Annotated in this window: 50 protein-coding genes, 2 tRNA genes, 1 other RNA gene and 1 riboswitch; of the genes, 21 read left to right on the top strand and 32 right to left on the bottom strand. The window is 72.1% G+C overall.

The features are described 5' to 3' along the window. The first annotated feature begins 274 nt into the window (after positions 1-274). The 5 genes from acs (at position 275) to OG335_RS20550 (ending at position 6006) form a co-directional block, all read left to right on the top strand. On the top strand, positions 275-2254 hold the full coding sequence (gene acs, locus OG335_RS20570) for an acetate--CoA ligase (RefSeq protein ID WP_405012587.1): 1980 nt from the start codon (positions 275-277) through the stop codon (positions 2252-2254). Between the two features lie 447 nt (positions 2255-2701). Further along, a complete protein-coding gene (gene nhaA / locus OG335_RS20565) occupies positions 2702-3997 on the top strand; it encodes a Na+/H+ antiporter NhaA (RefSeq protein ID WP_405012586.1) in 1296 nt (431 codons plus the stop codon). 114 nt (positions 3998-4111) lie between these two features. Next, complete coding sequence (locus OG335_RS20560) at positions 4112-4588, top strand: phage holin family protein (protein WP_405012585.1); 477 nt, start codon at positions 4112-4114, stop codon at positions 4586-4588. A gap of 79 nt (positions 4589-4667) precedes the next feature. Next, positions 4668-5687 carry an alpha/beta fold hydrolase gene (locus OG335_RS20555; RefSeq protein WP_405012584.1) on the top strand — a complete coding sequence of 340 codons (1020 nt, stop codon included), beginning with the start codon at positions 4668-4670 and terminating at the stop codon, positions 5685-5687. Positions 5688-5808: 121 nt separating this feature from the next. Then, positions 5809-6006, top strand: coding sequence for a hypothetical protein (locus tag OG335_RS20550; RefSeq protein WP_405012583.1), 198 nt, complete (start codon positions 5809-5811; stop codon positions 6004-6006). A 111-nt stretch (positions 6007-6117) separates the two neighbouring features. Here OG335_RS20550 and OG335_RS20545 read toward each other — a convergent pair whose 3' ends face one another. The 4 genes from OG335_RS20545 to OG335_RS20530 all read right to left on the bottom strand — a co-directional run bounded on the left by OG335_RS20545 (position 6118) and on the right by OG335_RS20530 (position 10256). Next, positions 6118-7302, bottom strand: a complete 1185-nt coding sequence (locus tag OG335_RS20545) for a MarP family serine protease (RefSeq protein ID WP_405012582.1) — start codon at positions 7300-7302, stop codon at positions 6118-6120. 123 nt (positions 7303-7425) lie between these two features. Next, entirely contained in the window at positions 7426-8160 is a 735-nt protein-coding gene (locus tag OG335_RS20540) for an NUDIX hydrolase (RefSeq protein ID WP_405012581.1), read from the bottom strand. After that, positions 8157-9086: an endonuclease III gene (gene nth, locus OG335_RS20535; RefSeq protein WP_405012580.1), complete on the bottom strand. Its 930-nt coding sequence runs from the start codon at positions 9084-9086 to the stop codon at positions 8157-8159. The genes OG335_RS20540 and nth overlap by 4 nt, the downstream gene beginning before the upstream one ends. A 522-nt stretch (positions 9087-9608) precedes the next feature. Beyond that, the gene (locus OG335_RS20530) at positions 9609-10256 is read right to left on the bottom strand and encodes a histidine phosphatase family protein (protein WP_405015465.1); all 648 of its coding nucleotides are present in this window, start codon (positions 10254-10256) and stop codon (positions 9609-9611) included. Between the two features lie 142 nt (positions 10257-10398). Then, positions 10399-10562: riboswitch (cobalamin riboswitch) on the top strand. Positions 10563-10594: 32 nt separating this feature from the next. Between OG335_RS20530 and OG335_RS20525 the strand changes: the two genes are divergently transcribed. Both OG335_RS20525 and OG335_RS20520 read left to right on the top strand, forming a co-directional pair. After that, positions 10595-10819 (top strand): CbtB-domain containing protein, encoded by a 225-nt coding sequence (locus OG335_RS20525; RefSeq protein WP_405012579.1) that lies wholly within the window; start codon positions 10595-10597, stop codon positions 10817-10819. Positions 10820-10833: 14 nt separating this feature from the next. Next, a complete protein-coding gene (locus tag OG335_RS20520) occupies positions 10834-11592 on the top strand; it encodes a CbtA family protein (protein WP_405012578.1) in 759 nt (252 codons plus the stop codon). Between the two features lie 117 nt (positions 11593-11709). Here the strand turns inward: OG335_RS20520 and OG335_RS20515 are convergent, their stop codons facing one another. The 5 genes from OG335_RS20515 to OG335_RS20495 all read right to left on the bottom strand — a co-directional run bounded on the left by OG335_RS20515 (position 11710) and on the right by OG335_RS20495 (position 18258). Further along, a complete protein-coding gene (locus tag OG335_RS20515; protein WP_405012577.1) occupies positions 11710-12669 on the bottom strand; it encodes an acetylxylan esterase in 960 nt (319 codons plus the stop codon). A gap of 142 nt (positions 12670-12811) precedes the next feature. Continuing rightward, complete coding sequence (locus OG335_RS20510) at positions 12812-15166, bottom strand: glycoside hydrolase family 3 N-terminal domain-containing protein (protein ID WP_405015464.1); 2355 nt, start codon at positions 15164-15166, stop codon at positions 12812-12814. 11 nt (positions 15167-15177) lie between these two features. Further along, positions 15178-15996, bottom strand: coding sequence for a carbohydrate ABC transporter permease (locus OG335_RS20505; protein ID WP_405012576.1), 819 nt, complete (start codon positions 15994-15996; stop codon positions 15178-15180). Continuing rightward, positions 15996-16931, bottom strand: coding sequence for a carbohydrate ABC transporter permease (locus OG335_RS20500; protein ID WP_405012575.1), 936 nt, complete (start codon positions 16929-16931; stop codon positions 15996-15998). The genes OG335_RS20505 and OG335_RS20500 overlap by 1 nt, the downstream gene beginning before the upstream one ends. A gap of 19 nt (positions 16932-16950) precedes the next feature. Further along, positions 16951-18258 (bottom strand): ABC transporter substrate-binding protein, encoded by a 1308-nt coding sequence (locus OG335_RS20495; protein WP_405012574.1) that lies wholly within the window; start codon positions 18256-18258, stop codon positions 16951-16953. A 133-nt stretch (positions 18259-18391) separates the two neighbouring features. Between OG335_RS20495 and OG335_RS20490 the strand changes: the two genes are divergently transcribed. Next, entirely contained in the window at positions 18392-19423 is a 1032-nt protein-coding gene (locus OG335_RS20490) for a LacI family DNA-binding transcriptional regulator (protein ID WP_405012573.1), read from the top strand. 350 nt (positions 19424-19773) lie between these two features. Here the strand turns inward: OG335_RS20490 and OG335_RS20485 are convergent, their stop codons facing one another. After that, a complete protein-coding gene (locus OG335_RS20485) occupies positions 19774-23235 on the bottom strand; it encodes a carbohydrate binding domain-containing protein (RefSeq protein WP_405012572.1) in 3462 nt (1153 codons plus the stop codon). A gap of 583 nt (positions 23236-23818) precedes the next feature. Here OG335_RS20485 and OG335_RS20480 point away from each other — a divergent pair. Both OG335_RS20480 and OG335_RS20475 read left to right on the top strand, forming a co-directional pair. Continuing rightward, positions 23819-24085, top strand: coding sequence for a hypothetical protein (locus tag OG335_RS20480; RefSeq protein ID WP_405012571.1), 267 nt, complete (start codon positions 23819-23821; stop codon positions 24083-24085). A 178-nt stretch (positions 24086-24263) separates the two neighbouring features. After that, on the top strand, positions 24264-24938 hold the full coding sequence (locus OG335_RS20475) for a Crp/Fnr family transcriptional regulator (RefSeq protein WP_405012570.1): 675 nt from the start codon (positions 24264-24266) through the stop codon (positions 24936-24938). A gap of 129 nt (positions 24939-25067) precedes the next feature. Here the strand turns inward: OG335_RS20475 and OG335_RS20470 are convergent, their stop codons facing one another. From OG335_RS20470 to OG335_RS20450, 5 genes are all read right to left on the bottom strand, one after another. Next, a complete protein-coding gene (locus tag OG335_RS20470) occupies positions 25068-25889 on the bottom strand; it encodes an MBL fold metallo-hydrolase (protein WP_405012569.1) in 822 nt (273 codons plus the stop codon). Then, a complete protein-coding gene (locus tag OG335_RS20465) occupies positions 25886-26053 on the bottom strand; it encodes a hypothetical protein (RefSeq protein WP_405012568.1) in 168 nt (55 codons plus the stop codon). Before OG335_RS20465 ends, OG335_RS20470 begins: the two co-directional genes overlap by 4 nt. Positions 26054-26100: 47 nt before the next feature. Further along, the gene (locus OG335_RS20460) at positions 26101-26961 is read right to left on the bottom strand and encodes an NUDIX hydrolase (protein WP_405012567.1); all 861 of its coding nucleotides are present in this window, start codon (positions 26959-26961) and stop codon (positions 26101-26103) included. A 67-nt stretch (positions 26962-27028) separates the two neighbouring features. After that, on the bottom strand, positions 27029-27499 hold the full coding sequence (locus tag OG335_RS20455; RefSeq protein ID WP_405012566.1) for a RidA family protein: 471 nt from the start codon (positions 27497-27499) through the stop codon (positions 27029-27031). Then, positions 27499-27657 carry a DUF4177 domain-containing protein gene (locus OG335_RS20450; RefSeq protein WP_095874066.1) on the bottom strand — a complete coding sequence of 53 codons (159 nt, stop codon included), beginning with the start codon at positions 27655-27657 and terminating at the stop codon, positions 27499-27501. The genes OG335_RS20455 and OG335_RS20450 overlap by 1 nt, the downstream gene beginning before the upstream one ends. A gap of 163 nt (positions 27658-27820) precedes the next feature. On the opposite strand from OG335_RS20450, the gene OG335_RS20445 reads away from it, so the two are divergent. Together OG335_RS20445 and OG335_RS20440 are read left to right on the top strand one after the other, a co-directional pair. Beyond that, entirely contained in the window at positions 27821-28888 is a 1068-nt protein-coding gene (locus OG335_RS20445) for an ArsA-related P-loop ATPase (protein ID WP_405012565.1), read from the top strand. Next, a complete protein-coding gene (locus tag OG335_RS20440) occupies positions 28885-30093 on the top strand; it encodes an ArsA family ATPase (protein ID WP_405012564.1) in 1209 nt (402 codons plus the stop codon). Before OG335_RS20445 ends, OG335_RS20440 begins: the two co-directional genes overlap by 4 nt. Positions 30094-30185: 92 nt before the next feature. Here OG335_RS20440 and OG335_RS20435 read toward each other — a convergent pair whose 3' ends face one another. Next, positions 30186-30509: a WhiB family transcriptional regulator gene (locus OG335_RS20435; protein ID WP_405015463.1), complete on the bottom strand. Its 324-nt coding sequence runs from the start codon at positions 30507-30509 to the stop codon at positions 30186-30188. 401 nt (positions 30510-30910) lie between these two features. Here OG335_RS20435 and OG335_RS20430 point away from each other — a divergent pair, with 401 nt between their 5' ends. Then, the gene (locus tag OG335_RS20430) at positions 30911-33106 is read left to right on the top strand and encodes a transglycosylase domain-containing protein (RefSeq protein WP_405012563.1); all 2196 of its coding nucleotides are present in this window, start codon (positions 30911-30913) and stop codon (positions 33104-33106) included. 144 nt (positions 33107-33250) lie between these two features. On the opposite strand, the gene OG335_RS20425 is transcribed toward OG335_RS20430, so the two are convergent. Beyond that, a complete protein-coding gene (locus OG335_RS20425) occupies positions 33251-33706 on the bottom strand; it encodes a GatB/YqeY domain-containing protein (protein WP_405012562.1) in 456 nt (151 codons plus the stop codon). A gap of 306 nt (positions 33707-34012) precedes the next feature. On the opposite strand from OG335_RS20425, the gene OG335_RS20420 reads away from it, so the two are divergent. From OG335_RS20420 to OG335_RS20410, 3 genes are all read left to right on the top strand, one after another. Further along, positions 34013-34954: a metallophosphoesterase gene (locus tag OG335_RS20420; RefSeq protein WP_405012561.1), complete on the top strand. Its 942-nt coding sequence runs from the start codon at positions 34013-34015 to the stop codon at positions 34952-34954. A 101-nt stretch (positions 34955-35055) separates the two neighbouring features. Then, positions 35056-35129, top strand: a tRNA-Pro gene (locus OG335_RS20415). Between the two features lie 209 nt (positions 35130-35338). Next, positions 35339-35917 carry a hypothetical protein gene (locus OG335_RS20410; RefSeq protein ID WP_405012560.1) on the top strand — a complete coding sequence of 193 codons (579 nt, stop codon included), beginning with the start codon at positions 35339-35341 and terminating at the stop codon, positions 35915-35917. 43 nt (positions 35918-35960) lie between these two features. Here the strand turns inward: OG335_RS20410 and OG335_RS20405 are convergent, their stop codons facing one another. The 3 genes from OG335_RS20405 to OG335_RS20395 all read right to left on the bottom strand — a co-directional run bounded on the left by OG335_RS20405 (position 35961) and on the right by OG335_RS20395 (position 38755). Next, positions 35961-37049 carry a TolB family protein gene (locus OG335_RS20405; RefSeq protein ID WP_405012559.1) on the bottom strand — a complete coding sequence of 363 codons (1089 nt, stop codon included), beginning with the start codon at positions 37047-37049 and terminating at the stop codon, positions 35961-35963. A gap of 323 nt (positions 37050-37372) precedes the next feature. Beyond that, positions 37373-38068 carry an SDR family NAD(P)-dependent oxidoreductase gene (locus OG335_RS20400; protein WP_405012558.1) on the bottom strand — a complete coding sequence of 232 codons (696 nt, stop codon included), beginning with the start codon at positions 38066-38068 and terminating at the stop codon, positions 37373-37375. Between the two features lie 141 nt (positions 38069-38209). Further along, complete coding sequence (locus OG335_RS20395; protein ID WP_405012557.1) at positions 38210-38755, bottom strand: hypothetical protein; 546 nt, start codon at positions 38753-38755, stop codon at positions 38210-38212. 210 nt (positions 38756-38965) lie between these two features. Between OG335_RS20395 and OG335_RS20390 the strand changes: the two genes are divergently transcribed. Together OG335_RS20390 and OG335_RS20385 are read left to right on the top strand one after the other, a co-directional pair. Further along, a complete protein-coding gene (locus OG335_RS20390; RefSeq protein ID WP_405012556.1) occupies positions 38966-40801 on the top strand; it encodes a S9 family peptidase in 1836 nt (611 codons plus the stop codon). Next, positions 40798-41211: a hypothetical protein gene (locus tag OG335_RS20385; protein WP_405012555.1), complete on the top strand. Its 414-nt coding sequence runs from the start codon at positions 40798-40800 to the stop codon at positions 41209-41211. The genes OG335_RS20390 and OG335_RS20385 overlap by 4 nt, the downstream gene beginning before the upstream one ends. Positions 41212-41306: 95 nt before the next feature. Here the strand turns inward: OG335_RS20385 and OG335_RS20380 are convergent, their stop codons facing one another. The 9 genes from OG335_RS20380 to ffs form a co-directional block, all read right to left on the bottom strand. Then, the gene (locus OG335_RS20380; RefSeq protein WP_405012554.1) at positions 41307-42098 is read right to left on the bottom strand and encodes an SURF1 family protein; all 792 of its coding nucleotides are present in this window, start codon (positions 42096-42098) and stop codon (positions 41307-41309) included. A 131-nt stretch (positions 42099-42229) separates the two neighbouring features. After that, a complete protein-coding gene (locus OG335_RS20375) occupies positions 42230-43237 on the bottom strand; it encodes a hypothetical protein (protein WP_405012553.1) in 1008 nt (335 codons plus the stop codon). Beyond that, the gene (locus OG335_RS20370; protein ID WP_405012552.1) at positions 43230-43757 is read right to left on the bottom strand and encodes a SigE family RNA polymerase sigma factor; all 528 of its coding nucleotides are present in this window, start codon (positions 43755-43757) and stop codon (positions 43230-43232) included. Before OG335_RS20370 ends, OG335_RS20375 begins: the two co-directional genes overlap by 8 nt. 281 nt (positions 43758-44038) lie before the next feature. Next, on the bottom strand, positions 44039-45319 hold the full coding sequence (locus OG335_RS20365) for an aspartate kinase (protein ID WP_405012551.1): 1281 nt from the start codon (positions 45317-45319) through the stop codon (positions 44039-44041). Between the two features lie 237 nt (positions 45320-45556). Continuing rightward, positions 45557-46198 (bottom strand): DUF5063 domain-containing protein, encoded by a 642-nt coding sequence (locus OG335_RS20360; RefSeq protein ID WP_405012550.1) that lies wholly within the window; start codon positions 46196-46198, stop codon positions 45557-45559. Beyond that, on the bottom strand, positions 46191-46790 hold the full coding sequence (gene recR, locus OG335_RS20355) for a recombination mediator RecR (RefSeq protein WP_405012549.1): 600 nt from the start codon (positions 46788-46790) through the stop codon (positions 46191-46193). Before recR ends, OG335_RS20360 begins: the two co-directional genes overlap by 8 nt. A 175-nt stretch (positions 46791-46965) precedes the next feature. Further along, the gene (locus tag OG335_RS20350; protein ID WP_405015462.1) at positions 46966-47328 is read right to left on the bottom strand and encodes a YbaB/EbfC family nucleoid-associated protein; all 363 of its coding nucleotides are present in this window, start codon (positions 47326-47328) and stop codon (positions 46966-46968) included. Between the two features lie 44 nt (positions 47329-47372). Continuing rightward, positions 47373-49556, bottom strand: coding sequence for a DNA polymerase III subunit gamma and tau (locus tag OG335_RS20345; RefSeq protein ID WP_405012548.1), 2184 nt, complete (start codon positions 49554-49556; stop codon positions 47373-47375). A gap of 96 nt (positions 49557-49652) precedes the next feature. Then, positions 49653-49743: signal recognition particle sRNA small type (gene ffs / locus OG335_RS20340), an RNA gene on the bottom strand. 132 nt (positions 49744-49875) lie between these two features. Here ffs and OG335_RS20335 point away from each other — a divergent pair. Next, positions 49876-49960: transfer RNA gene (locus tag OG335_RS20335), tRNA-Ser, on the top strand. Between the two features lie 199 nt (positions 49961-50159). Continuing rightward, entirely contained in the window at positions 50160-50960 is an 801-nt protein-coding gene (locus tag OG335_RS20330) for an HNH endonuclease (protein ID WP_405012547.1), read from the top strand. Positions 50961-52414: 1454 nt separating this feature from the next. On the opposite strand, the gene OG335_RS20325 is transcribed toward OG335_RS20330, so the two are convergent. The 3 genes from OG335_RS20325 to OG335_RS20315 form a co-directional block, all read right to left on the bottom strand. Then, positions 52415-53647, bottom strand: a complete 1233-nt coding sequence (locus OG335_RS20325) for a tyrosine-type recombinase/integrase (protein ID WP_405012546.1) — start codon at positions 53645-53647, stop codon at positions 52415-52417. 10 nt (positions 53648-53657) lie between these two features. Then, positions 53658-53957, bottom strand: coding sequence for a helix-turn-helix domain-containing protein (locus OG335_RS20320; RefSeq protein ID WP_405012545.1), 300 nt, complete (start codon positions 53955-53957; stop codon positions 53658-53660). A 336-nt stretch (positions 53958-54293) separates the two neighbouring features. Further along, positions 54294-54815 carry a helix-turn-helix domain-containing protein gene (locus tag OG335_RS20315; RefSeq protein ID WP_405012544.1) on the bottom strand — a complete coding sequence of 174 codons (522 nt, stop codon included), beginning with the start codon at positions 54813-54815 and terminating at the stop codon, positions 54294-54296. Between the two features lie 256 nt (positions 54816-55071). On the opposite strand from OG335_RS20315, the gene OG335_RS20310 reads away from it, so the two are divergent. After that, positions 55072-56634: a DnaB-like helicase N-terminal domain-containing protein gene (locus OG335_RS20310; protein WP_405012543.1), complete on the top strand. Its 1563-nt coding sequence runs from the start codon at positions 55072-55074 to the stop codon at positions 56632-56634. Positions 56635-56973 lie beyond the last annotated feature (339 nt).

The raw sequence follows: 56973 nt of genomic DNA, 5'->3' as shown, positions 1-56973 counted from the left end.
AGGCGCCCGGGCTGAGGGACGAGCCGACACAACGACCGGCGGCAGCCCCGTATCCGATCACGCCGCCCGGAGCGCGAGGGGTACGGCACCGCCATCGACGGGCGGCTCAGGACGGTCTGGCGGTCCGGGCCCCTCACACATCAAAGGTCTACACCAATTTTCGGGAGGCTCTTGTCAACACGCCCGTTCGCCTGGTGAGCTGTGTGCTGGGACACACGGGACAATCCCACCGCACGGGATCTCCCGGTACATCAGAGTCGATGAGGAGTGCGCGTTGAGCAACGAGAGCCTGGCCAACCTGCTCAAGGAGGAGCGCCGCTTCGCGCCTCCCGCGGAGCTCGCCTCGGCGGCCAACGTGACCGCGGATGCCTACCGGCAGGCTTCGGAGGACCGGCTGGCCTTCTGGGCGGAGCAGGCACGCCGCCTCACCTGGTCCACCGAACCGACCCGGACCCTGGACTGGTCGAACCCGCCGTTCGCCACCTGGTTCGCCGACGGCACCCTGAACGTCGCCTACAACTGCGTCGACCGCCACGTCGAAGCAGGCAACGGCGACCGCGTCGCCCTCCACTTCGAGGGCGAACCCGGCGACAGCCGCGCCATCACCTACGCCCAGCTCAAGGACGAGGTCTCCCGCGCCGCCAACGCCCTGCTCGAACTCGGCATCCGCAAGGGCGACCGCGTCGCGATCTACCTCCCCATGATCCCCGAAGCCGTCATCGCCATGCTCGCCTGCGCCCGCATCGGCGCCACCCACTCCGTCGTCTTCGGCGGCTTCTCCGCCGACGCCGTCGCCTCCCGCATCCAGGACGCCGACGCCACCCTCGTCATCACCGCCGACGGCGGCCACCGCCGGGGCAAGCCCACCGCCCTCAAACCCGCCATCGACGAAGCACTCACCACCTGCCCCCACGTCGAACACGTCCTGGTCGTACGCCGCACCGGCCAGGACACCGCATGGACCGAGGGCCGCGACCTCTGGTGGCACGAAACCGTCGACCGCCAGCCCACCCACCACACCCCCCAGCCCCACGAAGCCGAACACCCCCTCTTCATCCTCTACACCAGCGGCACCACCGGAAAACCCAAGGGCATCCTCCACACCACCGGCGGCTACCTCACCCAGACCGCCTACACCCACCACGCCGTCTTCGACCTCAAACCCGACACCGACGTCTACTGGTGCACCGCGGACATCGGCTGGGTCACCGGACACTCCTACATCGTCTACGGCCCCCTCGCCAACGGCGCCACCCAGGTCATCTACGAAGGCACCCCCGACACCCCCCACCAGGGCCGCTTCTGGGAAATCATCCAGAAATACGGCGTCACCATCCTCTACACCGCCCCCACCGCGATCCGCACCTTCATGAAGTGGGGCGACGACATCCCCGCCAAGTACGACCTCTCCAGCCTGCGCGTCCTGGGATCGGTCGGAGAACCCATCAACCCCGAAGCATGGATCTGGTACCGGGAACACATCGGCGCCGGCAAGACCCCCATCGTCGACACCTGGTGGCAGACCGAGACCGGCGCAATGATGATCAGCCCCCTGCCCGGCGTCACCACCACCAAACCCGGCTCCGCCCAGCGCGCCCTGCCCGGCATCACCGCCACCGTCGTCGACGACGACGCCAACGAAGTACCCGACGGCGCCGGCGGCTACCTCGTCCTCACCGAACCCTGGCCCTCCATGCTCCGCACCATCTGGGGCGACGACCAGCGCTACATCGACACCTACTGGTCCCGCTTCCCCGGCCGCTACTTCGCCGGCGACGGCGCCAAGAAGGACGACGACGGCGACATCTGGCTCCTCGGCCGCGTCGACGACGTCATGCTCGTCTCCGGCCACAACATCTCCACCACCGAAGTCGAATCCGCCCTCGTCGGCCACCCCAAGGTCGCCGAATCCGCCGTCGTCGGCGCCACCGACCCCACCACCGGCCAGGCCATCGTCGCCTTCGTCATCCTCCGCACCACCACCAACCCCACCAACCCCACCAACACCGACACCACCGACGCCGCCCTCGTCGACGAACTCCGCACCCACGTCGCCCGCACCCTCGGCCCCATCGCCAAACCCAAGCGCATCCTCGTCGTCAACGAACTCCCCAAGACCCGCTCCGGCAAAATCATGCGCCGCCTCCTGCGCGACATCGCCGAAAACCGCGAGATCGGCGACACCACCACCCTCGCCGACTCCTCCGTCATGAACCTCATCCAAGCCCAACTCCCCACCACCCCCCAGGACTGACCACCACCGACCTGCGGGCGGCGGCCCGCAGGTCGGTGGACGGCGGCGCGCCCGGTCCCTGTGACCGGGCGCGCCGCCGTCCACCGAGCCCCTAGCGGGCCCGTCGCGGACCTGCCGCTCCTCCGTTTCGGCCGCCCCGTTCAGGAGCAGCCGGCCTCATGGCACCGATCGCCCGGCGGGCCACAGGGGCGACCCGACATTCACCCATCTGGTCGCAGACCGTCCAGGGGAGCGTGCCGCGGGCCCGTGGCGCAGGGCATTTCGCGACCGGGAATCCGCCGGTGGGCTGCGTAAACTGCGCCAGGCCCGATGCCGTGCGGCCGCGCCCCGTAGAATTCCGGCACCATCACACTCCAAGGCGCGCCGGGAAGACTGGTCGGCACTGCACCGCCGGTGTCCCCGTGCACCAGCAGGCAGTCCGCCGCCCCGCCCTAGGAGGTCCCCGCCGTGGCTACGCCGCCCGCGCCCGACCAGCGCCGCATCTTCCTCGGCCTGCTGCCGCTGCCCGAGCGACGCTTCGTCACCGATGCGCTGCGCACCGAGACCGTGGGTGGCGTCCTGCTGCTGCTCGCCGCGGTCGCCGCACTGATCTGGGCGAACGGCTGGCCGGCGTCGTACGCCACGGTCAGCGGGTTCACGTTCGGCCCGTCGAAGCCGCTGCACCTGGACCTGTCGGTGGAGGCCTGGGCCGAGGACGGCCTGCTGACCGTCTTCTTCTTCGTGGCGGGCATCGAACTGAAGCGGGAGTTCACGGCGGGCGAGTTGCGGTCGCCGAGCGCGGCGGCGCTGCCGGTGGTGGCCGCGGTCTGCGGCGTCGTGCTGCCCGCCGTCGTGTTCACCGTCGTCAACAGCGGCTCCGGGGGGCACCCGGCCGGCTGGGCCATCCCGACAGCCACCGACATCGCCTTCGCGCTGGGCGTGCTCGCCGTGGTGGGCACTCACCTGCCTTCCGCGCTGCGGGCGTTCCTGCTGACGCTGGCGGTGGTCGACGACCTGATCGCCATCCTGATCATCGCGATCTTCTACAGCTCGGGCATCAAGCTGTGGGCGCTGGGGCTGTCCCTCGCCGGTCTGCTGCTGTTCTGGCTGCTCAACCGGGCGGGTGTGCACGGCTGGTACCTGTACGTGCCGCTGGCGCTGGTGACGTGGGCGCTGATGCACGAGAGCGGTGTGCACGCCACGGTGTCGGGTGTGGCGATGGGTCTGATGCTGCGCTGCACGACGCGTCCGGGCGAGGAGCACTCGCCCGGTGAGCACATCGAGCACCTGGTGCGTCCGCTGTCGGCCGGTGTGGCGGTGCCGGTGTTCGCGCTCTTCGCGGCCGGCGTCTCGGTGTCCCTGTCGGCGCTCGGCGACGTGTTCAGCGAGGCGACGCCGCTGGGCGTGGTGCTGGGCCTGGTGGTCGGCAAGACGGTGGGCATCTTCGGCGGCACCTGGCTGGCGGCGCGCTTCACGCGGGCCGAGCTGAATCCGCAGCTCAGGTGGGCCGACCTCTTCGCGGTGTCGACGCTGGCGGGCATCGGCTTCACGGTGTCGCTGCTGATCAGCGAGCTGGCGTTCCCCGACGACCATGCGCTGGCCGACCTGTCGAAGGCCGCCGTGCTGGTGGGCTCGGTGCTGTGCGCGCTGCTGGCGACGGTGCTGCTGAAGCTCCGCAACCGCCACTACCGCGAGCTGTACGACGCGGAGAACGTCGACGCGGACGACGACGGCGTCCCCGACGTGTACCAGCGCCCGGCGTGACGGTCCGTCGCCTGACACGCCGCCTGCGGGTGCCCGGAGTGGTGTCCGACGGACCGAGGGGGGCATGATGCTGAGCTGTCGATCGAGTGATGCCGCCGCGAAGGAGAACCGCTGATGCCCGCAGGAACCGCAGATCCGTACAGCACCGGCCGGGCCCCGTACGAGGGTGAGCGTTCCGTCGGGCAGCTGTTCGCCGCGGCCTCTGCGGACCTGTCGGCGCTCGTGCACGACGAGATCGCCCTGGCGAAGGCCGAGATCCGCGCGGACGTGAAGCGCGGCGTCACCGGCGGGGTGTCGCTGACGGTCGCCGGTGTGGTCGCGCTGGCCGCCGTCCCGATGCTGAGCTTCGCCGCCGCGTACGGCCTGCAGGCGCTCGGCCTGACGCTGGGCTGGTCGTTCCTGATCGTCGGCGGGGCCTACCTGCTGCTGGCGGCCCTGCTCGGACTGCTCGCGATGCGCTCCTTCAAGAAGATCGAGAAGCCGCACCGGACGATCGAGGGGGCCCAGGCCACCGCCGACGTGCTGAAGAACGCGCGTCCGCGGCCCGCCACCAAGGAGGAGATCGACCGGGCGCTCGGCCGGATCTCCTGACCTCGCGCGTACCCGATCGTTGCCGAGCTGCGCGAGTGCCGGAGACGTGTTCGTAGCACGGGTATGACAGGCTCTCGGTATGCCGTTGGACCAGAAGCCCGTACCCGCGAAGCCCGCCGAGTCCCTGCCGGGGACGGCCCGGACCGCCGAGAACGGGCCCGTACCCGCCGCCGGGAGCGGCCGGGCGGCCGAGACGGCCCCCTGGAGCGTGCGCGGGCCCGGCCCCTGGACGCACCGCGACGTCGCGGCGAACGGTGCACGGTTCCACGTCGCCGAGGTCGGCGAGGGCCCGCTCGTCCTGCTGGTGCACGGCTGGCCGGAGTACTGGTGGGCCTGGCGCCACCAGATGACGGCGCTGGCCGAGGCCGGCTTCCGGGCCGTCGCCCTCGACCTGCGCGGCGTCGGCGGCAGCGACCGCACCCCCCGCGGTTACGACCCCGGCAACCTGGCGCTCGACATCACCGGCGTGATCCGCTCGCTCGGCGAGCGGCGTGCGCATCTCGTCGGGCACGGCTCCGGTGGCGCGCTGGCCTGGGTGGCCGCCGTCATGCGTCCCTCGGTCATCCGCAGTCTGACGGTCGTCTCGGCGGCGCACCCGCGCCACCTGCGGCGGGCGCTGCTGACCGACCGGCGCCAGATCGCGGCCTTCGATCACGTGCTGGGGTTCCAGCGGCCGTGGATCCCCGAGCGCCGGCTGGTCGCGGACGACGCGGCGGTGCTCGCCGAGTACCTCGACGCCTGGACGGGACCGCAGAAGCTGGAGCCGGCCGCGGTCGACGCGTACCGGCAGGCCATCCGCATCCCGTCGACCGCGCACTGCTCGATCGAGCCGTACCGCTGGCTGCTGCGCTCGCTGGCCCGGCCGGACGGCATCCAGTTCGCACGGCGGATGAAGCGGCCGATCACCGCGCCGACCCTGCACGTGCAGGGCGCCGCGGACCCGGTGATGCTGGCACACACCGCGCTCGGGGCGGGCGAGTACGTGGAGGCGCCGTACCGGTGGCGGCTGCTGCCGGAGGTCGGGCACTTCCCGCACGAGGAGGCGCCGGAGCAGTTCTCGGAGGAGCTGATCGCGTGGGTGCGGCAGCACAAGGAGTGACACGGGCCCCGCGAGCCTGGAAAGTCTGACCATCACTCATATGACAGTCGCATAAGCCAGGTGGGCAGCCCGGAAGCGATTACCCTTCACGGCCCACGGGCATCCATCCTTTATGACCTGGATGCCCGATCGCGATGCAGCCCCGCGCCGACGCCGCCGTGGAAGCCGCAACTCGCAGCACCTCACGCACGAGTCGGACTGGTCCTACGGGGCCTCGCCGGGGCGGACGGAAGGCCAGGAGGCGCACCGGCTCGGCATCCCACGCATCCTCGGCCGCCGCGCCCGCTGGGTGGGGGCCCGGCTCCGCCGCGAGGGCTGAGGGCCGGCAGAGCGCCGCGCACGGCGCGGGCCGACGCAGCGGCGAGGCCCGCCCCGGGCCCCGCTCCCTGCCCCGGCCCAGCTCCTGCTCCTGCTCCTGGCGCCGCCGGGGTCAGAGCGCGCAGCCCTCGGTGTCGACCCGCGCCGTCGCGCTCGCGCCGAGCGTCGCGTCTCCGGCCACCTCGGCGGCGGTCAGCACGTAGCCGGTGTCCGAGCTGTCCAGCGACTTCGCGAACACCACCCCGTACACCTCGCCGGACGGGGTGAGGAGCGGGCCGCCGCTGTTGCCCTGGCGCACGAGCGAACGGACCGAGTAGACGTCACGGACGACCTGGCCGCGGTGGTAGATGTCCGGGCCGTTCGCCTGGATCCGGCCGCGGATCCGGGCGGGCTGCACGTTGAAGGCCCCGTTCTCCGGAAAGCCCGCGACGATCGCGCTGTCGTTGGTGCGTGCGTCGCCGGCGAACGGCAGTGCGGGAGCGTTCAGCTTGGGCACGTCCAGGACGGCGATGTCGCGCTGCCAGTCGTAGGTGACCACCGTCGCGTCGTACACCCTGCCGGTGCCGCCGACCTGCACGGTCGGCTCGTCCACCCCGCCCACCACGTGGGCGTTCGTCATGACCCGGTGCGGCGCGAAGACGAACCCGCTGCCCTCCAGCGTCTTGCCGCAGGAGGAGGCCGTGCCCACCACCTTCACCAGGCTCTGCCGGGCCCGCTGGACGGCCTCGGTGCCCGCGATGGCCGGGTCCGGGGCCTCGACCTCGGTGATCGGCTCGTGCTCGAAGGGGTTGAAGACCTGTGGGAAGCCGTTGCGGGCGAGCTCCCGGCTGAAGTCGGAGAACCAGTTCGGGGCGTCCGCCGGCAGGGTGTCCTGCACGGTCGAGAGCACCGTCGACGTCCGCACCTGCTTGGAGACCGTCGGCAGGGACGTCCCGGCCAGCGCGGAGCCGATCAGCCAGGCCACCAGGAGCATCGAGATCACGTTGACCAGAGAACCGCCGACGGCGTCGAGGGTCTTCGCCCGGCGGCGCCCGATCCGGCCGCGCAGCTTCCAGCCGAAGTGCGTCGTCACGGCCTGGCCGACCGCCGCGAAGACGATCACCACCACCACCGCGACCACCGAGGCCGTGGTGCCGGGCCCGAGCCGGTGCAGCAGGAACGGCAGCAGCTGCACCGCGATCAGGCCGCCGCCGAGGAAGCCGAGCACCGAGAGCACGCCCACCACGAAGCCCTGCCGGTACCCCGACACGGCGAAGCCCACCGCGGCGGCGATCAGCAGCAGATCCAGGACATTCACCCCGATACCCTCCCATGGACCGGTCCCGCCTCGGGACGCACCTGTGGACGGCGCCCGCGCGGGCCCCGCGGCACGAAGCCGGACACCCCGGACCGGCCGACCGGCGGGACGGCCGCCCGGCGGTCAGCGGGCCGAGCGGTCCCGGTCGCGGTCCCGGTCGCGGTCCCGGTCGCGATCACGGGAGGAGAGGCCGACGGCCTCCTCGGAGAGTTCCAGGGTGCGGCCGGCGTCCCAGGGCCGTTCCAGGCCGCTGAAGTGCAGGACCCGGTCGATCACCCCCGCCGTGAAGCCCCAGACCAGGCGGTCGGCCACGGCGAACGCCGGGCCGACGTGGCCGGACGGATGGCGCAGCCGCGCGCGGTTCGCCGGGTCGGTCAGCTCCGACAGCGGCACCCGGAACACCGCGCCCGTCTCGGCCGGGTCGACCGGCGCGACCGGCGTCTCCCGGCGCCACCACCCGAGCACCGTGGTCACCACGAAACCGGACACCGGGATGTACAGCGCCGGCAGCGTCGCGAACACCTGGACGCCCGCCGGGTCGAGCCCGGTCTCCTCCCGGGCCTCCCGCAGGGCGGCGGCGACCGGCCCCGGCCCCGCCGGATCGCCGTCCTCCGGGTCGAGTGCGCCGCCCGGGAAGGACGGCTGGCCCGCGTGCGCCCGCAGCGAGCGGGCCCGCTCGATCAGCAGCAGGTCCGGGCCGGACGGGCCGTCGCCGAACAGCATCAGCACCGCCGAGGGCCGCCCTCCCGTAGCCGGCGGCAGGAACCGGCTGAGCTGCTCCGGGCGCGCCGCCTCCGCCGCCGCGCGGACCGGCAGCAGCCAGTCGGGGAGGGCGTCCCGCTCGATGCGGGCCGTCACGAGGCGTCCCCGGCGTCGGGCCCGGCCGTGTCGGGGGCGTCGGTCGCGTCGGGGGCGCCGGTCGCGTCGGAGGTCGGCGGGGTGGAGGGCGTGGAGGCGGTGGCCGACAGGCCCGGGTAGTCGGCGGGCGGCCGCAGCCGCTGGCCCGGCTGGCCGCCGAGCTCGTACTTGAGGAGCTTCTGCGCCTTCTCCGGGTCGGTCTCGCCGGTGCCGTACGACGGGCAGAGCGGCGCGATGGGGCAGGCTCCGCAGGCCGGGCGGCGGGAGTGGCAGACGCGGCGGCCGTGGAAGACCACGCGGTGCGAGAGCATCGTCCACTCGGACTTCGGGAAGATCTCGGCCACCACGGCCTCGACCTTCTCCGGGTCCTCCTGCTCCGTCCAGCCGAACCTGCGGGACAGCCGGCCGAAGTGCGTGTCGACGGTGATGCCGGGCACCCCGAAAGCGTTGCCGAGCACCACGTTGGCGGTCTTGCGTCCGACGCCGGGCAGCGTGACGAGGTCGGCGAGCCGCCCGGGCACCTCGCCGTCGTACCGGTCGCGCAGCGCGGCGGAGAGGCCGAGCAGGGACTTCGCCTTGTTGCGGAAGAAGCCGGTCGGACGGATCAGCTCCTCCAGCTCCTCCGGCACGGCCACCGCCATGTCCTCCGGGGTGGGGTACTTCGCGAACAGCGCGGGTGTCGTCTGGTTGACCCGCAGGTCCGTCGTCTGCGCCGACAGCACCGTCGCCACCAGTAGTTGGAACGGGCCGTCGAAGTCCAGCTCGGGATGCGCGTAGGGGTACAGCTCCGCCAGCGCACGGTTGATCTTCCGGGCCCGCCGCACCATCCCGAGGTGGGTCTCCGGCTTCCTCGGTTTCACGGCCGGTGCCGCCACCGCCCGGGCCGGGGCCTTGGTCGCGGTCTTCCGGGCCTTGCTCTCTGCCATGCACGAAGGCTACGCCGAAGTACCGCTCCGGCGGCCGTGCTTCCCCATGCCTGCACGTCGGCCGTCGTGATCGGTCCGCAGGTGTGCTGCGGGTGCCGCCGCGCGGCCCGGCGGGGACGCCTGCCGACGACGGCACCGGTGCGGGTCCTCCGACGGGTCGCCCGGGGGTTCCGGTCACCTGACCCGGTGCCGTGGGCGCGGCCCGACGGTCGCGCCCACGCGCGCGCCGAGGGCAGGTGAACAGCAGCGCGCCGGACGTGAGGACCACGGAGAGGGTCTGGGAGCCCACAGGTCCCCGGCCGAGCCCGCGCGTGCACACCAGGGACATCGTCGATCCGGGGATCACCGGAAGGATCCGCTGGACCTTCGGATGGAACGTCAGCGTGCGTTCCGTGTCCGCCCCGCCGATTCGCCGACCCGTGTCCGCGCGGCGGGGTCGGGCGCAAGCGGCCCCGGGGAGGGCCGAGTTCGGCGCTCCCCGTCGGGGCCGGCCGCCGGTACACGCCCGTCCTGCAGGCGGTGCTACCCCTGCGGAGCGGGCAGGGGTGCCGCCCCGGGGTCCTGCGCGCGGTGCCCGGGGTGGGCGAGGTCTCCCTGACCGGCCGGCCCTCCGAGCGGGGTGCCGCAGCGGACGTTCCAGCGCCCGGCGCGGCCGCTGAACTCGGTGGCGGTGAGCGGCGCGACGTCCAGGCGCCGGAAGGCGGAGGCGGGGGCGCCGAGGGCGTGCAGCGCGGCGGCGCGGACGACCTCGGGTTCGACGACGGCGATCAGCCGGGCCGGGCCGTCGCCGTCGCTCCCGCCGTCGCGGAGGGCGAGAGCGTCGAGCCAGCCGGCCACCCGGTCGAGCAGGCTCCGCAGGGGTTCGCCGCCGTGCGGTGCGGCGTCGGGGTCGGTGAGCCAGCGGCCGACGGCGTCGGGCTCGGCGGCGGCCACCTCGTCGAGGGTGCGGCCCCGCCAGCGGCCCATGGCGCAGGGGGCGAGGGCGGGTTCGTCGTCGGCGTGCGGCGAGAGCCCGAGGGCGTCGGCGGTCTGCCGGCAGCGCGGGGTGGGCGAGCGGAGGACGCGTCCGGCGGGCCGGAGGGTGCCGCGGGCGGCGGTCGCGGTGCGGAGGCCGAGGGCGTCGAGCGGGCGCCCGTCGTCGAAGCGGGCGGTGCGGGCGGACTCGCTCATCGCGGCTGAGACCAATGTCACGTGCACGGCATCTCCTTTCGTGAACACCGCCCCGGTCGGCGGCCGGCACGCCGCCTTCGACGGGGCCGTACCGGCACGTACGGCTTGCGGGCGGCGCGGGTGCGCCGTCCGCACGCCCTTGGCGGGCCCTGCCGTTGACGGTACCGTCGATCCGATGTGCGACGGCACGACGGAAGCCCGGTGAGACTCCGGCACGGTCGCGCCACTGTGTGCCGAGGGCCCGGCCTCCTTGCGGGGGAGCGCCTTCGGTGAGTCAGACCCACTGCCGTCGCCTGTGCACCATCTAGCGGGACGCGAGTTCCCGAGGAGGTCCTGCCATGGCTCTGTCCGCCGCACCTGCGGCCGTCGCCCCCGTCGGCCAGCCCACTGCTCCGCTCTCCGTCAAGGCCGTGCTGCCGTGGGCGGTGTTCTTCGGCGTCCTGATGATGACGCTGATCTACTTCGTCGGCGCCGAGCAGGGCGCCGTCTCCCTCATCTCCGGCGAGAACGTGCACGAGTGGGTGCACGACGGTCGCCACCTGCTCGGCTTCCCCTGCCACTGAGGGGAAGCCGCACCGTGAACTCCACATCCGTCAGACCCCTGCTCGTCCGCGGCATGCTCTCGGGCCTCGCCGCCGCCGTGCCCGCACTCCTGGTCGCCTACCTGTTCGGTGAGCCCCGGGTCGACGCCGCCATCGCCTACGAGGAGGCACAACCGCACACCCACGAGCACGGGGTGGAGGCGGTGAGCCGTTCGCTGCAGTCGACGGCGGGCCTGGCCACCGGGCTCCTCGTGTTCGGTGTCGCCCTGGGCGGCATCCTGGCCGTGGCGTACTGCTTCGCGCTGGGCCGGGTCGGCCGGTTCGGCCCGCGGGCGACGGCGGCGCTGGTCGCCGGTGTCGGCCTGGTGGCCGTGTACGTCGTGCCGTTCCTCAAGTATCCGGCGAACCCGCCTGCGGTGGGCGACCCGGAGACCATCGGGCAGCGGACCACGCTGTACTTCCTGATGATGCTGCTCGGCGTGCTGCTGGCGCTGGCGGCGACCGTCGCCGGCAAGCGGCTCGCGCCGCGGCTCGGCGCCTGGAACGCCACGGTGGTGGCGGTCGCCGGGTTCGTCCTGGCCGTCGGCCTGGCGTACGCCTTCCTGCCGTCCTTCGACGAGGTGCCCGCGGACTTCTCGGCGACGCTGCTCTGGCAGTTCCGCCTGGCGACGCTGGCGGTGCAGACGACCCTCTGGGTGTCGTTCGGCCTGCTCTTCGGCCACCTCGCCGAGCGGCTGCTGGTCCCGCGGCCCGCCGCGGTACCCGCACCGGAAGCGGCCGCCTCCCCGGCCTGAGGGACGGGAACGGCGCGTGCAACGGCCGGTGCGGCGACGGGAGTTCCGTCGCCGCACCGGCCGTCTGCCGTGCCCGGGCACGTGCCGTGCCGTGCCGTACCCGTGCCCGGCGGCCCGTCAGAGGTGGCGGCGCAGGAACGCGAGGGCGGCGCGCTCGTCCTCGGGTCCGCCGCCCTCGTGCCCGTTGTAGCGCCACACGTCGATCTCCTTCGGACCGGCGTAGGCGTTGTGCGCGGCGAAGACGGTGGACGGCGGGACGATCTGGTCCATCAGCGCCACCGAGAAGCGGGCGGGCACGGCGGCACGGCGGGCGAAGTTGACGCCGTCGACGTACGCGAGGGTGCGGTGCACGGCGTCCTCGCTGCCGCGGTGGACGGCGAGGTACTCGGCGATCTCGCGGAACGGGTGGCTGTCGGTGACGACCACGGCCCGCGGGAAGTCGCAGAGGAACGGCACGTGCGCGACCACGGCCGCCAGGTCGGGCACGAGTCCGGCCACGGCGAGGGCGGTGCCGCCGCCCTGGCTGCTGCCGAGCACGGCCACCCGGGCGGCGTCGACGGCGGGCAGGCCGCGGACGGCGTCGACGGCGCGGACGGCGTCGGTGAACAGCCTTCGGTAGTAGTAGTCGTGGGGGTCCTCGATGCCCCGGGTCATGACGCCGGGCACCTGGGGTCCGGCCGGGCCGGAGTCGGGTGTCGCGCCGCGGCTCCAGACGGAGCCCTGGCCGCGGGTGTCCATCTGGAGGTGGGCGAAGCCGGCGGACGCCCAGAGCAGGTTCTCCAGGGCGTCGCCGCGGCCGCCGCCGTAGCCGACGTACTGGACGACGGCGGGCAGCGGGCCCTCGGCGCCGTGCGGGACGCGCAGCCAGGCCCGGACGGGCTCGCCGCGGAAGCCGGGGAAGGCGACGTCGAAGACGTCGACCGTCCGGAGTCCGGTGTCGACGGGGGTGACGGTGACCTCGCCGCCCGCGGCGCGGGATTCGGCGAGGGTGGCGGCCCAGAACGCGTCGAAGTCCTCCGGGTCCTTCTGGGCGCTGCGGTAGGTGCGGAGCTGGTCCTCGGGAAGGTCGGTGTGCACCGCTGGCTCCTTCGGCCTCGGCGGAAAGGATCTCCGCCCCACCGTAGTCGGAGCGGTCCACCTGTCCCGGCCCCTGCCGCCGCTCCCGGCGAAGCGGGGTACCGGGCGCGGGAGGCCGGAACAGGTGGAGTCTCGGGTCCGGTCAGCCCGCGTCGAACGACGCGTGCAGCCGGCGGGTGTGGTCGAGCGGGCGGACGGGACCGGTGAGTCCGACCTGCGCGGTCAGCCGGTGGTCGGTGCTGGAGGCGGCGAACCGCAGCTCCAGCGCGCCGGGTTCGACGATGCGGCGGCCGTCGCGGCCGGTGAAGGAGGCCAGGTCGGCGGGCACGGTGACGGTGATCCGGCGGGACTCCCCGGCGGCGAGCGGCAGCCGGTGGTAGCCGATGAGCCGCTGCACGGGCTGGACGACGGACGCCACCGGGTCGTGCAGGTAGAGCTGCACGATCTCGACGCCGTCCCGCGGGCCGGTGTTGCGGACGGTCAGGGCGAACCTGAATTCGTCCGCCGTGTCGGCCTGTCCGGCTTCGGCCATGAGGTCGGACCACGCGAAGGTGGTGTAGCTCAGGCCGTGGCCGAAGCCGTACGCCGGGGTGGGGTCGGTGCTGGAGACGTCGGTGGCCTCGCCGAGGCGGGCCGCGAGGTAGGTGGACGGCTGCACGCCGGGCCGGCGCGGCACGCTGACCGGCAGCCGGCCGGACGGGTTGAGCCGCCCGCTGAGCACGCCGGCGACGGCGCCGGTGCCCTCCTCCCCGGGGAAGAAGGCCTGCACGATCGCGGCGGCCTCGTCCACGGCGCGGCCGAGGGCGTACGGCCGTCCGGCGAGCAGGGTGACGACGACGGGGGTGCCGGAGTCGAGCAGGGCGTCGAGCAGCTGCTGCTGCACGCCGGGGAGTTCGAGCGACTCGACGTCGCAGCCCTCGCCGCTGGTGCCGCGGCCGAAGAGTCCGGCGCGGTCGCCGAGCGCGAGGACGACGACGTCGGCGCCGCGGGCGGTGGCGACGGCCTCGGCGATGCCCGTGGTGTCGGTGGTGTCGATGTCGGCGCCCCGGACGGTGACGATCTCGCTGCCTTCGAACTCCGTGGCCAGCGCCTGGCGCAGGGTGGGGAGTTCGACGCCGAGCGGGGTCTCGGGGTGCTGCGATCCGACGTGCACGGGGAAGGCGTAGCAGCCGAGGACGGCGGTCGCGGCCTCGGCGTTGGGGCCGATGAGGGCGATGCGGGCCGGCCGGGCGAGCGGCAGGGTGCCGTCGTTGCGGAGGAGGACGACGGCCTGCTCGGCGATCTCGCGGGCGAGGGCCCGGTTGGCGGCCGGGTCGAGGTCGACGGTGCCGCGCAGGGCGGCGGCGTCGGTGAGGTCGGCGTCGGCGAGTACGGCCGGGACGGGGCTCCAGTCGGGGTCGAGCAGGCCGAGTTCGGCCTTCTGCGTGAGCACCCGGCGCAGGGCCCGGTCGATCAGCGCCTCCGGGACCCGGCCTGCGGTGACGGCTTCGACGAGGGGCTCGCCGAACGTCTTGACGGTGGGCAGCTCGACGTCGACGCCTGCGGCGAGGGCGGCGGCCGCGGCGTCGGCCCAGCTGCCGGCGACGCCGTGCAGGGTCTTGAGGAAGCCGATGCCGAAGTAGTCGGCGACGACGGTGCCGTCGAACCCCCAGGTGTCGCGGAGGAGTTCGGTGAGCAGGCGCTCGTCGACGGCGGACGGCACGCCGTCGGTGTCGGTGTAGGCGTGCATGACCGACCGCACGCCGCCCTCGCGGACGGCCATCTCGAACGGCGGGAGGATGACGTCGGCGCGCTCGCGGGGGCCCATGCCGACGGGGGCGTGGTTGCGGCCGGCGCGGGAGGCCGAGTACCCGGCGAAGTGCTTGAGGGTGGCGACGATCCCGGTGGACTCCAGGCCCTGCACGTACGCCGTGCCGACCGTGCCGACGAGGTACGGGTCCTCGCCGATGGTCTCCTCGACCCGGCCCCAGCGGGCGTCGCGGACGACGTCCAGCACGGGCGCGAGGCCCTGGTGCACGCCGACGGCGCGCATGTCGCGGCCGATCGCGGCGGCCATCTCGCGGACGATCCCCGGGTTGAAGGTGGCTCCCCAGGAGAGCGGCACCGGGTAGGCGGTGGCGCGCCAGGCGGCGAAGCCGGCCAGGCACTCCTCGTGGGCGAGCGCGGGGATGCCGAAGCGGTTGGCGGCGGTGATCCGGCGCTGGGTGCGGAGCAGGGAGAGGGCGCCGATCGCCGGGTCGACGGGGGCGGTGCCGAACGGCCGGGTGAGCTGGCCGAGGCCGTGCGGCAGGAGCTCTTCGAGGTCTGCCGCCGGGTCCATCTCGTTCTGGTACGGCGCCACTTCGGCGCCGTCGTCGGACGCGCCGACCCAGACGCCGAACAGCTGGGCGATCTTCTCGCGCAGGGTCATCGCGGCGATCAGCGCGTCGGCGCGGGCCCGGGCGTCGAGAGTGGTGTCGTGCCAGGCGGGCGTGGCGGGTGCGGTCTCTACGGCCAGGTTCACGTCGGTCACTTTCCTCCGACGCCCATGAGCCCCTGGACGAGGGCGCGGCGGGCGAACAGGTAGACGAGCAGGATGGGGATCATGGAGAGCACGACGGCGGCCAGCAGGCCGGGCACGTTGATGCCGTACTGGGTCTGGAAGTCGTAGAGGCCGAGGGTGACGACCTTCGTCTCGTTCGACTGGGTCAGGACCAGCGGGAAGAGGAAGCCGTTCCACGCCTGAAGGGCGGAGAAGACCGTGATGGTGGAGAGCCCGCCCTTGGAGAGCGGCAGCACCAGCTGGAGGAAGACCCGCCAGGGGGCGGCGCCGTCCATCGCCATCGCCTCGTACAGCTCGGAGGTGATGTCGCGCATGGTGCCGGTGAGGATGAGCGCGCAGACCGGCAGCGAGAACGCCGCGGTCGGCAGGATCACGCCGATGAGGTTGTCGTACAGGCCGGCCTTGCTGATGACGTAGAACATCGGCACGATCACCGCCTGCGCAGGGATCGCCAGGCCGAGCAGGAACAGCCGGAAGACGGCGGTCGTGGTGCGGCCGCGGCTGCGCACGATGGCGTACGACAGCGGCGGCACCACCAGCAGCACGATGGCGACCACGCTCACGGTGACGATCAGCGTGTTGAGGAAGTACTGGCCGAAGCCGCCGCTGAGGTCGTCGATGTAGTTCTGCAGGGTCAGGTGCTTCGGCAGGCCGAGCGGGCCGGCCGCGGCGTAGTCGGAGCGGGTCTGCAGGGTCGCGGCGAGCAGCACGTACAGCGGCAGGCCGACGACGGCCAGCCAGACGAGCGAGCCGAGACCGGCCAGGAAGTTGGGACGGCGCCTCATCACAGGCCCTCCGAGGTGCTGCGCATCTTGTCGTAGCCGGAGAGACGCACGACGAGGAGCGAGATGACGGTCGCGACGAGCACGAGCAGCAGCGCGATGGCCGAGCCGGCGCCGAAGTCGAAGCCCTTGAAGGCCTTCTGGTACATGTAGTAGGCGCTGATGGTGGTGTCCGTGCCCGGTCCGCCCTGGGTGAGGATCAGCACGGTGTCGAAGGTGGTGAGGCCGCCGACGACCATGAGGATCACCGAGGTGATGACCGCGTTGCGCAGCTGCGGCAGCGTGATGTGGAAGAACTGCCGGATGCGTCCGGCGCCGTCGATCGCCGCCGCCTGGTAGAGCACGGGCGGCACGGCGCGCGCCGCACCCTGGTAGATCAGCGTGTGGAACGGCGTGAACTGCCAGGCCCCGACGAAGACGAGCACGCCGATGGCGCTGTTCCGGGAGCCGAAGAGGTTGCCGTCGCCGAAGAGCCACTGCATCTCCGCGGGCACTCCGAAGTTGGGGTCGAGCAGGGCCCGCCACAGCACGGAGACCGCGGTCGCCGAGAGCAGCAGCGGGACGAAGTAGATGGCGGACAGCACGGCGCGGTTGCGCTGCTGTCCGGCGGCCCACACGCCCAGCAGGATGCTGATCGGGGTCTGCACGGCGACGCCGAGCAGGGTGAGCAGCAGGCTGAGCCAGAGACTCTTGATCATGACGGGGTCGTCGAAGAGCCCGGTCCAGTTGTCGAGCCCGGCGAATTCGGGCGAGCCGAGCCCGTTCCACTTGGTGAACGAGAGCACGGCGACGAGGAGGAGCGGGACGATCGCGAAGAGGACGAAGAAGAGGGTGGCGGGGACCGCCCAGACGAAGCCCGGGCGGCTCACCGTGGCGCCGGTCCGGTTGTCGGCCCGGCGCCCCTCCACTGCCTTGGTGGTGGCGATGGTGGTGGTCATGGTGCGACCTGTCTCCGTGTCAGGAGGTCGGCAGGGCCTGCATGGCCTTGATGAAGCCGCCCTCGTCGATCTGGCCGTTGAGGAACTGCTGGACGGCCTGGTGGATGGGGGTGATCGCCGCCGGCGGGTAGGCCTGGTCCCAGGAGAGCTGGAACGACGGTGCGGTCTTGACCAGGTCGAACTGGAAGGTGGAGTACGCCGGGTTGGCGGCGGTGTTGAGGAACTTCTCCGTGGTGGTGGTGGTCGGCAGGTTGCCGATGGCCAGCTGGGCCTGCACGAACTCGTCGGAGTACTGGAGCTTGAGGAACTCCGCGACGGCCTCGGGGTGCTTGGTCTTCTTCAGCACGGAGTAGAAGTTGTTGGTGTTGCCGACGACGTTCGTCGGGTCGCCCTTGCCGCCGGCGACGGTCGGGAACGAGCCGTAGCCGAGGTCGGTCTTGGTGAAGTCCGGGTTGGCGTCCTGCTGGGTGGAGTACTCCCAGGAACCCATGAGTTCGAAGGCCGCCTTGCCGCGGGCGAGGAGCGCGGGGGAGCCGCCGTCGGTGAACTTCACCGAGTCGAAGTTGGTGCCGAACGCGCCGGCGTCGACGAGCTGCTTGAGCAGGCCGAGGGCCTTCTTGCTGTCGTCGCTCGCCCAGGCGGCCTTGTCGCCGCCGAGGGCCTTCTCGAACAGGCCGGGGCCGGCGACGCGGTCGTAGAGGTACTCGAACCACATCAGGGTGGGCCACTGGTCGCCGCCGCCGAGCGCGATGGGGGTGACGCCCTTGCCCTTGAGGGTCTGCACGGCGGTGAGCAGCTCGTCGAAGGTCTTGGGGGCGGTGATGCCGGCGTCGGCGAGGACCTTCTTGTTGCTGAACATCAGCACGGGCTGGGTGCCGCGCATCGGGACGCCGTACGACTTGCCGTCGATGACGGCGGTGTTGAAGACCGACGGGAGGAAGTTGGCCTTGAGGCCGGGATCCTTGGCGATCATGTCGTCGAGCGGCTGGAGCAGGCCGGCGTCGACGAAGGGCTTGATGCTGCCGCCGCCCCAGTTGAAGAAGACGTCGGGGGCCTGCTTGGTGTTGATGATCGTCTGGAGCTTCTGCTGGTAGTCGGCGCCCGGGATGGTGTCCAGGACGGCCTTCACCTTGGAGGTCTTGTTGAAGGTCTCGACGAGCTGCTTCTCGACCTTGTTCGTGGCGTCGCCGTAGACCAGCACGTGGATCTCGCCGGAGCCGCTGTCGGCGGAGGATCCGGAGCCGGAACCGCAGGCCGTGAGCGTGAGGCTCAGGGCGATGGCGGCACCGCCGGCCAGGGTGCGGGGGAGCCAGGCGTTTCTTCTCATCGCAGATTGCCTTTCGAAATCTTTCGGCATCATTACCGAAATCTATGGCGCGCTGCGACGCTAAGACCCCCTGCCGGGAGGGGTCAACCCCCGGTAGGGCAGTTACCCGAACGTGACCTCGACCGGGTGCCCTATGCTGCACGGCATGCGCGAAGAGGAGGAGGCCGGGCGCGTCACCCTGGCCCAGGTGGCCGAAGAGGCAGGCGTCTCCGTCTCAACGGTTTCGAAAGTTCTCAACGGCCGGCAGGACGTGTCCCGCCCGACCCGGGTCAAGGTCGAGCGTCTGCTGGAGCTCCACGGCTACCAGCGCACGCCCAAATCGGCCTGGGAGGCGCCTCTCATCGAGATCGTCTTCCACGAGCTCGACAGCATCTGGGCGATGGAGCTGATCCGCGGCATCGAGAACGTCGCGAAGGAGCACGACGCCAGCGTGGTGCTGACCGAGAGCGGCACCCGGCACTCCCCCGACCCCGGCTGGATCGAGGGCGTGCTGCGCCGGCGGCCGCTCGGCGTGGTGCTCGTGTTCTCCAGCCTGCCGCCCGAGTTCAAGCAGCAACTCCGCTCGCGGGCCATCCCGTTCGTGATCATCGACCCGGCCGGCGACCCCGAGCCGGACGTCCCGTCGGTCGGCTCCGCCAACTGGTCCGGCGGCCTCGCCGCGACCCGCCACCTCATCGAGTGCGGGCACCGGCGGATCGCCATCATCACCGGCCCCGAGGACATGCTCTGCTCGCTGGCCCGGCTCGACGGCTTCCGCTCCGCGATGGGCATGGCCGGCCTCCCGGTCGACCCCTCGCTCGTCACCTTCGGTGACTTCCACGTCGAGGGCGGCCGGCTCAAGGCGATGGAGATGCTCGGCCGGCCCGACCGGCCCACCGCGATCTTCGCCGGCAGCGACCTGCAGGCCCTCGGCGTGCTGGAAGCCGCCCGGGTGCACGGGCTCAAGGTGCCGGACGACCTCTCGGTGGTCGGCTACGACGACGTCGCCATCGCCCGGTGGGCCAGTCCGGCGCTGACCACCGTGCACCAGCCGCTCCGGCAGATGGCCGAGGAGGCGGCGCAGATGCTGCTGCGGCTGCGGGCCGAGGAGTCGACGGCGACGCGGCTGGAGCTCTCCACCAGCCTGGTGGTCCGCGCGAGCACCGGTCCCCCGAAGAGCGCCTGACGGAGCACCCGGCCGCACTCCCGGCCGGCCGCCCGGCCTCCGGCCTCCGGCCCGCCCTGCCGTCCGCCCCGCCACCGGCCCGCCCTGTCCCGGTCCGGGCACGCCTCCGACCTGCGCAGAGCCGGATTCCGCACGGGTGCGCCCGGCGGCCGCCCACTCCGGCAGGCCCGGAGGCGCTCGGCGCGCGGGTCTTGCATCGCCGAAAATGATCGATGCATACTTCGGAATGTTTTCGACAACTTTCGGACGCCCGCGGCCGCCGCTGCCCCCGGCCGCCGGGGTGACGCCGACGGCGGCGGCCTCCCGTGGGAGAGCCGCCGCCGCCGGACCGCTGACGGTGCGAGGAGCTGCTACTTCAGGTACGGGCCGTCCGTGCCGATCTTGCCCGGGGCCGCGTTCCTGCCGCCGAGGTCGAGGACGTAGACCCGCAGGTTGCCCTTGCCGGGCGCGGAGATCGCGAGCGTGCCGTTGGAGACGGTCTTGACGTCACCGGTGACGACGTCCTTGTAGGTGCCGTTCGGGATGCCGGTGAACGTGGCGGCGTCGGTCACGGTGACCAGCGCGAAGCTGTCCACCCCGCTCGCGGCGTCCGTGTAGCGGCGCTTGAACGACATGCCGCCGGTCACGCCGTCGGTCGAGTACTGGCCCATCTGCAGCGCCGGGACGGCCCGGCGGATCTGGTTGAGGCGCTGGAGCTGCTTGACCAGGGGCTGCTGCAGGGTGGTGGCGACCGCTCCGCTCGCGGAGCTGACCTTGCCGAAGTCCGACGCGGTGACGCTGCCCTCGACGGCGGCGCCGTAGTAGGCGCGGCCGGTGGTGGCGAGCGGGCAGGTCGGGCCGCAGTCGATCTGCTTGCCGGCCTGGAACTCGATCTCCGAGCCGTAGTACAGCGTCGGGATGCCGCGGAAGGTCCACATCAGGGCCATGTTCTCGGCCCACGCGTCCGTGCCGCCCGAGTACCGGGTGGACGACTTGTTCGGCCCGAAGTCGTGGCTGTCGACGTAGACCACGTTGTACGTGGCGTCGTTCGTCGAGTCGTCCGAGTCCTTGCCGTTGGAGAACGCGTTGTGCGCGTCGCCGAAGTTCATGTGCATGCGCATGTCGATGATGTTCATGCCGGAGAACTGCGAGTGGTCGGGCGTGTGGTAGGCGTTCCCGCTCAGGAAGGCGTTGGTCGACGTCGGCTGGTTGCCGGTGCCCATGGTGTTCTCGTAGTTGAACTGGTCCAGGGCGGCCTGCACGTCGTCCGCGACGTACTCGCGGCGCTCCTTCCACGTGAAGAACTGCGCCGAGTGGTTGACCGACCCGCGGTTCCACTTGTCGTTGACGAACGCGCCGACCTCGCCGAACACGAAGAAGTTCTGCGCCTTGGCGGCACCCCAGTCCTGGGTGACGCGCTGCTGGATCGCCGGCAGGAACCGGCGGTTCCACGTCACGCGGGGCACGTGCACGGCGGTGTCGACCCGGAAGCCGTCGACGCCCATGTCGATGTACTTGTTGTAGGCGCCGATCAGGTAGTTCTGCACCTCGGCGTTCTCGGTGTTGAAGTCAGCCAGGTCTTCGTGCAGCCAGCAGGAGCGCGAGTCCTCGCCCTCCCAGTTGCCGATCCAGCACTGGTGGAAGTACTTCGACGGGAACATCTTCGACGTCGGAGACGGCCACTGGCAGTTGTAGACGGTGTAGCCCTCGGCGCTCTTGAAGCCGGTGGGCGTGCCCCAGCCGACACAGGTGGAGTCGGCGGGCTGGGTCGTCGACCAGAGGTCGCCGTTGTAGTACGACTTGCCGCTCTTGGTGTCGACGGTCAGGCCGTCGTACTCGAAACCGGCCTGCTTCTCGTCGTAGTACCAGGACCACTGGGAGTCCCGGACACCGTAGACGGTCGGCACGTACAGGCCCTTGGCGCCCCAGCGGGAGCTGTGGTTGTAGACGACGTCCTGGTAGATCTTGATGCCCTTGGCGTGCGCGGCGTTGATCAGGTCCTGGTACGAGGCGCCGGCGGACTCCAGCCGCGGGTCGACCTTGTAGAAGTCGTAGCCGTGGTAGCCGTGGTAGTCGTAGTCGGAGCGGTTGAGCACCACCGGGGTGATCCAGATCGCCGAGAAGCCGAGGCCCTTGACGTAGTCGAGCTTCTGGACGAGGCCCTTGAAGTCGCCGCGGAACATCGGGTCGTTGTTGGCCGCGTTGCCCGACTTCACGTCCTGGCTGCCGCCGCGGTCGTTGGTGCTGTCACCGTCGTAGAAGCGCGCGGTGAGGACGAAGTAGATCGGGTCCTTGCGCGGGTCGGTGCCGAGCATCTCGCCGGAGGTGGCCACCGGAGGGGCGGTGGTCGTGGTGGCGACGGCCGCGGCGGAGGCCGCGGAGACGTTGCCGGCCGCGTCCTGGGCCTTCACCGTGTAGGTGTAGACCGTGTTCTCCTCCAGGTTGGCGTCGGAGTACACGGTGGAGCCGACGTTGACGACCATCGAACCCTTGGTGCCGCCCGTGCGGTTGACCTGGTAGCTCGTCACACCCGTGGCGTCGGTCGACGGGTTCCAGGTGAGCACGATCGAGGTGTTGGTCGCCGACGCGGAGACGTTCGACGGCACGGTGGGCGCGGTGGTGTCGGGCACCACGGCGGCGCACGGGTCGGCCGCGTTGGCGGTCACCGCACCGGCCTTGACGGTGCTGATGCCGGACGGCACCACGTAGTTGGCGCCGTTGTTGTTGTCCCAGGTGCCGTTGCCGTTGTTGAAGGTCGCGGCCATGCTCGACGCGGTGCCGAGCGACACGGTCTTCTTGAACCAGCCGGTGCAGGCGAGTTCCATGCCGACACCCGGTGCGACCGTCCAGGCGGCTCCGGCGGGGGCGTAGTGCAGGTTGACGATGGTCCACCCGACGACCGCCGTCGAGTAGTAGACCGTGGCGCTGTTGCCCGTGCCGGTGGGCGAACTGCTGGGGCTCGCCGAGGCGGAGGCGCTCGCGCCGGCCGACGCGCTCGCCGAGGCGCTTGCCGACGCACTCGCGGACGGGCTCGCGGTGGCGCACGGGTCGGCGCTGCCGATCACGCCGTCCTTGACCGTCACGGTGCCGGTGCCCAGGGCGTAGTTGGCGCCGTTGTTGTTGTCCCAGGTGCCGGAGCCGTTGTTGAAGGTGGCCTGCAGACCGGTGGCCGTGCCGAGGTCGACCGTCTTCTTCACCCAGTCGGTGCACGCCGTGTCCATCGTGACGCCTGGCGCGGTGGTCCAGGTGCCGCCGGTCGGCGCCCAGTGCAGCTTGTACGCCGACCAGTTACGGGTCTTCGTGTAGTAGTACACGGTGGCCGAGGTGCCGGTGGCGGCGGGCGTGGTGCCGGTGGCGGCGCTCGCCGAGGGCGAGGCGGTGGTGCCGGTGGTGCCGCACGGGTCGCTGTGCGCGACCACGCCGTCCTTCACGACGACCGTGCCGGTACCCAGGGCGTAGTTGTTGCCACCGTTGTTGTCCCAGGTGCCGGAGCCGTTGTTGAAGGTGGCCTTCAGACCGGTGGCGGTGCCGAGGTCGACCGTCTTCTTCACCCAGTCGGTGCACGCCGGCTGCATGGCGGTGCCCGGCACGGTGGTCCAACTGCCGCCGTCCGGCGCCCAGTGCAGGTTGTAGGCCGCCCAGTTGCGGGTCTTGGTGTAGTAGAAGACCGTCGCCGTGTTGCTGGTGGTGGCGGTCTCGGCGGCGCTTGCCGCCCCGCCCAGCGAGGTGGTCGAGAGCAGGGTCGTGACCAGGCCGGTCACGGTGGCGAGGACGAGAGCGGCAGGCCGCCGCCTCAGCGGCGAGCGGGTTCGCGATCGTGGACGCGTGTTCAAGGAGGGCTCCTTGGACGGCGAGCCGCCGGGCACGGGTGCGACCGGCCACGCGTCGCGCGGTCCGGGCGTGTGGGGGCCGGGACCGAGGAGCGTGGTCGGCGGTGCGGGGACGGCGGGAGCAGCGCTGCCCGGTCGGCTCGTGACGGGTGGGGGTGACGGAGGTCCCGGTGGGTGCCGTGGCCCCTCGTCACCCTCCCGGCAGGGGTGGTACCGGGGTCCCCAGGGTGCGGCGATCGGGCTCGACTGCGGCCGGGCCGGCCGCCTGCCTGTGAAAGTTTCTGCAAGGCTTCCAGGGAGGCTACTCGGCGATGACAGGCGCGTAAAGAGACGGTGAGCGCCCCGATTTCCGGCCGGTACGCGCACTTCCGAGGTTCGGGCCGCTCAGCACGGCAAGAACTTGCAGAAAGTTACATTCATACTCGCGAGTAACCTTGACACCCTCCGCAGCCCCGGAGCATCGTCGGAGCACGCCGCCACCACCCCGCGCGGTCCCGCCTCCTGCGCCACCCGCCCAGGCACGCCGCCCCATCCGCGGCCGTCGCTCCCCCACGCGACCGCCCCGCGCCGTCCAGGAGGACGCCCCATGACCATCGGCCACCGCCCCGGCACCACCCACCGGGCCCCGCCCGCCCCCGACCCCAGCCCCTACGACCGGCCCCTGTGGCTGGTCACCATGCCCACCACCACCCACGACGGCCGCCGGGGCACCCAGAGCTTCGTCGTCCGCGGCACCACGCTGCAGGACGCGGTGACCGCCGCCGAACGGCGGGCCCGCGCCGACAGCGCACGCCTGCGCCGCAGGGACGCCCGGATCCACCCCCGCCACGCCAGCGCCGTGCTCCACCACTGACCCGCGCACCGCCCCGACCTGCTGGTTCCGGCCGTGTCCCGAACACGCCCCGGGTACCACGGACGGGTACGAATGGCGGCCTAGCACACTCGGCGACCGACCCCTCCTCATATGATCGGAGCGACATGCGCCATCCTTGGTGGTGAGAAACACCACCGGACGATGCAGGAGGAAGCACGTGGACGACGTTCTTCGCCGCGCCGCGCTGTTCGCGGCCCTCGACGACGACCAGGCTGCCGAGCTGCGCGCTTCCATGACCGAGGTGACCCTCGCCCGCAGCGAATCGCTGTTCCACGAGGGCGACCCGGGTGACCGGCTGTACGTGGTCGTCGAAGGCAAGGTCAAGCTGCACCGCGCCTCGCCGGACGGCCGGGAGAACATGCTCGCCGTACTCGGCCCCAGCGAGATGATCGGCGAGCTCTCGCTCTTCGACCCGGGCCCGCGCACCGCCACCGCCACCGCACTGACCGAGGTCAAGCTCCTCGGCCTCGGCCACGGCGACCTGCTGCCGCTGCTGCACGCCCGCCCCGAGGTGTCGATCGCGCTGCTGCGCGCCATCGCCCGCCGGCTGCGCCGCACCAACGACGTCATGTCCGACCTGGTCTTCTCGGACGTCCCCGGCCGTGTCGCCAAGGCGCTGCTCGACCTCTCCCGCCGCTTCGGCGTGCAGTCGGAGGAGGGCATCCACGTCTCCCACGACCTCACCCAGGAGGAGCTGGCCCAGCTGGTCGGCGCCTCCCGCGAGACGGTCAACAAGGCACTGGCCGACTTCGCCGGCCGCGGCTGGCTGAAGCTGGAGGCCCGCGCGGTCGTCCTGCTGGACGTCGAGCGCCTCTCGCGCCGCTCGCGCTGACCGGCCCGCCGAAAGGGGGCGCGGGGACCTCCCCGCGCCCCCTTTCGGCGTACCCGGGCGAAGGAACCCTGTCACGGCCGCCGCGGCCCGGGGGACCGGGCGGCAGGCCGCCCGGACGGCCCGGGCGGCCTAGATGAGGCCGTGCTCCTCCAGGTAGCTGATCTGGGCCCGCACGGACAGCTCCGCGGCCGGCCAGAGCGCCTTGTCGACGTCCGCGTACACCCGCGCCACCACGTCGGCGGCGGTGCGGCAGCCGGACTCCACCGCCGTCTCCACCTGCGCGAGGCGGGCCGCGCGGTGCGCGAGGTAGTAGTCGACCGCCCCGAGGGCGTCCGCGAGCACCGGCCCGTGGCCGGGCAGCACCGTCCGTACGCCGTGCTCGGCGGCCATCGTGTGCAGGTGGCGCAGCGAGTCGAGGTAGTCGCCGAGGCGGCCGTCGGGGTGGGCGACCATCGTGGTGCCGCGGCCGAGCACGGTGTCGCCGGTGAGGATCGCGCCGTCGGCCGGCAGGTGGAAGGTGAGCGAGTCGGCGGTGTGCCCGGGCGTGCCGACGACCCGGATCTCCAGGCCGCCGACGTCCAGCCCCTGGCCGTGCTGCAGGCCCTCGTCGCCGAGGCGCATCGCCGGGTCGAGGGCGCGCACGTGGGTGCCGGTGAGCTCGGCGAAGCGGGCGGCGCCTTCGGCGTGGTCGTGGTGGCCGTGGGTGAGCAGGGTCAGCGCGATCCGCTTGCCCTGCTGCGCGGCGGTGTCGACGACGCGCCGCAGGTGGCCCTCGTCGAGGGGGCCCGGGTCGACGACCACGGCGAGGTCCGAGCCGGGTTCGGACAGCAGCCAGGTGTTGGTGCCGTCCAGCGTCATCGGGGACGGGTTGGGCGCCAGTACGCAGAGCGCCCGCGGGGTGGCCCCGCCGCCGACGGTGGCGGCGGGGTCACCCGGGAGGAGACCGCTCACCGGCCGCCCTCGCCGTGCACGGGTCCGCGGGCCGGGAGCGGCCGCTGAAGGGCTCGCGGGGCCCGGCGGTCCGGGATCTCGCCGTCGCAGGCGACGGTACGCGGGGTGAGGCTGCGGCCGGGCAGGGTGTGCGCCGTCCGGCGAGCCACGTCGTTGTGGGTCATCGGCTGGGTTTCCTTCCGTGTTCTCCTGGTGCACCGCGGCGTGCGGATCACGCCGGGAATTCTCCGTGGATGGTCAGCTCGTCATACCCGTCCCAGCGGACGGTCATTCGGTCGCCCGCCGTCTCGGCCCGGCCCAGCACGGGCTCGACCGTGCGGTGACCGGCCGCGGCGAGCGCCTCGGCGGCGGAGCGTACGGGCAGCAGCTCGCGCAGCACGGTGACGGTCGGCGGCAGCATGCCGTAGCGGCCGGCGTCGTGGCCGGCGACGGCGTCGGCCGGGGTGAGCCAGGCGACGCGGTCGGCCTCGCCGACCTCCAGCGCGGCGGACTGCCCGGTCGGCAGCGCGGCGACGAAGAACCACGTGTCGTAGCGGCGCTCCTCGAACTCGGGCGTCACCCAGCGGGCCCAGCCGCCGAGCAGGTCGCTGCGCAGCACGAGGCCGTGGGAGCGGAGGAACGCGGCGAAGGAGAGCTCGTGGGCCTCCAGCGCGGCCCGTTCGGGGGCCCAGTCGCGGGGCTCGGCGGTGGAGTGCGCGTCCGGGCCGGCCAGCAGGACGCCGGCCTCCTCGAAGGTCTCCCGGACGGCGGCGCAGACCACGGCCTGGGCGGTGGGCTCGTCGACGCCGAGGCGGGCGGCCCACTCGGCGGGGGTGGGGCCGGCCCAGTCGAGCTCGGCGTCGGCGTCGCGCGGGTCGACGCCGCCCCCCGGGTAGGCGTACATGCCGGCGGCGAACGCCATCGAGCTGCGGCGGCGCAGCAGGTAGGCCTCGGGGCCGTCGTGGGTGTCGCGGAGCAGGACGACCGTCGCGGAGGGCTTCGGTGCGGCCGGGGTCAGCTCGCCCGCGGCGACCGCCCGGATGCGGGCGGGCCAGCCGGGCGGCATCGGTGCCGACGGTGCGCGATCGTTCATGACCGGATGCTAGACGCGCGGGGGCGGGCTTGGACAGGGCCTGCCGCACCCCCGCGCGTACGGCGGGTCAGGACGGGTCGGTGACCCGGACCATGATCTCGACCTCCACCGGGGCGTCCAGCGGCAGGACCGCGACGCCGACGGCGCTGCGGGCGTGCACACCGGCCTCGCCGAACACCTCGCCGAACAGCTCGCTGGCGCCGTTGAGCACGGCGGGCTGGCCGGTGAAGTCGGACGCGGAGGCGACGAAGCCGACGACCTTGACGACCTGGACGACCCGGTCGAGGTCGCCGACCAGGGACTTCACGGCGGCGAGCGCGTTGAGCGCGCAGATCCGGGCGAGGTCCTTGGCCTGTTCCGGGGTGACCTCGGCGCCGACCTTGCCGGTGTACTGCAGCTTGCCGGCGACCATCGGGAGCTGGCCCGAGGTCAGCACGTGGTGCCCGGTCTGCACCGCGGGCACGTACGCGGCGACCGGCGGCGCCACGTCGGGGAGGCTCAGGCCGAGCGCGGCCAGCCTCTCCTCAACCTTGCTCATCAGCTCTTCTCCCGCTTGAGGTAGGCAACCAGCTGCTCGGGGTTGTTCGGCCCCGGCACCACCTGGACGAGCTCCCAGCCGTCCTCGCCCCAGGTGTCCAGGATCTGCTTGGTGGCGTGGACGAGGAGCGGCACGGTGACGTATTCCCACTTGGTCATGGGGCTGACTCTAGCCAACCGCGCCGGTGTGAGGTGGGACACAAAGAGGGCATGATTCCCCTCGGGCGACCCGATGGTCCCGCCATCGGCGGCGCTCGCTGGTTACCCTCGCCAGGAAGGGCACCCGGTGCGGTGCCGGGTCGACGCAGGACGGAGACGGAGCGTGGCGAGCACTCCCGGCCCACCGGCGCAGGCCGACCCCGACTGGGAAGGCGTCCGGCTGCACGTCGTCAGCGGCAAGGGCGGCACCGGAAAGACCACCGTGGCGGCGGCGCTGGCGCTGGCGCTCGCGGCCGACGGCGGACGGACCCTGCTGATCGAGGTGGAGGGCCGGCAGGGCATCGCCGAGCTGTTCGGCATGGCCGCGCTGCCGTACGAGGAGCGCAAGGTCGCCACGGTCTCCCCCGCGCGGCTGGGACTCCCGGGCACCGGGCAGGGCGAGGTGTACGCGCTGGCGATCGACACCGAGCTGGCGCTGCTGGAGTACCTGGAGATGTTCTACAAGCTGGGCCGGGCCGGCAAGGCGCTGCAGAAGGTCGGCTTCGTCGACTTCGCCACCACCATCGCCCCCGGCGTGCGCGACGTGCTGCTGACGGGCAAGGCCTGCGAGGCGGCCCGCCGCAAGGCTCCCAACGGCCGGCGCGCGTACGACGCGATCGTGATGGACGCCCCGCCGACCGGTCGCCTGACGCGCTTCCTGAACGTCAACGAGGAGGTCGCCGGGCTGGCCAGGTTCGGGCCGATCCACGGTCAGGCGCAGGCGGTCATGCGGGTGCTGAAGTCGCCCGAGACGGCGGTGCACTTCGTCACGCTGCTGGAGGAGATGCCGGTGCAGGAAACCGTGGACGGCATCGCGGACCTGCGGGCCGCCCAGCTGCCCGTGGGCGGGGTGATGGTCAACATGGTGCGTCCGCCGGTGCTGGACGCGGCGGCGCTGGACGCCGTCGACGGCGATCACCGGGAGGAGGTCGCCGTGGCCCTCGGCGAGGCCGGGCTGGGCGGGCGTTCACGCAAGCCGGAGACCGTGCGGGCCGCCGTGGAGCCGCTGCTCGGCCCGCTGCTGGCGCAGGCCCGGGAGCACGCGGAGCGGGTCGAGCTGGAGCGCGAGCAGCGCCTGGACCTGCAGCGGGTGGAGCGCCCCACGTACGAGCTGCCGCTGCTCGGCGAGGGCGTCGACCTCGGCGGGCTGTACCGGCTCGCCGGCGAGCTGAAGCGGCAGGGGGCGGCATGACGGCGGCGGGCGCGCGAGGGGCACAGCCCCGCAAGGCCCGGCCGGCCTCGGCGCTGGACGTGGACGCGCTGATCGACGACCCGGGCACCCGGATCGTCGTCTGCTGCGGTTCCGGCGGGGTCGGCAAGACCACCACGGCGGCGGCGATCGGCCTGCGGGCGGCGGAGCGGGGGCGGAAGGTCGTCGTGCTGACGATCGACCCGGCCCGCCGGCTGGCGCAGTCGATGGGCCTGACCGAGCTGGACAACACCCCGCGGGTGGTGAAGGGCGCCGACGGCACGGGCGAGCTGCAGGCCATGATGCTCGACATGAAGCGGACCTTCGACGAGGTCGTGCTGGCCCACGCCGAGCCCGAGCGCGCGAAGGCGATCCTGGCGAACCCGTTCTACCAGTCGCTGTCGGCGGGCTTCGCGGGGACGCAGGAGTACATGGCGATGGAGAAGCTCGGCCAGCTGCGGGCCGAGGACCGCTGGGACCTCATCGTGGTGGACACCCCGCCGTCCCGGTCGGCGCTGGACTTCCTGGACGCGCCGAGCCGGCTCGGGTCGTTCCTCGACGGCAAGGTGATCCGGCTGCTGACCGCGCCGGCGAAGGTCGGCGGCCGCAGCGCGATGAAGTTCCTGAACGTCGGCATGGGGCTGATCACCGGCACCCTCGGCAAGATCTTCGGCGCGCAGCTGCTGACCGACATCCAGACGTTCATCTCCGCGACGGACTCGATGTTCGGCGGTTTCCGCGAGCGGGCCGACCGCACCTACCAGCTGCTGAAGGCGCCGGGCACCGCGTTCCTCGTGGTGGCCGCACCGGAGCGGGACGCGCTGCGCGAGGCCGCGTACTTCGTCGACCGGCTGGCCGCGGACGAGATGCCGCTGGCCGGCCTGGTCCTCAACCGGGTGCACTCGACGGGGGCCCCGCAGCTCACGGCCGAGCGCGCGCTGGCAGCGGCCGAGGCGCTGGAGGAGAACGGGTCGCAGACCTCGTCGGTGGCCGCCGAGACGCTGGCGGCGGGCCTGCTGCGGCTGCACGCGGAACGGGTGCAGGTGATGGGGCGCGAGCGGCGCACCCGGGACAGGTTCGTCTCGGTCTACCCGGACGTGCCCATCGTCGAGGTGGCCGCCCTCGCCGGTGACGTGCACGACCTCGACGGACTACGGGCCATCGGCGAGCAGCTGGGATCCACCGGCCCCGCAGGCGACGTGGACTGACGGTCCGACGGCCGCGGGAGGCTCGTCCTGCGGGCGGCTCGTCCTGCCGGCCGGTCGGACAGTCGGCGGCGGGCCCCCTGCCCGCCGCCCCGTCATCCCGCCTGGGCGTAGTCCGTCAGCACCACACCGGTGGCCAGCGAGGTCTCGTACTCGGTGCGGGCGGTCTCCAGCAGCCGGCGCCACGAGATCACGGTCGGCCTGCGGCGCAGCAGCGCCCTGCGTTCACGCTCGGTCATCCCGCCCCAGACGCCGAACTCCACCCGGTTGTCCAGAGCGTCCGCGAGACACTCCGTACGCACAGGACACCCACTGCACACGGCCTTGGCGCGGTTCTGCGCCGCCCCCTGGACGAAGAGCTCGTCCGGGTCACTCGTGCGACAGGCCGCCTGCGCACTCCAGTCGTCCACCCAGCCCATCTCGGCGCCGTCCTCTCCCGAATCGGGGCTCCCCCACGGCGGCAACGGCATATTCACCGCTGCCAGTTGAGGACGTTACGGAAGAACGGCAGCGAGCAACAGCCCCTTCGGGCCCAATCTCGAATGGCCCGATCGGACTATGGGTGCTCAGTACCTCACTCGTTGGAGTGATCGCAGGTCGCAAGCCTTGCCAGGAGCTGTTCGACCACTTTCGTCACTCTGTGCCACTGAACATCAGCCAGCACACCTGGACAGACCATCATTGAATGGTTCAAATCGGGCAAAGCTCATCACTCACAAGAGTGACGATGATGAACAGAGAGAAGCTGTCGCAGTCTTGTGACAAGCGTAGGCGAACACCTGCCCCCCTGTACGGGAATCTGCGACGTAGTGTTCTCCCCATGGCGACTCAGCGACCCGCGGGATCCGTGCTCGACAAGGCAGGTCTCGGCATCAAGCTCCTCGGCACCAGCGTCCTGGCCGGGATCCTGGTGGCCGGTGTGGCCCTGCCTGCCGTCGGAGCGTTCGGGCTGACCGCCAAGGACACCGCCGACAGCTTCGACAACATCCCGGACGACTTCAAGACGCCCGCCCTCTCCCAGGCTTCGACCATCTACGACGCCAAGGGCGGCGTGATCGCCAAGGTCTACGACCGCGACCGCACCATCCTCACCCAGGAGCAGATGGCGCCCGTCATCCGGCAGGCCCAGGTCGACATCGAGGATGCCCGTTTCTACGAGCACGGCGCGGTCGACCTCAAGGGCGTGCTGCGCGCGATCACCAAGAACGCCGAGGCCGGCGCCGCGACCCAGGGCGCGTCGACGCTGACCCAGCAGTACGTGAAGAACGTCTTCGTCGAACAGGCCGGCGACGACCAGCAGGCCTTCCTGGACGCCACCCGGAAGAGCCTCGGCCGCAAGGTCCAGGAGCTGAAGTTCGCGATCAAGCTGGAAGAGGACCTGACGAAGGACCAGATCCTCACCAACTACCTGAACATCACGTTCTACGGGCACCAGGCGTACGGCATCGAGGCCGCGTCGACGCGCTACTTCAGCAAGAGCGCCAAGGACCTCACCCTGCCCGAGGCCGCGACGCTCGCCGGCCTCGTGCAGAACCCCTCGGCCTACGACCCGATCCTGCACCCGCGGGCCGCGCAGATCCGCCGCGACACCGTGATCGACAAGATGCTGGAGAACAAGCACATCTCGGCGGAGCAGGCCAAGGAGGCCAAGGCCGCGCCGCTCGGCATCCACTACAAGGAACCGCTGAACGGCTGCATCACCGCCGACTCCGGCATGGGCTTCTTCTGCGACTACGTCCGCCACGTCGTGAAGCAGGACCCGGTCTTCGGAAAGACCGCGGCCGACCGCCAGAAGCTCTGGACCCAGGGCGGCCTCAAGATCTACACCACCATCGACCCGGCCAAGCAGAAGGCGGCCTACAAGGCCGTCACCACCAAGGTCCACGTCACCGACAGCGTGTCGGCCGCGATGACCATGGTCGAGCCCGGCACCGGCAAGATCGTGGGCATGGCGCAGACCCGCCCGTACGGTCTCAACTCCGACCAGCACGAGACCGTGCTCAACCTCAACGTCGACGCGGCGATGGGCGGCGGCAACGGCTTCGCCCCCGGCTCGACCTTCAAGCCGATCCTCGCCGCCGCCGCCCTGGAGTCGGGCATCCCGATAGACCAGCAGTACCCCTCGCCCCACGACATGGACTACCCCAGGATGTCCACCTGTGACGGCACCTGGAACGAGAAGGGCGTGCCGGTCGAGAACGAGAGCGAGAAGGAGAAGGGCCCCTACGCTCTCAAGGAGGCCATGGCGAGCTCGGTCAACACCTACTTCGTGCAGATGGAGGAGGAGGTCGGCCTCTGCGCGATGAAGCAGATGGCGACCAAGCTCGGCATCGGCAAGCTCGCCAACGGCAGCCCGATCAAGCAGGTGCCCTCCATGGTGCTCGGCACCCAGGAGGTCAGCCCGCTGACCATGGCCAGCGCCTACGCCGCCTTCGCCGCCCGCGGCAAGTACTGCAAGCCCGTCGCCATCACCTCGGTCGTCGGCACCGACAACAAGAAGCTCGCCGTGCCGAAGGCCGACTGCACCCAGGCGATGTCCGAGACCACCGCGGACGGCATCAACACCCTCCTCCTCGGCGTGACCGAGAAGGGCACCGCCTCCGGGATCCACATCTCGGACGGCCGCCAGATCGCCGGCAAGACCGGCACCACCGACAACCGGTACGCCGCCTGGTTCACCGGCTACACCCCGGAGCTCGCCACCTCGGTCTGGCTCGGCGGCCCCACCAAGAACACCTCGATGCGCAACATCACCATCGGCGGCACCCGCTTCGACGCGGTGTACGGCGCCACCGGCCCCGGCCCGATCTGGCAGAAGGCCATGAACGAGGTGCTGGTCGGCACCAAGCGGACCAACTTCAAGACCGTCGAGCTGCCGGAGACGGCCCCGAAGCCGTCCGAGACGCCCACCACCCAGGCCCCGCCGCCGACCGGCGACACCGGCGTCATCAACGGCGGGTTCACCCTGCCGCCCGGCGTCATCGGCGGCAACTCCGGCAGGCCCGGACACCGCTGAGCCCGCGAACGACCGGAGGGCGGCCACCCGAACAGGGTGGCCGCCCTCCGGCGTCCCGTACGCGGCCCGTACGCGTCCTCGTACGCGGGGCCCGTCCGGACCGTCCGTGCCGGGTGTCCGTCCGCGTGCGCTGCGGCGGCCGGGTCAGCCGGCCAGCGCCGCCTTGATCGCGGCGGCCACCCGGCCGCCCTCGGCCCGGTCCCCCACCTTCGGACGGACCAGCTTCATCACCGCGCCCATCGCCTGCGGCCCCGACGCACCGCTCTCCGCGACGGCGGCGGCCACGATCACGGCCAGCTCCTCGTCCGACAGCTGCTGCGGCAGGTACTGCGCCAGCACCTCGCCCTCGGCCCGCTCCTGGGCGGCCGACTCGGCGCGTCCCGCGGTGTCGAAGGCCTCCGCGGCCTCCCGGCGCTTCTTCGCCTCCCGGGCGATCACCTTCAGCACCTCGCCGTCGGACAGCTCACGCTTGGTCTTGCCCGCCACCTCCTCGCTGGTGATCGCGGACAGCGTCAGCCGGAGGGTGGACGAGCGGAGCTCGTCCCGTGCCTTGATCGCAACCGTGAGGTCGTCCCGCAGCTGCATCTTGAGCGTCGTCATGCCGCCATTCTGCAAGGTCCGAGCCCCGGACGCCCGGCAATATCGGCAGTCCCGCGGATCCGCCCCCGCCGTTCCTGTCCCAGCCGTCCCCGGATCAGCCTTCCCCGGATCAGGCCACGGCGACGGGCGACACCGACGCGTACGGGCCGCACGGGCCGCACAGGCCGCACGGGCCGCCGGTGCCCACCGGCGGCCGCAGTGCCGTCGCCGTTCGCGGTCGCCGTCGCCGTTCGCGGTCGCCGTTCGCGAGCACCAGGAGTGACCTGCCCGTTCCCGGCGTGATCCGGGGTCTGAGACCATGGGGCGATGCGACCGCTGTACTCCGTCCCGCTCGGTATCGCCGCCACCGGCGCCGCCTGCCTCGCCTACTCCGCCGGCTACGAGGTCCGCTCGTTCCGGCTGCGCCGCGTCGAGGTCCCGATCCTGCCGCGCGGCGCGCGGCCCCTCCGAGTGCTGCAGGTCTCCGACATCCACATGGTGACCGGACAGCGGAAGAAGCAGCGCTGGCTGCAGAGCCTCGCGGGCCTCCGCCCCGACCTGGTGGTCAACACCGGCGACAACCTCTCCGACCCGCTCGGCGTACCCGCCGCCCTCGACGCCCTCGGCCCGCTGATGGAGTTCCCGGGGGTGTACGTCTTCGGCTCCAACGACTACTACGGCCCCGCCCGCAAGAGCCCCACCCGCTACCTCAGCGCCCTGCGCAGCGGCGTCCACGGCCTCAACAACCCCGACGGCACCAGCCGCCGCGGCATCACCGGCGCCGTCCACAACCCCTGGCAGAAGCTCCGCGACGGCTTCGACGACGCCGGCTGGCTCGACCTCAACAACGCCCGAGGCCGACTCACCCTGGGCGGCCTCGACGTCGAGTTCACCGGCCTCGACGACCCGCACATCCGCCACGACAAGTACGCCAAGGTCGCCGGCGGGCCCTCCCCCGACGCCGACCTGTCGCTGGCCGTCGTGCACGCCCCCTACCTGCGGGTGCTCGACGCCTTCACCGCCGACCGGTACCCGCTCATCCTGGCCGGGCACACCCACGGCGGACAGCTCTGCATCCCCTTCTACGGCGCCCTGGTCACCAACTGCGACCTCGATGCCGACCGGGTCAAGGGCCTCTCCACCCACAAGGCCGGCGGCCACCGCTCCTACCTGCACGTCTCCGCCGGCTGCGGCACCAACCGCTACACCCCGGTCCGCTTCGCCTGCCCGCCCGAAGCCACCCTGCTCACCCTCACACCCGGCCGCTGACCTGCCCCGACGCCCCCCGGGGAATCGGATTTCGTCTCTCGGCACACCTCCTGTTAGAGTTCTACTCGTTGCGCCGGACACGGAAGGCAACAGAGCAGGACCGGGGTGTGGCGCAGCTTGGTAGCGCGCTTCGTTCGGGACGAAGAGGCCGTGGGTTCAAATCCCGCCACCCCGACCCAGTAAGACCGGAGGCCCGGTATCTCGTGAGAGATACCGGGCCTCCGGCGTTTCCGGGGGCAGCTCGGGCGGGGACGGTGGCGGTGAAGGTGCCCGTGCCGAACACCGGCGGTCTGGAGCCTGACGCATGCACACGGGTCTGGCCGTGCAGGCTTTTCGGGCCGGGGTGGGGTTCCCCCGGGTGGGGGTGGCTGGTAGGTATGGGCGGTGCGTTTCGAGAGCGTTCCCAAGCCGGCGGCCGTCGAGGCCAGGCCGCATGATCCCCGTGGCTATCCGGTGCCCGCGATCACCCCGTGGGAGGACGGTGCACCGCAGTTCGCGCTCACCGACCACGGTCGCAGTGCGGCCTGTGCCCGCGAACGGCTGTGTTCGGTGTGCAACACGGTGATGCCGCGGGGCACCGTGTGGCGGGTGGTGGGTGCGGACGAGAGCGCGGCCATCGCCGACGCGCTCGCGGCCGGGCGGCCGTACCGCAATGTCGCGCCCACGCTGGAGGGGCCGGGGCATCGCGCCTGCATGCTGTACGCCGCGATGGTGTGCCCGTACCTCGCCCGTCCGAACGCGCGCCGCGGTCTGTCGGCCGACGGCTCGGACGAGTTGACGGCGCACGTGGTGCGCGGTCGGGCCCGGGGCGGGGCGGGCGCGGTGGTGGGGTTCGGCGAGTACGAGTACGCGGTCACCGCGACGAGGGTGCTGTTCCGTTTTCTCGACGTGGTCGAGTTCATGCCGCACGAGACGGCCGACGCGCATCTGGACGAGCTGCGCGCGGAGCTGGCCCGCCCCTGATTCCCGGGTCGGGGGATCAGGGGCGGGCCGGTGTCCGGTGGTCTCAGCGGTGGCCGCCGCGGTAGGCGGGCAGGCCGGGGTAGCCGGAGACGACGGTGGGCGCGGCGGAGCCGTCGGCCGGGAGGGTCGCGATGCCCGACGGCGTACGGACGGCGATGGTGCGGCCGTCGGGGGAGAAGGCGGGCTCGGTGTAGTCCGTGGTGGCGTGCGGGGTGAGGTCCTTGCTGTGGGCGCCGTGGTCGGTCAGGGCGAAGATGTGGTCGTGGCCGTCGACGGCGCGGACGAAGACGATGTCCTCGCCGTCCGGGGACAGTGCGGGCTGGGAGCCGGGGGTGAGCGCGCTGCCCTGCTGGCGCAGGTACTCGTCGCGGATGTACACCTCGCCGGTGCCGGTGTTGGCGTACACGGCGGTGCCGTAGGTGCCGCCGGCGCTGGGCCAGGTGTTGCCGGTCTCGGGCAGCGGCTTCGCGTTCTCGTCGGAGTAGGTTCCGAGCGCGAGGTCGGCGGGGATCGCGCCGGCGGCCGTGGCCGTCACGCGCTTCAGCCGGGTGACACCGTCCTTCGCCGCGGCGAAGATCAGGTTGTTCTTGGCGGGGAGCTGGTACTCGCCGGCGGCGGGTGCGACCTGCCAGGTGGGGTGCGACCACGTCTGGCCGCCGGGGTTCTTGGCCACCACGACGCGTCCGCTGCCGTCCGGGTTCGCGGTCGCCAGGTCGCCGGTGCCGGTGATGAACGCGGCCTTGGCCCCGTCGGGGGACCAGGCGAGGTCGCGGACGACGGTGCCGAAGTCGACCGAGGTGCCGTTCATCAGCACGTACCGGGTGCCGTTGCTGATGGTCAGTGCGCTGTGGGCGGTCCCGTTGACGACGGCCGGTGCGGTGCCAGGAGCGGCGGTGCCGGGGGCGGCGGTGGACGGCGTCGCGGACGCCAGGCCGACGGGCGCGACCGGAGCGGCGGTGCCGGCCGAACCGGGCGACGCGGAGCGGGCGGCGGGTGTGGCGGGGACGGCGGGGGCGGCCTTCGAACCGGCGTCGGCCACGGGGCCGCAGGCGGTGAGCAGGGCCGAGCTGCCTGCGGTGGCGACGAGGGCCAGGGCGATGGCGGCGGTGCGGAGGCGAGTACGAGCAGACATGGGTGTTCCCCCCCGGGAAGGACGACGGTGCGGAAGTTGGCGTCCGACGAGCCGCTCCACCGCTCTCCCGGGGGTACTGTCCGCCCGGTCGACCCGCTGCCGCTCTGTTCGACACGAGAAGCATGGCAAGCGGAGATCCCTGATCTGTTCGTCAACTGTCCTATCCGTGTAACACCGGCCGTCGGGAATCGGCCGGGGCCGCGTTCCGGGCCTCGCGCCGACCGGGAGGGACGGCTTCCCGGACGTGTCGCAGCAGGGCCGACAGCTCCATGACGTCGTCTCAGAGCCTCTTCGCGCCCACGCCGCCCACGCTACCCACGGCGCTACCAGGCCAGTGGGCGGCCGTCGCGGTGGAAGCCGCCGGTGGGCCCGGAGTCGGGGAGGGTTGCTGCCCACACGATGCCGGCGGCGCCCTCGGTGACGGGCCGGCCGCCGGGTCCGCCCATGTCGGTGGCGACCCATCCCGGGCAGACGGCGTTGACCAAAATACCGTCCGGTCGGAGCTCGTCGGCGAGTTTGCGGGTGAGTGCGTTGAGGGCGGCCTTGGAGACGCCGTAGGCGGGGGTGCCGCCGCCCATGCCGGCGAGTGAGCCCGACTCGCTCGACACGTTGACCACCCGGGGGTGCGGGGAGCGGCGCAGCAGCGGGAGGAACGCCTGGGTGACGCTCCAGGCGCCGAAGAGGTTGGTCTCCAGGGTGCGGCGGACGTCGTCGAGGTCGGCGTCCGTGGCGCGGGCGCCGGTGTCGTAGTTGACGGCCGCGTTGTTGACGAGCACGTCGAGGTGTCCGAACTCCGTCCCGACGGCGCGGGCGAGGTCGCGGACGGTGTCCGGGTCGGTGACGTCGAGGCGGCGCGGCAGTGCGGTGCCGGGCATCCCGGCGGCGGCTCGGGCCGCGTCGTCGGGGTCGCGGGCGCAGACGAGCACGGTGTGTCCGAGGGCGGCGAGCTGTTCGGCCGTCGCCCGGCCGATGCCGCGGTTCGCCCCGGTGACGAGGGCGAGGGGTCCGGTGGTCCGCATGGTGCCGCCGCTCCTTCCCGGGCCCTGGCGGGTTCCCGTGTCGCGTGGCGGGCGGCCGGGGGCGGCCGGGCGCCTCCGGCGTCCTGTCGTCCATGCTGCCGCCGGGCCCGGGTGGGGCGGAAGCCCCGGACGGGCGGCCGGTCAGATGCGGAGCCCGTGGGCGCGGGCCGCGGAGGCGGCGAGGAGCCGGTGGATGTCGGCCTGGCGGGTGGTCGGCGCGTCGTTGTAGGCGTCCGGGGAGCTGACGGTGATGCCGCCGGCGTGCAGCACTTCCATGACCTGGGTGCGGGCGCGGCGGACGGTCTGCGGGGTGCCGTAGCCGTGGGCGAGGACGGCGGCCTGGGCGCCGAGCAGGCAGACGCGTCCGCGGGAGTCCCAGAGGGCGCCCTGCAGCCAGCCGAAGGCCGTCAGGTAGCGGGACGTCAGCTGGAGGTGGCCGGCCACCGACACGGGGACCGGCTGCGGTGGGCGGTGGGTGAGGCGGTCGAGCACGGTGCGGCGGGGCAGCGGCTGGTCGGCGTTCCAGGGCTGGAGGGCGCGGCCCAGCGGGCAGACGTACGGGACGGGGGTGCGGGCCGACGGGGGGAGGGAGGCCAGGTAACCCTCGATCTCGGCGATGAGGGCGGAGCCGTCCGCGGTGACGGTCAGTGGGGGCGGCGGGCCGACGATCAGGTTGGAGACGGGCATGGCGCTTCTCCTTTTGTCCGTGTTTGTCCAGACTCATTGATAACCCGGACCGCGCGCCGCGGCGCGCCAGGGCCGTGCCGCCCGCGCGTCGCCGCAGGACGGCGGCGCGGACGGGCCGGCCCGGTACCCCGCCCGTCGCCGGGCGCCCTCCGGCGGCCCGGGTTCCCCGAGGCGTTCCACCCGGTGCCGGCCATCGGGTTGGATGGGGGGATGAGCGAGGAGAAGAACGCCGTACCGGCATGGGAGCAGCGGTTCCGGGCGGCACGCGTGTCGCTGCCCGACTGGGCGGAGGACGCCCCGGAGCGGGCGCTGTACGTGTCCAACAGCACCGGCACGTACGAGGTGTACGCCTGGGACCGGACGACCGGCGCGCACCGCCGGGTCACCGACCGCCCGAACGGCACGACGGACGCCGAGCTCAGCCCGGACGGCACGTGGGTCTGGTGGTTCGACGACACGGACGGCGACGAGTTCGGGGTGTGGCGGCGCCAGCCCTTCGCGGGCGGCCCGGACGAGGAGGCGGTGCCGGGTGTGCCCGCCGCGTACTCGGCCGGCCTGGCGCTCGGCCGGGACGGCACCGTGGTGGTGGGCACCTCCACCGACGACGAGGGCACCACGCTGTACCTGCGCCGCCCCGGCGCGGAAGCGGTGGAGGTGGTCTACCACCACGCCGAGTACGGCGGCATCGGCGACCTCTCCTACGACGGTGCGCTGCTGGCGGTCGACCACACCGAGCACGGCGACGCCATGCACTCGGCGATCCGGGTGCTGCGGCTCGCGGACGGTTCCGCGGTCGCCGAGCTCGACGAGGTGACCGGACGCGACGAGCCGCGCGGGGTGGCCTGCCTGGGCTTCGCCCCGGCCGACGGCGACACCCGGCTGCTGGTCGCGCACCAGCGCACCGGCCGCTGGGAGCCGATGCTGTGGGACGTCGCCACGGGCACCGAGACCGAGCTGGTGCTCCGCGACGAGCAGGGCCTGGAGTTCCCAGGCGACCTGTCCGCGCAGTGGCGGCCCGGCGCGCGGTCGCTGCTCGTCGAGCACGAGTACGAGGCCCGCAGCGAGCTGTTCTCGTACGAGCTGGCCACCGGTGTGCTGACCAGGCTGGACACGCCGCGCGGCACGGTCGCGGGGGCGACCGCGCGGCCCGACGGCACGGTGGAGTTCCTGTGGTCGTCGGCGGCGGAGCCGTCGGCCGTCCGGTCCACGGCGGGCACCGTGGTGCTGCGGGCGCCCGGCCCGGTGCCGCCCGGGTCGGTGCCGGTCGAGGACGTCTGGGTGGAGGGGCCCGGCGGCCGGGTGCACGCGCTGGTGCAGCGGCCGGCCGGCGAGGGACCGTTCCCGACGGTCTTCGAGGTGCACGGCGGCCCGACCCACCACGACAGCGACTCCTTCGCGGCCGGCCCGGCCGCCTGGCTCGACCACGGCTACGCCGTCGTCCGGGTCAACTACCGCGGCTCCACCGGCTACGGCCAGGCCTGGACGGACGCGCTGCGCGAGCGGGTCGGCCTGATCGAGCTGGAGGACATCGGCGCGGTCCGCGCCTGGGCGGTGGACTCCGGCCTGGCCGACCCCGCGCAGCTGGTGCTCTCCGGCGGTTCCTGGGGCGGCTACCTCACGCTGCTGGGCCTGGGCGTGCAGCCGGACGACTGGACGCTCGGCCTGGCCGCCGTGCCGGTCGCCGACTACCTCACCGCGTACGCGGACGAGATGGAGGCGCTGAAGTCGCTCGACCGCACGCTCTTCGGCGGCACCCCCGAGGAGGTGCCGGACCGCTGGCGGGCGTCCTCACCGCTGACGTACGTCGAGCAGGTGAAGGCTCCGGTCTACATCAGCGCCGGGGTGAACGACCCGCGCTGCCCGATCCGGCAGATCGAGAACTATGTCGCCCGGCTGGACGGGCTGGGTAAGGTGCACGAGGTCTACCGCTACGACGCCGGGCACGGCTCGCTCGTGGTGGAGGAGCGGATCAGGCAGCTGAAGCTGGAGATCGACTTCGCGCAGCGGCACCTGGGCCGTCCGGCGCACGGGGGGAACGACGGATGAGAAGACGCAGTGCCCTGGCCGCGGTGGCGGTCCTGACCGTCCTGCTGACCGCGACGGGCTGCTCCGACGAGAGCGACGACCCCTGTGACGACGCGGCGGGTCGTCCGGCCGTGACGCTCCCGGACGTGACGCTCCCGGGCGGCGCGGACGACGCGGACGACGCGCTGCCGGACGGCGCTCCCGCAGGTCTCTCGATCCGCCCGGGCGCGCTGCTGCCCGGCGGGTCGGTCCTCGGCGAGGCCGGGGCGCAGCTGATGGCGAAGAGCCGCAGCGGCTCGAAGTCCGGCCGCAGCTCGAAGAAGTCGAAGAGCAGTCGCACCGTGGTGCACCACCACAGCGGCAGCACCAGCGGGGACGGCTACGGCTGCGGGTCGTACACCCCGAGCCCGTCGCCGACCTGGACACCCTGACCGGACGCCTTGACCGGACGGGCGCACGGCGCTGGCTCGGACGGTGCGGGCGCGGACGGTGAAGACCCTGGATCCGGCTCTGCGGAGTCAGCGGCTCAGAGGGCCGGGTCCAGCCCGAGGGCCCGGTCCTGGGCTGCCTCCGCCTCCCGGCGGGCCAGCCGGAACCACATGAACACCACGAAGCCGGCGAAGACGAACCACTCCAGCGTGTAGCCGAGGTTCTGGAACGCCCGGAGCGTCAGCCCGTCGCCGCCCGTCGGTTCGACGGTCGGCACGGCGGTCAGCGGGGCCGGGGCGGGGTCGGCGGCGATCCAGCCGTCGTACACCGGGTAGGGCAGCACGTTGACGAGGGTGGCCGGGCTGATGGTGCCGAGCTGGCCCGCGGGCAGCCCGCCCGCGACGGCGCCGCCGCTGCCGCTGTTCTCCGACGCCTGCAGCCGTCCGACGACGGTGACCTGACCGGTCGGCGCCGCCGGGACGGCCTGCGCCGCGGCACCGGGCGAACCGGCGGCCCAGCCGCGGACGACGACGGCGGCGCGGCCCTCCGCGGTGCGCAGCGGCGTGAGCACGTAGTAGCCCTCGCGGCCGTCGACGGTGCGTCCGGGGACGAGCAGTTCGTGGGTGCCGTCGTAGCTGCCGGTCACGGTGACGGGGCGGCCGAGGGTGTCGGTGCCGACCTGCGGGCGGTCCGCGGTGAGCACCGTGGTGAGCGGGGCGGGGGCGGCCGCCGCGGCGGCGCTGCCGGCGCGAACCGTGTCGCGGTGGCTGTCGACGCGGGCCTCGAACCGGCCGAGCTGCCAGGTGCCGAGGACCAGGCACACCGCGATCGCGGCCAGGGCGACGAGGCCGGCGATGATCCAGCGCGGGGTGAGGAGGAACCGGTACACCCCACCACGGTAACGACCTCCTACGCCGCCCCCGGCCGCAGGGTCGCGGTGGGTCCGCGGGGAGGCCGGCCCGGCGATCTGGTGGGCGGGAGGTCTGGTGGCCCGGCGATCGGGCGGGCCTGGGCGCCGGGTCAGCCCGTGGCCGGCGCGGTCGGCGCGGGATCGGCCGGGACCGGCTCCGGGGCCGTGCGGTACACCGTGCCGCCGCAGCTGCCGGTGACGACCGTGCCGGCCGCCTCCGGGGTGCCGCTGTCGGGGGTGTGCGCGACGGTGACGCTCGGCCCGGCGGCGGGCGGGGTGGCGGTGGGGCTGGGGCCGTCGGTGGGGCTCTCGGGGGCCGCGGCCTCGGTGGGGCCCGCGGCCGGGTCGGCCGTCGTGGCGGCCCGTGCCTCGGCGGCGCCGCTCGGGCAGGTGCCCTCGGGCACCCATCCGAACCGCACGCGGTAGCCCGTGCCGGGGGCGAGCAGCAGCGGGCCGGAGACGGGGCCGGGCGGGGGCAGGGCGGCGGCCGCGTCCCCGGCGATGTGGTCGGCGACCTTGACCCGGGACTGGTCCGCGCCGCCGGCCGCGACGGCGGTGACCGTGCCGGGCCCGGTGATGCCGCAGCTGCGCGCCGAGACGTTGCGGACGGTGAAGTAGCCGTACACGTTGCCCGCGCTGTCGGGGGCGTCGGCGTGGGCCTCGGCCCGGCCGAGGTCGGCCCGTACGCAGGCGGGGACGCTCGCCGTGGCGGCGGAGGTGGCGGACGTGCCGGGGCTCGGCAGGGCGGAGCCGCTCGGGGTGGCGGCGGGCCCGCCGCCGGGGACGGCGGGGACGGGCAGGGGGTGCGGGCCGCCCCGGCCGCTCGGGCTGGGCCGCGGACCGGCGGAGGGGTCGCGGGCCTCCGTGCTGCCGGCGGCGGGGCCGCCGGAGAGGGCGAGGGGGCGGGCCGCGTGGAGCACGGGGACGGCCGCGACGGAGAGCAGGGCGACGGCGACGGCACCGGCCCAGGCCTGGCGGCGGCGGGCCCGGCGGCGCGGGACGGCGGAACGGATCCGACCGAGGGCGGACGGGTCGGGCTCCAGGGTGACGACGGCGTCGTGGAAGCGGGCCCGGAGGGCGAGCTCGGTCCGCTCGGCCCCTGTCAGGCCGTCAGTCATGACTGCTCTCCATCAGCACGCGGAGTGCGGCGAGTCCGCGCGAGCCGTAGGCCTTGACCGAGCCGATCGAGACGCCCAGCACCTCGGCGACCTGCGCCTCCGTCAGGTCCGCGTAGTAGCGCAGCACGAGCACCTCCCGCTGACGGCGTTGCAGCCCCTTCAGCGCGCTCCTCAGCTGATCGCGCTCCAGCGCATCGTAGGCCCCTTCTTCTGCACTGGCCATGTCAGGCATGGGTTTGGGGAGGAGCCGCAGGCCGAGGATCCGTCGGCGCAGGGTGGACCGCGACAGGTTGACGACGGTCTGCCGCAGGTAGGCGAGGGTCTTCTCGGGTTCGCGGACCCGGCGCCGCGCCGCGTGGACGCGGATGAACGCCTCCTGCACGACGTCCTCGCAGGAGGAGAGGTCGTCGAGGAGCAGGGCGGCAAGGCGAAGCAGCGACCTGTAGTGGGCCTGGTAGGTCTCGGTGAGCCGGTCGACGCTGGCACCCGATGCGTCCGCCGCCGCCGCGGAAAAGCTCATCCGACTATCTGCCGGCCGGCGCACCGGCAACGACAACGGAACCCTCGGCACCGCCTCGATCACGTTCGACACGCCTGTTGGACACACGATCCCCCGTCATGGTTGCCCGGACGGCGAGACATTCTTCCGTACGGACCGGACACGCTCCAGCGGACGGCGGGTGATTCTGACGGATTGTCTCGGCAGGATCGGGAGAAACGGTGTCCGTTCCCCGCAATACGCACGGGTGGGCCGGACCGAACCGCCGTACGGCGGTTCGGTCCGGCCCACCCGGTGCCGCGTCAGCGGCCGGTGCCGCCGTAGACGACGGCCTCGTCGGTGTCCGTGTCGAGGCCGAAGGCGGTGTGCACGGCGCGCACGGCCTCCGGGATGTCCTCGGAGCGGGTGACGACCGAGATGCGGATCTCGGAGGTCGAGATCAGCTCGATGTTGACCCCCGCCTCGGAGAGCGCCTCGAAGAACGTCGCGGTGACGCCCGGGTTGGAGCGCATGCCGGCGCCGACCAGCGAGAGCTTGCCGATGGCGTCGTCGTAGCGCAGCGACTCGTAGCCGATGCCGTCCTTGACCCGGCCGAGGGCGTCGATGGCCTTCTGGCCGTCCGCCTTCGGCAGGGTGAAGGAGATGTCGGTGAGGCCGGTCGACGCGGTGGAGACGTTCTGCACCACCATGTCGATGTTGACCTCGGCGTCCGCGATGGCGCGGAAGATGCGGGCCGCCTCGCCCGGCTTGTCCGGCACGCCGACGACCGTGATCTTGGCCTCCGACGTGTCGTGGGCGACTCCGGAGATGATGGCCTGCTCCATCTCGCCCCCTTCGGGCTTGTTGGGGTTGACGCCGCTCACGATAGTCCCCGGCAGGCCGGAGAACGACGAGCGGACGTGGATCGGGATGTTGTAGCGGCGCGCGTACTCGACACAGCGGTCGAGGAGCACCTTGGAGCCGGACGACGCCAGCTCCAGCATGTCCTCGAAGGCGATCCAGTCGATCTTGCGGGCCTTCTTCACCACGCGCGGGTCGGCGGTGAACACGCCGTCCACGTCGGTGTAGATCTCGCAGACCTCGGCGCCGAGCGCCGCCGCCAGGGCGACGGCCGTGGTGTCGGAGCCGCCGCGGCCCAGGGTGGTGATGTCCTTGCTGACCTGCGACACGCCCTGGAATCCGGCCACGATCGCGATGTTGCCCTCGTCGAGGGCGTTGCGGATGCGGCCGGGCGTGACGTCGATGATGCGCGCCCGGTTGTGGGTGGAGTCGGTGATGACCCCGGCCTGGCTGCCCGTGAAGGACTGGGCGTCGAAGCCCAGCGTTCGGATCGCCATGGCCAGCAGGGCCATGGAGATGCGCTCTCCAGCGGTCAGCAGCATGTCGAACTCACGGCCGGACGGAATAGGGGTCACCTGTTCCGCGAGTTCGATGAGCTCGTCCGTCGTGTCTCCCATCGCGGACACCACGACGACGACCTCATGGCCGGCCTTCCTGGTGTCGACGATCCGTCGGGCGACGCGCTTGATGCCCTCGGCATCCGCAACGGATGAGCCGCCGTACTTCTGCACGACAAGGCCCACGTGCGCTCCTCGACTTGTGTCGTTTCGGGGGTGGTGGCCCCCTTGTGCGGTCACCGTCAGTCTATCGAGCACGGCCGCGCCGCCAGACCCTCTCCATATGATGAGACGACCGTATCGCCTGGTGAGCAGCCGGAACGGGCAGGTCTGCGGGCGGACCGGCGGACGCCAGAAGAAAATCCGGGACCGGGGTCGACCCGGTCCCGGATTTCACGTTGTGCAGATCTGGTGAATCCTTCGTCACAGCCCCAGCTCGGCGGCCATCAGGTCGCCCGCCTGCTGCCCCAGCTGCTCGTCGGTCAGACCGTCGTCGTCGGTGTCCGCGCCGTCCACCGCCGCCCCGATCGGGCTGTCCAGCCGCACGTGCGCGATCAGCGACTGCAGCGCGCGCAGCACCGCCGTGCACGTCGAACCCCAGTTGGACAGGTACGAGAACTGCCACCACCACAGCGCCTCGCTGATCCGGCCCTCGCGGTAGTGCACCAGCCCGTGCCGCAGCTCGGCCACCACACCCGCCAGGTCGTCCGAGATCCGGAAGGCGCTCGGCTTCTCCGGCGGCCCGTACGGGTCGAAGACCTCGTGGTAGACGTCGATCGGCGCCAGCAGCTCCGCCAGGCGCTCCCGCAGCTCGACACCGTCCGGCTCCGGACCGGTGTCCGGCTCGAAGCGGTCCTCCGGCAGCACGTCGTCGACGGCCCCCAGGCGGCCGCCGGCCAGCAGCAGCTGCGAGACCTCCAGCAGCAGCAGCGAGATCGCACTGCCGGGCTCGTCGCCCTTCGCCACCTCGGTCACGGCGAGCACGAAGCTCTCCACCGAGTCGGCGATCTGCACAGCGAAGTCGTCGGGCTCGCTGGTACGGGTGGTGTCACTGTGGTCAGACATCGAGCAGTCGTCTCCCTTCGAAGGCCCGGCCGAGGGTGACCTCGTCGGCGTACTCCAGATCCCCGCCGACGGGCAGACCGCTCGCCAGCCGGGTCACCTTCAGGCCCATCGGCTTGCAGAGCCGGGCCAGATAGGTCGCGGTCGCCTCCCCCTCCAGATTGGGGTCGGTGGCCAGGATCAGCTCGGTGACCGTGCCGTCGGCGAGCCGCATCATGAGCTCGCGGACCCGCAGATCGTCCGGACCGACGCCCTCGATCGGGCTGATCGCGCCGCCCAGCACGTGGTACCGGCCACGGAACTCCCGCGTCCGCTCGACCGCCACGACGTCCTTCGGCTCCTCGACCACGCAGATCACCGCGAGATCGCGCCGCGGATCCAGGCAGACCCGGCACTGCTCGGCCTCCGCGACGTTGCCGCAGACCGCGCAGAACCGCACCCGCTCCTTCACCTGCATCAACGTGTGCGCCAGCCGCCGGACGTCCACCGGGTCGGCCTGCAGGACGTGGAAGGCGATCCGCTGCGCGCTCTTGGGCCCGACGCCGGGCAGCCTGCCCAGTTCGTCGATCAGGTCCTGAACCACGCCCTCGTACACGTCACGCCTTCCTTCGGCCGGGCCGCGGCCCGGAGCCCAGTGCCCCGGGGCCGACGCCCGGGGCCATCATCCAACGAATCGGGGCCCGGACACACCGTCCGGCGCCCGACTCACCCATAAATCACACAGCTCCGGCCCCGACGGCTACGCTGCGTCCCGCCACCCGTCGGCAGCGTCAGAACGGAAGCCCCGGGATGCTGCCGCCGAGGCCCTGCGTCAGCGGGCCCATCCGCTCGGCCTGCATCTTCTGCGCCGCCGCGTTGGCGTCGCGCACCGCGGCCAGCACCAGGTCGGCCAGCGTCTCGGTGTCCTCCGGGTCAACCGCCGCGGGCGCGATCGTCAGCGCGACCAGCTCGCCGGCGCCGGTCACCGTCGCCTCGACCAGACCACCGCCGGCCGAACCCGACACCTTGGTCTCGGCCAGCTCCTTCTGAGCCTTGCCGAGCTCCTCCTGCATCTTCTGCGCCTGCTTCAGCAGCTGCTGCATGTTGGGCTGGCCACCAGGGAACACGGCTCTACTCCTGCCTGTGCACGACATCGTCGCCACCGAGCCTACGCGGCGGCACCGGACGCCACACCGGGTCAGCCGTTGTGGTGGATCTCCTCCAGCACCGTCGCCCCCAGCTCGCGGATGATCAGCTCCTGACCGGAGAACGCCTCCTCCGTGAGGTCGGGATCGTCGTCCTCCGGCACGTCGTCCTCCGGAGCCACCGGCGGAGGTTGCGGAGGCTGGTACGGCGCGGCAACCGGCGCCGGAGCGGCCTGCACGGGCTGCGCCGCGGAGCCCGGCCCCGCCGGACGCTGCGGCTGCGCCGACGCGGGCTGCTGCACCGGCGGGGCGGCCGGAGCCTGGTACGCCGGAGCCGCGGCGGGCGCCGGACGGGAAGCCTGCGGAGCACCCCAGCCGCCGCCCGACGGCGCGGGCGCGGCCGGAGCCGCCGCCGGACCGCCGGACGGGTCGACGATGCACTCGACCCGCCAGTCGACCCCGAGGGCGTCGGCGAGCGCCTGCCGCAGCACGTCCTCACTGTTGCTGCCGACGAAGCTGTCGCGGGCGCCCGCGTTGATGAACGACACCTGCAGCACACTGCCGTCGAACCCGGCGACCTGGCCGTTCTGGCTGAGCAGGATCCAGGTGAAGCGCCGGCGGTTCTTCACCGCCTCCAGGATCTGCGGCCACATCTGCCGGACCTGCACGGCCCCCTGCTGGGCCGCCGCGGACGGCTGCGCGCCGCCCGGCGACGCCGCCACGGGGACGGGAGGCGCAGCGACCGCGGCCACCGGAGCGGGGGCAGCGGGCTGGACGGGAGTGGGGGCCGGTCCGGCGGCGGGCGCGGACGCCTCGGCGCCGCCCGGAGCGGGGAAACTGCGCGGGATCGGCCACGCGCCCGGGGCCGCCGCAGGTGCCGGAGCGGGGGCGGCTGCGGAGGCCGTGGAGGCTGCTGCGGGCGAGGCCGCAGGGGCCGGGTACGCGGGAGCCGGGTACGCGGGAGCCGCCGGGGGCGCCTCCACAGCGGGGGCCGAGTACGTGGGGGCCTGGGCGACCGGGGCCGGGGCCATGGCAGGTGCCGCCGGAGCGCCCGGCCCGGCCGCGGCGAAACCGCCCGCCGCCGCGCGCCGCTCCAGCTTGTCGAGCCGCGCCTGCAGCGAGAGTTCGTCGCTGTACGCGCCCGGCAGCATCACCCGGGCACAGATCAGCTCCAGCTGGAGCCGCGGCGCGGCGTTGCCGCGCATCTCCGTCAGGCCGGTGTTCACGAGGTCCGCGGCGCGGCTCAGCTCGGCCGCACCGAAACCGTCCGCCTGCGCCTGCATGATCGCGACCCGGTCGGCCGGGGCGTCGAGCAGGCCCTTCTCCCCCGCGTCCGGCACGGTGGCCAGGATCACCAGGTCGCGCAGCCGCTCCAGCAGGTCCGCCACGAAACGCCGGGGATCGTGGCCGCCCTCCACGACACGGTCGATCACCTGGAAGACCGTGGCGCCGTCCTGCGCCGCGAACGCGTCCACCACCTCGTCCAGCAGCGCCGAGTCGGTGTACCCGAGCAACGAGGTCGCCATCGGGTAGGTCACGCCGCCCTCGTCCGCGCCGGCCAGCAGCTGGTCCATCACCGACATCGAGTCACGCACCGAACCGGCACCCGCCCGCACCACCAGCGGGAACACCGAGTCCTCGACCCGGATGCCCTCGCGGCCGCAGACCTCGGCGAGGTAGTCGCGCAGCGTCCCGGGCGGCACCAGACGGAACGGGTAGTGGTGGGTGCGGGAGCGGATCGTCCCGATCACCTTCTCCGGCTCCGTCGTGGCGAAGATGAACTTCAGGTGCTCCGGCGGCTCCTCCACCACCTTCAGCAGCGCGTTGAAGCCGGCCGAGGTCACCATGTGCGCCTCGTCCAGGATGAAGATCTTGTACCGGCTGTGCACCGGCGCGAAGAACGCGCGCTCCCGCAGCTCACGGGCGTCGTCCACACCGCCGTGCGAGGCGGCGTCGATCTCGATCACGTCGATCGAACCCGGGCCGCCCGTAGCCAGGTCGCGGCACGACTGGCACTCGCCGCACGGCGTCGGCGTCGGGCCCTCCGCACAGTTCAGACAGCGCGCCAGGATGCGGGCACTCGTCGTCTTGCCGCAGCCGCGCGGCCCGCTGAAGAGGTAGGCGTGATTGACCCGGTTGTTGCGCAGGGCCTGCTGGAGCGGGGCGGTCACGTGCTCCTGCCCGATGACCTCCGCGAAGGTCTCGGGGCGATAGCGGCGGTACAGGGCTAGGGACACGCCACCGAGGTTATCGGCACCGGCCGACAAACGCGGCGCCCCGCCCACCGGACCCGCCCGACGCACCCGCCCGACCGCACCCGGCCCCGGGAACGCAAGGACCCCTCGTGCACCCACCAGAGCCCTCCTACCCTTGCTGCCTTCCGGCCCTGGGGGAGTTCAGAGAGATAGCGCCGCACGAGGGGCTGCCCCAAGAGTAGCGGATCCCGGACCCACAGCCAGCCACCCACCCCGGTCTCCGATCCGCAGGCAGCCACCTGCGGACACCTCCGGGATAGCGGTTCGCGAGCACCCCTCGACATGTACTAAGCTCTCCCACGGAGGATTCGCCTAGAGGCCTAGGGCGCACGCTTGGAAAGCGTGTTGGGGGCAACCCCTCACGAGTTCGAATCTCGTATCCTCCGCACCCGCCCGCCAGGGCAAACGAAGGACCCGACCGCACTGCGGCCGGGTCCTTCGTCGTTCCGTGGTTGCAGTTTTGGTTGCAGTTGCCGGGATCCACCGGATCGGGCGGCTACACAACCGCATCCGGCTGACGGCCTCTCTGGCCGAGCCATCGGATTCGCGCCCGCTGGGCACTGCTCCTCTGGCAGGGTGCAATCCATGGCCGTGTCCGAAAAGACCCGCAAGATCATCTGGGGTGAAGCAGGCGGCAGGTGCGCGATCTGCCGGGCGCAGGTGGTGACACCCGGGACTGACTGCGACGACCCCTCGGTCTTCGGCGAGGAGGCCCACATAGTCGCCCGCTCGAAGGGCGGACCGAGAGCCGGCTTGCTGGACGACGCATCCATCGACAGCCATACGAACCTGGTCCTGCTGTGCAGCAAGCACCACAAACAGATCGATGACCAGCCAGGTCACTTCACGGTGGATCGGCTGCTCGAGATCAAAGCCAAGCACGCCGCGTGGGTGCGCTCGCTCGGCGAGGCAACGCCAGGTCGGCTGAAGTTGGTGCCCGACCCCGGGTTCCCACAGCCTCGGATCCTGAAGCTGATCACCCGCGGCAACCCGCTGTGGAACATGATCAAGTCCAGCGTCACCTTCGAGTACGCGCTGCCAGACGGTCTCCCTGAAGAGGATGAAGACCTCATCCTGGAGTTCCTGGGCTTGGTCCAGGACTACTACGACATCGCAGCTGATCTTCACAGTGTGCGCGAGAACCGCGACGCCGAGAAGGTGTTGCAGAGCTACCTGAGCAAGCTCGCCGAGCACAACTTCCTGGTGGGCGCCTTCGTACGCCACATGCTCTTGATCGACGGCTCCGGCCAGGAGGGCATGGCTTGGCCCATGCTCCGCGTCGAGGTCCAGCCAGCGTTGCTCGCCACGATCACGGACGAGAACGGCAGGCCCTATCCCAGCAAGCAACCCAGCGCGGGAGTACATGACGAGGAGCAGCGCGCATGACTGAGCGAAGGATCTACCTCGACGCTGATCGACACGCCTCCAGCTCTCGGAAGATCAATATCCGGGCCCACCGTTGGTACGTCACCGTCGAGCTCGACCGCGACGGGTACGTCGATGCCGCGAAGCGGCGGGGAGACTCCCCGGAACTGCCCGCCGCCTACTCGGAGGCCGTCACCAGGGCGCAGAACTCATCTGTCGATCGACTCCGGTACGACGGGTACCTCGGCATGCTCTCGTGGAGCAGCGGACCAAGCTGGGTCAGCCTGACTGTTCCGTTCGCTCATGTCGGAGCTGCTGTCGAAGCACTGCGCGGTGCCGAGCTCAGGCACGACTACATCGGACTTCACGCCCTCGCGAACCGACTGGCACTTCCCATCGAGGACTGGCTCGCCCCCGGCGAGCGGGAGCTGGTCCGCGGCGTCGACTTTCCGCACCACCTGGCGTGTTTCTGCGGTTTCTGCGTGGCAAGGCCAAGCAGCACGGAGTACGCCTCAACGGCCGGGCAACCCTGGCCAGTGTGTGGATTCGCCCGACACTGCCGCTCGCCGAAAAGCAGAAGCGGGAGCTGTTTCCCGAGCAGCACCCCGGCTGGGTGGACCGATGGACCGGATACGTTGAACCGGAGGACGCGCCTGAGCGGCCATGGGTGGGTGGCAGAGGGCAGAACCTCAGTCACCGAGCGGCCCCTGTCCAGTTCCGCCATGTCCAGGCGCCGAGTGGCGGCCAATGCCCCTGCGGAATGACCCTGCGAGCCCCTGAGGACGGCGGGAATGAACACGCCGCCCACCATGCGATGTGGGTGATCGGCGTTCAGGCGCCCAGGAACTTGGAGTGGTGGAGCGACCTAGCGGTGGTGACCACCGAATCGCCCATCGCCTGGCGGAGGCTGGCTCACCGGGTGGGGCGGATGCCACAGAGGGAGAACCACTACGACGTCAACTCGTGGACTCACCTTGGTGAGCCTGAGCAGACCCCGGACAACGTGCGCGCATACCTGCTGCAGGCCAACGGATACGTCATCGGCTACCTCGCGACCCACGACGTCAGCGAGCACCGCCGCTGGGATCTGCTCGACGAGTCGGAGTACGGCGATCAGGACGACACCCTACGTCCGTGCATCGACCTGATCTGGGTCGCAGACTCCTACCGCGAAAGGGCGTTGGCGCGACGCTCGTACAGACCCTCGCCGATGACTCCGGGTGCCAGACCACCGATGTGTCGTGGTCAACCCCCGTCAGCGCCGCCGGCCGGCGCCTCGCACGCCGGATCTCGCCCGACGGCATCTGGGTCAGCTGACCTGGCAGGCGACATCCCGGCGACAGGCCCCGGCGGGAGCGACAACTCCGCGTCAGCGACCACGCCGCGCGGTCTGCGATAGCGCCAAACGGACCTTAAACCGGGGCCGTGCCCTCGACTGGACATCAGCCAAGGGCACGGATCCGCTTCGGTCGGCTCTATTCAGTGGTCCCGGAGACACCGGACCAGAGCAAGCCGCCGATCTTGTTGGCGGTGTCCTTGAGGACAGGACCCGTCAGGTGCTGGTACCGCCGACGCATCCGTGCGGACTTGCCGGGCTCCCACCCCATGATCGCGTCGACGACCGCGTCGGGGACGCCCAGGATAAGCAGGACGGTCGCGGCAGTGTGCCGGGCATCGTGAAGCCGCCCATCGCGGACGTTCGCCGCCTTCAGGAGGTCTTTCCACCGGTGGTAATCGGTGTTGGGGTTCAGCGGCTGGCCAGTCGGAGACGTGAAGACGTACCCCTTCTCCTCCCACAGGTCGCGGGCGAGCCGCCGCTCACGGTCCTGCTCGACCTTGTGCCGCGCAAGCTGCGTCATCAACTCGTCGGGGACACCGATCGGGCGCCTACCCGCCCGGGACTTGGTGTCCTTGGTCTCGCGACGGATGCTGATCTTCTGCGGGCAGTAGCCCGGCTTACGCCCGCAGCGGTCACCGCAGCCGTGCTGGTAGCGGGGCCGCAACCGGCCACGCCGCACCCGGATGACGCTGGCCTCGAAGTCCACGTCGGTCCACTGCAGGCCCAGCACCTCGCCCTGCCGAAGACCCAGGGCCAGGGCGATCACCCACCGGGCGGTGTTCCGCTGCCGCTCCGCTTCGAGAAGGAGCCGCTGCACCTCCTCGACCGAGTACGGCTCGACTTCCTCTTCCTCCAACCGCGGGGCCTTTGCGACCGTCGCCGGGTTCTCGGTGATGTGCCGACGGCGCTTCGCCTCGTTGAGCGCCGCGCGCACCGTGCGGTGGACCTGGTGAGCGGTGCCGGCGGCACTGCCGTTGTCCCGCATCTTCTTGTAGAAGCGTTCCAGGTGTTCCGGCTCCAACTTCTCCAATCGGTGAGCGCCGAGGCCGGGGATGAGGTGGTGGTACACGGCGACGCGGTAGCCGTCGATCGTGTTCTCGGAGACGTACGGAGCGGCGATGTTCTCAACCCAGTGGGTGAGCCAGGTCTTGACCGTCCACGTCTGGCCGGCCTTGCGCACCGCGCCGGAGTCGCGCTGCCGTTCCAGCTCGCGAACCGCCTTGGTGACGTCGGCCCGGGTCTTGCGAGTGACGTGACGGCGATCGGGACGACCGTCGTCCTTGACGCCGACGGTGACGTAGCCGTGCCAACGGCCGTCCTTGGCCTGGTAAATGGACGAGGCGCCGTTGGGCTGACGTGAAGTTGCCATCTCGCGCCCCTCAGGCCGCAGTGGCGAGGTCGGCAGCGCTGAGGCGCTTGGTGAGGAACGCTCCCACCGCCTCAGCGGGTATCCGGCGGAGGCTGCCGATCTTCACGGAGGGGATCTCGCCGGAGACGACGAACTCGTACATCTTCGTGCGCCCGATACCGAGCCGGCGGGCGGCCTCCTCGACGGTGAGCGCGACCAGTGTTGGGTCAACTGCAGGGCCGTTCTGATCAGCGATCAGGCGGAGGTGCAGGTGTTCGGTGGTGCCGAGGGCGTGAGCCACTCGGGAGAGCTCCAACGGAGTTTCGGACATGGGTGTCCTCTCCCGACGGCGCTTTCGGCTATGCGCCGCCGTTGTCGATGTTCCAGGGATGGGCGATTTGAGTTGTTCGGGTCCGCGTGACGACCCCCGGCGTTCGTAGCGCCGAGGGGCTGCGGGGGGTATGGCTGGTCGAGGGTTCACGGGCTGGCAAAGCCCGTGGTCGGACCGGCGGGACGGGACGTTAGCCGGAGATTCCGGCCGCACCAAACCGCCCGGGGCCCGGCATGATGCCGGTCATCATCGGATCGGCGACAGGACTGACGTGCGGAACCAGCTGAGTGCAACAGGTGCCCTCTGGCAGCCGGGGCCTGCCCTCGGATGCTCTGGCTATGCCTCGGTTCCCGGGTCGGCAAGACCCTTCGCCTCGGGCGAGCCGGACGGGAACTTCGGCGAGCGGTAGTCGTCACCGGCCGCGTCCGCCACGACTCGGGTGATCATCGCTCTGATGAGCTCTTCGAGGTTCGGGTGGGCGCGTCCGTAGGCGTCGAGCGCCTCACGGGCCCGGTCCATGTCCTTGCGGGCGGCAACGGACTTCTGCCAGCTCTCGGCGAAGTCGGCCAGCAGCCGTTTCACGTGGGCGTTCGCGGCGATCTCGGGTGGTCCGACCAGGTTGTCCAGGGAGATGTCGAAGACCTTGGCGAAGCCGATGGCCTCGTCCAGGTTGACCCTGCGGCGTGGTTCGCCGCTCTCGATGCGCCACACCGCCGACTGGTTGAGCGGGTAGCCGGCCTCGGTCAGGCGCTCGGCGAGCGTGGCAGTGCTCCACCCGCGCGCCTCGCGCTCCATCTTGATGCGCCGGGCAACGTTCTCCTCCCCCTCCAGCCGTTGTCGCCGGTCCTCGTCAGCCACGTCAACCCTCCATGCATCGTCATCAAGCCCATTTGCAATGCGTCGAGCACGACGTTAACGTGATGCAAGATGAAACGCAACTGAGCCGAGCTGCATCGGCCAGCCGGGCCAGCCGCCCGGCACCACAACGCAAAAGGCCCCCGACGCTACGAACGCCGAGGGCCAAACGCAGAACCTCGAAAACCGCCCATCCCTGGAACAGTCGACAACGGAGGAACCGGGTAGCCGCCCGAATCCTCCGAGTGAGGACACCGCTGTGGACAAGCCTACGGCCCCGCCGCCGGGACCGTCATCCCACGACCGGCGACGGGAACACCGCGCGTCGGAGCCCCACCCCGCGCTCGTCGACACCACCTCCGGGGAACCGCCGCACAACATCGACGCCGAACAGGCGGTCCTCGGCGCCTGCATGCTGAAGCACCAAGCGGTGGATCAGGTCCGGGGCACGCTGGACGCGGGCGACTTCTACCGGCCCGCCCACGAGACCATCTGGCGCGCGATCCTCGCCCTGCGCGCCGAGGACGCCCCGACCGACCCCATCGCCCTCGCGGACCACCTGCAGTGCAAGGGAGATCTCTCCCGCGTCGGGGGCTCGTCCTACCTCCACACGCTGGTCACCGTCGCGCCGCCCTCAACGGACAACGCCGACTACTACGCGCAGATCGTGCGCCGCGACGCCCAACTGCGTACCCTGCACACCACCGGCATCCGCACCGTCCACCACGCGCTGACCCCAGGTGCCGACCCGGACGAAATCCGCACAGCCATCGAGACGGAGATCCGTGCCGAGCGCGAGCGCGCCCTGGCCTCCGGCAGCAGCCGCCTGTCCCGCTACATCGTCAACGGCTGGGACTTCGTCACCAAGACCGGCGCGGACAAGGAACCCCTGTGGGGCACCCCCGAACAGACCGCCTGGGCCTCCGGCGAAAGCCTGATGATCGTCGGCGCACCCGGCGTCGGCAAGACCACCATCGCCCACCAGGTCGTCCTCGCCCGCCTCGGCCTGCAACGCTCCGTCCTCGACCTGCCCGTCGCCCAGGGAGAACGCGTCCTCTACCTCGCCATGGACCGCCCCCAGCAGATCGCCCGCGCCATGGCCCGCCGCATCACCCCCGCCGACGAGGCCCACCTGCGCGACCGGCTTGCGGTGTGGCAGGGACCGCTCCCCGCCACCCTCGACAAGGAACCCGACCTCCTCGCCGAACTCGCCGCCGCCCACCGCGCCGACACCATCGTCATCGACAGCCTCAAGGACGCGGTCAGCACCCTCGTGGACGACTCCCTGGCCGTCGCTTTCAACAACGCCCGCATGCGCGCCCTGCGCGCGGGCGTCGAGATCATGGAGCTCCACCACCAGCGCAAGGCCGCAGCCGACGCCCCACGAGGGATGCGACCCACCCTGGACCGGGTGTATGGCTCGACGTGGCTGACCGCCGGAGCGGGCAGTGTCCTGTTCATCGCCGGAGAGGCCGGCGACCCGGCGGTCACCATCCACCACCTCAAGACCGTGACCGGCGAGATCGGCCCCCTCCCGGTCATCCACGACCACCAGCGCGGCACCACCTACGTCGAGCCCACCCTCGACCCCGTCACCATCCTGCGCGCCGCCCCGGACGGCCTGACCACCCGTGACCTGGCGACCGCCCTGACCGGCGAGGCCAACCCCGACCGCGCCGACATCGAGAAGGCCCGCCGCCACCTGGACCGCCTGGTCAAGAGCGGGCTCGCGGTCAAGACCGACGGCAGCGCCGGAGGCACCGGAGGCGGCCAGCAGGCCCGCTACCGCCCCTCCGCCCGGCACATCACCGCCGTCTCGTAACCGCCACCACGGTGACCGGACTGACCGGCGGGCAACGCAGTGACCGCGCCCCCGGCCAGTCCGTCGTACTGACCGACCCCAGTGACCGAGGCTCCGGTCAGCCGGTCACTCCGACCGGCCGAACTGACCGGAGTGCCACGCAGGCCAGCAGCCCGCCGACCTGCTGACCTGCTGACCTGCTGACCGGACCGTCGGACGACCAACGGACGGCACCCACCAAGGGCCACCGGGCGCCCGGTCAGTGAGCGGATCACCAGCCCCACCGGGCACCGACAACCAGGCGCGGATCGTTCACGGGGCCGTACACGCACCCCTCCGCGAAGGTCCCGGCGAAAGCCG

Origin of the sequence: Kitasatospora sp. NBC_01539 (assembly GCF_045040525.1) — a bacterium.
Lineage (GTDB): Bacteria > Actinomycetota > Actinomycetes > Streptomycetales > Streptomycetaceae > Kitasatospora.
This window is presented reverse-complemented; position numbering and strand designations above follow the sequence as displayed.

Excerpts from the sequence above, each read along its gene's own strand:
- OG335_RS20560 (WP_405012585.1), top strand. The coding sequence starts at position 4,112 with ATGCCCGCAGGAACCGCAGATCCGTACAGCACCGGCCGGGCCCCGTAC.
- OG335_RS20555 (WP_405012584.1), top strand. The coding sequence starts at position 4,668 with ATGCCGTTGGACCAGAAGCCCGTACCCGCGAAGCCCGCCGAGTCCCTG.
- OG335_RS20550 (WP_405012583.1), top strand. The coding sequence starts at position 5,809 with ATGCCCGATCGCGATGCAGCCCCGCGCCGACGCCGCCGTGGAAGCCGC.
- nth (WP_405012580.1), bottom strand. The coding sequence starts at position 9,086 with ATGGCAGAGAGCAAGGCCCGGAAGACCGCGACCAAGGCCCCGGCCCGG.
- OG335_RS20530 (WP_405015465.1), bottom strand. The coding sequence starts at position 10,256 with ATGAGCGAGTCCGCCCGCACCGCCCGCTTCGACGACGGGCGCCCGCTC.
- OG335_RS20525 (WP_405012579.1), top strand. The coding sequence starts at position 10,595 with ATGGCTCTGTCCGCCGCACCTGCGGCCGTCGCCCCCGTCGGCCAGCCC.
- OG335_RS20505 (WP_405012576.1), bottom strand. The coding sequence starts at position 15,996 with ATGAGGCGCCGTCCCAACTTCCTGGCCGGTCTCGGCTCGCTCGTCTGG.
- OG335_RS20500 (WP_405012575.1), bottom strand. The coding sequence starts at position 16,931 with ATGACCACCACCATCGCCACCACCAAGGCAGTGGAGGGGCGCCGGGCC.
- OG335_RS20495 (WP_405012574.1), bottom strand. The coding sequence starts at position 18,258 with ATGAGAAGAAACGCCTGGCTCCCCCGCACCCTGGCCGGCGGTGCCGCC.
- OG335_RS20490 (WP_405012573.1), top strand. The coding sequence starts at position 18,392 with ATGCTGCACGGCATGCGCGAAGAGGAGGAGGCCGGGCGCGTCACCCTG.
- OG335_RS20480 (WP_405012571.1), top strand. The coding sequence starts at position 23,819 with ATGACCATCGGCCACCGCCCCGGCACCACCCACCGGGCCCCGCCCGCC.
- OG335_RS20465 (WP_405012568.1), bottom strand. The coding sequence starts at position 26,053 with ATGACCCACAACGACGTGGCTCGCCGGACGGCGCACACCCTGCCCGGC.
- OG335_RS20460 (WP_405012567.1), bottom strand. The coding sequence starts at position 26,961 with ATGAACGATCGCGCACCGTCGGCACCGATGCCGCCCGGCTGGCCCGCC.
- OG335_RS20455 (WP_405012566.1), bottom strand. The coding sequence starts at position 27,499 with ATGAGCAAGGTTGAGGAGAGGCTGGCCGCGCTCGGCCTGAGCCTCCCC.
- OG335_RS20450 (WP_095874066.1), bottom strand. The coding sequence starts at position 27,657 with ATGACCAAGTGGGAATACGTCACCGTGCCGCTCCTCGTCCACGCCACC.
- OG335_RS20440 (WP_405012564.1), top strand. The coding sequence starts at position 28,885 with ATGACGGCGGCGGGCGCGCGAGGGGCACAGCCCCGCAAGGCCCGGCCG.
- OG335_RS20435 (WP_405015463.1), bottom strand. The coding sequence starts at position 30,509 with ATGGGCTGGGTGGACGACTGGAGTGCGCAGGCGGCCTGTCGCACGAGT.
- OG335_RS20430 (WP_405012563.1), top strand. The coding sequence starts at position 30,911 with ATGGCGACTCAGCGACCCGCGGGATCCGTGCTCGACAAGGCAGGTCTC.
- OG335_RS20425 (WP_405012562.1), bottom strand. The coding sequence starts at position 33,706 with ATGACGACGCTCAAGATGCAGCTGCGGGACGACCTCACGGTTGCGATC.
- OG335_RS20420 (WP_405012561.1), top strand. The coding sequence starts at position 34,013 with ATGCGACCGCTGTACTCCGTCCCGCTCGGTATCGCCGCCACCGGCGCC.
- OG335_RS20405 (WP_405012559.1), bottom strand. The coding sequence starts at position 37,049 with ATGTCTGCTCGTACTCGCCTCCGCACCGCCGCCATCGCCCTGGCCCTC.
- OG335_RS20400 (WP_405012558.1), bottom strand. The coding sequence starts at position 38,068 with ATGCGGACCACCGGACCCCTCGCCCTCGTCACCGGGGCGAACCGCGGC.
- OG335_RS20395 (WP_405012557.1), bottom strand. The coding sequence starts at position 38,755 with ATGCCCGTCTCCAACCTGATCGTCGGCCCGCCGCCCCCACTGACCGTC.
- OG335_RS20390 (WP_405012556.1), top strand. The coding sequence starts at position 38,966 with ATGAGCGAGGAGAAGAACGCCGTACCGGCATGGGAGCAGCGGTTCCGG.
- OG335_RS20385 (WP_405012555.1), top strand. The coding sequence starts at position 40,798 with ATGAGAAGACGCAGTGCCCTGGCCGCGGTGGCGGTCCTGACCGTCCTG.
- OG335_RS20375 (WP_405012553.1), bottom strand. The coding sequence starts at position 43,237 with ATGACTGACGGCCTGACAGGGGCCGAGCGGACCGAGCTCGCCCTCCGG.
- OG335_RS20370 (WP_405012552.1), bottom strand. The coding sequence starts at position 43,757 with ATGAGCTTTTCCGCGGCGGCGGCGGACGCATCGGGTGCCAGCGTCGAC.
- OG335_RS20360 (WP_405012550.1), bottom strand. The coding sequence starts at position 46,198 with ATGTCTGACCACAGTGACACCACCCGTACCAGCGAGCCCGACGACTTC.
- OG335_RS20350 (WP_405015462.1), bottom strand. The coding sequence starts at position 47,328 with ATGTCGTGCACAGGCAGGAGTAGAGCCGTGTTCCCTGGTGGCCAGCCC.
- OG335_RS20330 (WP_405012547.1), top strand. The coding sequence starts at position 50,160 with ATGGCCGTGTCCGAAAAGACCCGCAAGATCATCTGGGGTGAAGCAGGC.
- OG335_RS20325 (WP_405012546.1), bottom strand. The coding sequence starts at position 53,647 with ATGGCAACTTCACGTCAGCCCAACGGCGCCTCGTCCATTTACCAGGCC.
- OG335_RS20320 (WP_405012545.1), bottom strand. The coding sequence starts at position 53,957 with ATGTCCGAAACTCCGTTGGAGCTCTCCCGAGTGGCTCACGCCCTCGGC.